This window comes from Kribbella rubisoli, assembly GCF_004217145.1.
In the GTDB taxonomy this organism is placed as follows: domain Bacteria; phylum Actinomycetota; class Actinomycetes; order Propionibacteriales; family Kribbellaceae; genus Kribbella; species Kribbella rubisoli.
Genome location: NZ_SHKR01000012.1, coordinates 454541 through 512211, shown reverse-complemented (window position 1 = coordinate 512211; position 57671 = coordinate 454541). Strand labels below are relative to the sequence as shown.

At 67.2% G+C, this 57671-nt stretch carries 51 protein-coding genes (2 of these 51 running past the window's edge); 28 read left to right on the top strand and 23 right to left on the bottom strand.

Annotated features, from left to right (window positions below):
* Positions 1–1833 carry the 3' portion of a DUF8034 domain-containing protein gene (locus tag EV645_RS16615; protein WP_130444694.1) on the top strand. It extends 99 nt beyond the left edge of the window, so only the last 1833 of its 1932 coding nucleotides appear in the window; the start codon falls outside the window, past its left edge; the stop codon is at positions 1831–1833.
* A gap of 12 nt (positions 1834–1845) precedes the next feature.
* Complete coding sequence (locus tag EV645_RS16610; protein WP_130444692.1) at positions 1846–2829, top strand: aldo/keto reductase; 984 nt, start codon at positions 1846–1848, stop codon at positions 2827–2829.
* Between the two features lie 12 nt (positions 2830–2841).
* On the opposite strand, the gene EV645_RS16605 is transcribed toward EV645_RS16610, so the two are convergent.
* The 3 genes from EV645_RS16605 to EV645_RS16595 form a co-directional block, all read right to left on the bottom strand.
* A complete protein-coding gene (locus tag EV645_RS16605) occupies positions 2842–4926 on the bottom strand; it encodes a glycosyl hydrolase family 28-related protein (protein ID WP_157997085.1) in 2085 nt (694 codons plus the stop codon).
* A gap of 526 nt (positions 4927–5452) precedes the next feature.
* Positions 5453–6244, bottom strand: coding sequence for an MBL fold metallo-hydrolase (locus tag EV645_RS16600; protein WP_130444688.1), 792 nt, complete (start codon positions 6242–6244; stop codon positions 5453–5455).
* Positions 6241–7050 (bottom strand): alpha/beta hydrolase, encoded by an 810-nt coding sequence (locus tag EV645_RS16595; protein WP_130444686.1) that lies wholly within the window; start codon positions 7048–7050, stop codon positions 6241–6243. Before EV645_RS16595 ends, EV645_RS16600 begins: the two co-directional genes overlap by 4 nt.
* A gap of 123 nt (positions 7051–7173) precedes the next feature.
* On the opposite strand from EV645_RS16595, the gene EV645_RS16590 reads away from it, so the two are divergent.
* The 4 genes from EV645_RS16590 (at position 7174) to EV645_RS16575 (ending at position 13037) form a co-directional block, all read left to right on the top strand.
* Positions 7174–8133 (top strand): helix-turn-helix domain-containing protein, encoded by a 960-nt coding sequence (locus tag EV645_RS16590; RefSeq protein ID WP_130444685.1) that lies wholly within the window; start codon positions 7174–7176, stop codon positions 8131–8133.
* Positions 8134–8323: 190 nt separating this feature from the next.
* Positions 8324–9355: an ROK family protein gene (locus EV645_RS16585; protein WP_157997084.1), complete on the top strand. Its 1032-nt coding sequence runs from the start codon at positions 8324–8326 to the stop codon at positions 9353–9355.
* A gap of 209 nt (positions 9356–9564) precedes the next feature.
* Positions 9565–11736 (top strand): galactose-binding domain-containing protein, encoded by a 2172-nt coding sequence (locus EV645_RS16580; RefSeq protein WP_198681659.1) that lies wholly within the window; start codon positions 9565–9567, stop codon positions 11734–11736.
* Positions 11737–11741: 5 nt separating this feature from the next.
* The gene (locus EV645_RS16575) at positions 11742–13037 is read left to right on the top strand and encodes a glycoside hydrolase family 15 protein (protein WP_130444679.1); all 1296 of its coding nucleotides are present in this window, start codon (positions 11742–11744) and stop codon (positions 13035–13037) included.
* A 17-nt stretch (positions 13038–13054) separates the two neighbouring features.
* On the opposite strand, the gene EV645_RS16570 is transcribed toward EV645_RS16575, so the two are convergent.
* From EV645_RS16570 to EV645_RS16560, 3 genes are read right to left on the bottom strand one after another with little or no spacing between them, the layout of a single operon-like run.
* Entirely contained in the window at positions 13055–13870 is an 816-nt protein-coding gene (locus tag EV645_RS16570; RefSeq protein ID WP_130444677.1) for an NADPH-dependent oxidoreductase, read from the bottom strand.
* 13 nt (positions 13871–13883) lie between these two features.
* The gene (locus EV645_RS16565; RefSeq protein ID WP_130444675.1) at positions 13884–14900 is read right to left on the bottom strand and encodes an aldo/keto reductase; all 1017 of its coding nucleotides are present in this window, start codon (positions 14898–14900) and stop codon (positions 13884–13886) included.
* Positions 14901–14957: 57 nt separating this feature from the next.
* Positions 14958–15662: an NUDIX hydrolase gene (locus tag EV645_RS16560; protein WP_242000461.1), complete on the bottom strand. Its 705-nt coding sequence runs from the start codon at positions 15660–15662 to the stop codon at positions 14958–14960.
* 71 nt (positions 15663–15733) lie between these two features.
* Between EV645_RS16560 and nadC the strand changes: the two genes are divergently transcribed.
* Genes nadC through nadB form a run of 3 tightly spaced genes read left to right on the top strand, consistent with a single transcriptional unit; the run spans position 15734 to position 19121 of the window.
* Positions 15734–16645: a carboxylating nicotinate-nucleotide diphosphorylase gene (nadC, locus tag EV645_RS16555; RefSeq protein ID WP_130444671.1), complete on the top strand. Its 912-nt coding sequence runs from the start codon at positions 15734–15736 to the stop codon at positions 16643–16645.
* A complete protein-coding gene (gene nadA / locus EV645_RS16550) occupies positions 16642–17616 on the top strand; it encodes a quinolinate synthase NadA (protein ID WP_198681657.1) in 975 nt (324 codons plus the stop codon). The genes nadC and nadA overlap by 4 nt, the downstream gene beginning before the upstream one ends.
* Complete coding sequence (gene nadB, locus EV645_RS16545) at positions 17613–19121, top strand: L-aspartate oxidase (protein ID WP_242000460.1); 1509 nt, start codon at positions 17613–17615, stop codon at positions 19119–19121. Before nadA ends, nadB begins: the two co-directional genes overlap by 4 nt.
* Here the strand turns inward: nadB and EV645_RS16540 are convergent.
* Genes EV645_RS16540 through EV645_RS16515 form a run of 6 tightly spaced genes read right to left on the bottom strand, consistent with a single transcriptional unit; the run spans position 19103 to position 25656 of the window.
* A complete protein-coding gene (locus tag EV645_RS16540) occupies positions 19103–20341 on the bottom strand; it encodes a glycoside hydrolase family 32 protein (RefSeq protein WP_130444667.1) in 1239 nt (412 codons plus the stop codon). The genes nadB and EV645_RS16540 overlap by 19 nt on opposite strands.
* A 29-nt stretch (positions 20342–20370) precedes the next feature.
* The gene (locus EV645_RS16535; protein WP_198681656.1) at positions 20371–21429 is read right to left on the bottom strand and encodes a LacI family DNA-binding transcriptional regulator; all 1059 of its coding nucleotides are present in this window, start codon (positions 21427–21429) and stop codon (positions 20371–20373) included.
* Positions 21429–22550: a glycoside hydrolase family 172 protein gene (locus tag EV645_RS16530; protein WP_130444665.1), complete on the bottom strand. Its 1122-nt coding sequence runs from the start codon at positions 22548–22550 to the stop codon at positions 21429–21431. The genes EV645_RS16535 and EV645_RS16530 overlap by 1 nt, the downstream gene beginning before the upstream one ends.
* Before the next feature lie 35 nt (positions 22551–22585).
* A complete protein-coding gene (locus tag EV645_RS16525) occupies positions 22586–23425 on the bottom strand; it encodes a carbohydrate ABC transporter permease (protein ID WP_130444663.1) in 840 nt (279 codons plus the stop codon).
* On the bottom strand, positions 23422–24312 hold the full coding sequence (locus EV645_RS16520; RefSeq protein WP_130444661.1) for a carbohydrate ABC transporter permease: 891 nt from the start codon (positions 24310–24312) through the stop codon (positions 23422–23424). The genes EV645_RS16525 and EV645_RS16520 overlap by 4 nt, the downstream gene beginning before the upstream one ends.
* A 33-nt stretch (positions 24313–24345) precedes the next feature.
* Positions 24346–25656 (bottom strand): ABC transporter substrate-binding protein, encoded by a 1311-nt coding sequence (locus EV645_RS16515; protein WP_130444659.1) that lies wholly within the window; start codon positions 25654–25656, stop codon positions 24346–24348.
* Between the two features lie 219 nt (positions 25657–25875).
* Here EV645_RS16515 and EV645_RS16510 point away from each other — a divergent pair, with 219 nt between their 5' ends.
* Genes EV645_RS16510 through EV645_RS16495 form a run of 4 tightly spaced genes read left to right on the top strand, consistent with a single transcriptional unit; the run spans position 25876 to position 29838 of the window.
* Positions 25876–26058 carry a hypothetical protein gene (locus tag EV645_RS16510; protein WP_130444657.1) on the top strand — a complete coding sequence of 61 codons (183 nt, stop codon included), beginning with the start codon at positions 25876–25878 and terminating at the stop codon, positions 26056–26058.
* 26 nt (positions 26059–26084) lie between these two features.
* A complete protein-coding gene (locus tag EV645_RS16505; RefSeq protein ID WP_130444655.1) occupies positions 26085–27296 on the top strand; it encodes a NosD domain-containing protein in 1212 nt (403 codons plus the stop codon).
* Positions 27293–29164, top strand: coding sequence for a ricin-type beta-trefoil lectin domain protein (locus tag EV645_RS16500; protein ID WP_130444653.1), 1872 nt, complete (start codon positions 27293–27295; stop codon positions 29162–29164). The genes EV645_RS16505 and EV645_RS16500 overlap by 4 nt, the downstream gene beginning before the upstream one ends.
* A gap of 53 nt (positions 29165–29217) precedes the next feature.
* Complete coding sequence (locus EV645_RS16495) at positions 29218–29838, top strand: hypothetical protein (protein WP_130444651.1); 621 nt, start codon at positions 29218–29220, stop codon at positions 29836–29838.
* Positions 29839–29847: 9 nt separating this feature from the next.
* Here EV645_RS16495 and EV645_RS16490 read toward each other — a convergent pair whose 3' ends face one another.
* Positions 29848–33351 (bottom strand): choice-of-anchor D domain-containing protein, encoded by a 3504-nt coding sequence (locus tag EV645_RS16490; RefSeq protein ID WP_198681655.1) that lies wholly within the window; start codon positions 33349–33351, stop codon positions 29848–29850.
* A 209-nt stretch (positions 33352–33560) separates the two neighbouring features.
* Between EV645_RS16490 and EV645_RS16485 the strand changes: the two genes are divergently transcribed.
* The 3 genes from EV645_RS16485 (at position 33561) to EV645_RS16475 (ending at position 35140) form a co-directional block, all read left to right on the top strand.
* Complete coding sequence (locus EV645_RS16485; protein WP_130444646.1) at positions 33561–33992, top strand: hypothetical protein; 432 nt, start codon at positions 33561–33563, stop codon at positions 33990–33992.
* 100 nt (positions 33993–34092) lie between these two features.
* Entirely contained in the window at positions 34093–34704 is a 612-nt protein-coding gene (locus EV645_RS16480) for an RNA polymerase sigma factor (protein WP_130444644.1), read from the top strand.
* Positions 34682–35140 (top strand): hypothetical protein, encoded by a 459-nt coding sequence (locus EV645_RS16475; RefSeq protein ID WP_130444642.1) that lies wholly within the window; start codon positions 34682–34684, stop codon positions 35138–35140. Before EV645_RS16480 ends, EV645_RS16475 begins: the two co-directional genes overlap by 23 nt.
* A 7-nt stretch (positions 35141–35147) precedes the next feature.
* On the opposite strand, the gene EV645_RS16470 is transcribed toward EV645_RS16475, so the two are convergent.
* Positions 35148–37712 (bottom strand): CHAT domain-containing protein, encoded by a 2565-nt coding sequence (locus EV645_RS16470; RefSeq protein WP_157997083.1) that lies wholly within the window; start codon positions 37710–37712, stop codon positions 35148–35150.
* Positions 37713–37788: 76 nt separating this feature from the next.
* Between EV645_RS16470 and EV645_RS16465 the strand changes: the two genes are divergently transcribed.
* Complete coding sequence (locus EV645_RS16465) at positions 37789–39138, top strand: S8/S53 family peptidase (RefSeq protein ID WP_130444638.1); 1350 nt, start codon at positions 37789–37791, stop codon at positions 39136–39138.
* 36 nt (positions 39139–39174) lie between these two features.
* Entirely contained in the window at positions 39175–39351 is a 177-nt protein-coding gene (locus EV645_RS41890) for a hypothetical protein (protein WP_157997082.1), read from the top strand.
* Positions 39352–39364: 13 nt separating this feature from the next.
* Here the strand turns inward: EV645_RS41890 and EV645_RS16460 are convergent, their stop codons facing one another.
* Together EV645_RS16460 and EV645_RS16455 are read right to left on the bottom strand one after the other, a co-directional pair.
* Positions 39365–40756: a glycoside hydrolase family protein gene (locus EV645_RS16460; RefSeq protein ID WP_130444636.1), complete on the bottom strand. Its 1392-nt coding sequence runs from the start codon at positions 40754–40756 to the stop codon at positions 39365–39367.
* On the bottom strand, positions 40753–41796 hold the full coding sequence (locus EV645_RS16455) for a LacI family DNA-binding transcriptional regulator (protein ID WP_130444634.1): 1044 nt from the start codon (positions 41794–41796) through the stop codon (positions 40753–40755). The genes EV645_RS16460 and EV645_RS16455 overlap by 4 nt, the downstream gene beginning before the upstream one ends.
* Positions 41797–41955: 159 nt before the next feature.
* On the opposite strand from EV645_RS16455, the gene EV645_RS16450 reads away from it, so the two are divergent.
* From EV645_RS16450 to EV645_RS16435, 4 genes are read left to right on the top strand one after another with little or no spacing between them, the layout of a single operon-like run.
* Entirely contained in the window at positions 41956–43365 is a 1410-nt protein-coding gene (locus EV645_RS16450) for an ABC transporter substrate-binding protein (protein ID WP_130444632.1), read from the top strand.
* On the top strand, positions 43365–44297 hold the full coding sequence (locus EV645_RS16445; RefSeq protein ID WP_242000459.1) for a carbohydrate ABC transporter permease: 933 nt from the start codon (positions 43365–43367) through the stop codon (positions 44295–44297). The genes EV645_RS16450 and EV645_RS16445 overlap by 1 nt, the downstream gene beginning before the upstream one ends.
* Positions 44294–45133 (top strand): carbohydrate ABC transporter permease, encoded by an 840-nt coding sequence (locus EV645_RS16440; protein ID WP_130444630.1) that lies wholly within the window; start codon positions 44294–44296, stop codon positions 45131–45133. The genes EV645_RS16445 and EV645_RS16440 overlap by 4 nt, the downstream gene beginning before the upstream one ends.
* A complete protein-coding gene (locus EV645_RS16435; protein WP_130444628.1) occupies positions 45130–46443 on the top strand; it encodes a glycoside hydrolase family 32 protein in 1314 nt (437 codons plus the stop codon). Before EV645_RS16440 ends, EV645_RS16435 begins: the two co-directional genes overlap by 4 nt.
* 5 nt (positions 46444–46448) lie before the next feature.
* Here the strand turns inward: EV645_RS16435 and EV645_RS16430 are convergent, their stop codons facing one another.
* The 5 genes from EV645_RS16430 to EV645_RS16410 all read right to left on the bottom strand — a co-directional run bounded on the left by EV645_RS16430 (position 46449) and on the right by EV645_RS16410 (position 51196).
* Entirely contained in the window at positions 46449–47402 is a 954-nt protein-coding gene (locus tag EV645_RS16430) for a hypothetical protein (protein ID WP_130444626.1), read from the bottom strand.
* A gap of 429 nt (positions 47403–47831) precedes the next feature.
* Positions 47832–48458 carry a CoA transferase subunit B gene (locus tag EV645_RS16425; RefSeq protein WP_130444624.1) on the bottom strand — a complete coding sequence of 209 codons (627 nt, stop codon included), beginning with the start codon at positions 48456–48458 and terminating at the stop codon, positions 47832–47834.
* Between the two features lies 1 nt (position 48459).
* A complete protein-coding gene (locus EV645_RS16420) occupies positions 48460–49233 on the bottom strand; it encodes a CoA transferase subunit A (RefSeq protein ID WP_130444622.1) in 774 nt (257 codons plus the stop codon).
* Positions 49230–49991 carry a 3-oxoadipate enol-lactonase gene (gene pcaD, locus EV645_RS16415; RefSeq protein ID WP_130444620.1) on the bottom strand — a complete coding sequence of 254 codons (762 nt, stop codon included), beginning with the start codon at positions 49989–49991 and terminating at the stop codon, positions 49230–49232. Before pcaD ends, EV645_RS16420 begins: the two co-directional genes overlap by 4 nt.
* Positions 49988–51196 (bottom strand): acetyl-CoA C-acetyltransferase, encoded by a 1209-nt coding sequence (locus EV645_RS16410; RefSeq protein ID WP_130444618.1) that lies wholly within the window; start codon positions 51194–51196, stop codon positions 49988–49990. Before EV645_RS16410 ends, pcaD begins: the two co-directional genes overlap by 4 nt.
* 78 nt (positions 51197–51274) lie before the next feature.
* On the opposite strand from EV645_RS16410, the gene EV645_RS16405 reads away from it, so the two are divergent.
* On the top strand, positions 51275–52156 hold the full coding sequence (locus tag EV645_RS16405; RefSeq protein ID WP_130444616.1) for a LysR family transcriptional regulator: 882 nt from the start codon (positions 51275–51277) through the stop codon (positions 52154–52156).
* On the opposite strand, the gene EV645_RS16400 is transcribed toward EV645_RS16405, so the two are convergent.
* Complete coding sequence (locus EV645_RS16400; RefSeq protein ID WP_242000458.1) at positions 52150–52965, bottom strand: IclR family transcriptional regulator domain-containing protein; 816 nt, start codon at positions 52963–52965, stop codon at positions 52150–52152. The genes EV645_RS16405 and EV645_RS16400 overlap by 7 nt on opposite strands.
* Positions 52966–53089: 124 nt before the next feature.
* Here EV645_RS16400 and EV645_RS16395 point away from each other — a divergent pair, with 124 nt between their 5' ends.
* From EV645_RS16395 to catC, 5 genes are read left to right on the top strand one after another with little or no spacing between them, the layout of a single operon-like run.
* Complete coding sequence (locus EV645_RS16395) at positions 53090–53644, top strand: flavin reductase family protein (protein WP_130444612.1); 555 nt, start codon at positions 53090–53092, stop codon at positions 53642–53644.
* Positions 53645–53655: 11 nt separating this feature from the next.
* The gene (locus EV645_RS16390) at positions 53656–55209 is read left to right on the top strand and encodes a 4-hydroxyphenylacetate 3-hydroxylase family protein (protein ID WP_130444610.1); all 1554 of its coding nucleotides are present in this window, start codon (positions 53656–53658) and stop codon (positions 55207–55209) included.
* Between the two features lie 11 nt (positions 55210–55220).
* The gene (gene catA, locus EV645_RS16385) at positions 55221–56066 is read left to right on the top strand and encodes a catechol 1,2-dioxygenase (RefSeq protein ID WP_130444608.1); all 846 of its coding nucleotides are present in this window, start codon (positions 55221–55223) and stop codon (positions 56064–56066) included.
* Positions 56066–57199: a muconate/chloromuconate family cycloisomerase gene (locus tag EV645_RS16380; protein ID WP_198681654.1), complete on the top strand. Its 1134-nt coding sequence runs from the start codon at positions 56066–56068 to the stop codon at positions 57197–57199. Before catA ends, EV645_RS16380 begins: the two co-directional genes overlap by 1 nt.
* Positions 57199–57465: a muconolactone Delta-isomerase gene (gene catC / locus EV645_RS16375; protein ID WP_130444604.1), complete on the top strand. Its 267-nt coding sequence runs from the start codon at positions 57199–57201 to the stop codon at positions 57463–57465. The genes EV645_RS16380 and catC overlap by 1 nt, the downstream gene beginning before the upstream one ends.
* Here catC and EV645_RS16370 read toward each other — a convergent pair.
* Positions 57462–57671: the final stretch of a sensor histidine kinase gene (locus EV645_RS16370; RefSeq protein ID WP_130444602.1), read on the bottom strand. The gene runs 1095 nt beyond the window's last position; the window shows 210 of its 1305 coding nt (coding positions 1096–1305); its start codon lies off the right edge, out of view — the gene reads right to left on this strand; its stop codon occupies positions 57462–57464. The two genes, catC and EV645_RS16370, sit on opposite strands and share 4 nt — an antisense overlap.

Below are 57671 nucleotides of genomic sequence, written 5' to 3'. Positions count from 1 at the left end.
AAGGCATGGCGGATCTTCAGCGCACAGTGCACGGCGAGAGACGGGAGTCTCCCCTTCGTCGATCGTGGCCAGCTGACCTCGCGCGACGCCGGTGACGATTTCTACGAGGCGTTCTTCAACTGGCCGACGCTCTATCTCCTCAGTGGTTCGGCCGATCTGTTGAGCGCCGCAAAGCATCACTGGACCGGCGTCACCACACAGCTCGCCGGGCTCGGCCGAGTCGCCCAGGAGTACGAGATCGGCTACGACTGGTTTCACCAGGGCGAGGGCAACCTGTTCTTCTACGGCCTCTGCCTCGCCGACCCTCAGGACCCACAACTGGTCGAGCGGGCGGTTCGGTTCGCCGCTCTGTACGCCGGCCACGAGTCCGGCAACTACGACGCCGAGCTCAACATCATCCGGGCGCCGCACACCGGCAGCCGTGGGCCGCGCTGGGGTCTGACCGACGCCGAGCCGGTCTATGGCTGGGACCCAGTCATGCAACGCTACGGGCTGCCGATCGACTGGATCGGGATCGCGTCGACGGAACAGCTCAAGGACCCCGCGCTGGCCAGGATGATGGGCGAGCAGATGCGCGACCGGATGGGCCGCGGCGACGCAGTGGTGAACCTTGCCGCAACCAGTCTCGTCCTCAACGCCTATCTGATGACCGGCGAGCAGACCTGGGCCGACTGGGTCGTGCGCTACACCGACGGCTGGTGGCAGCGAGCGGCCGACAACGACGGCGTGCTTCCCGACAACGTCGGACTCTCCGGCGCCGTCGGCGAGTACCACGACGGCCGATGGTACGGCGGCAACTACGGCTGGTCGTTCCCGCACGGCGTCGGCAGCGTCGGCGCCGCGGCCGTGGTCGCCGCACAGAACGCCGCGCTACTGACCGCGGACCGGAGCTACTGGCAACCCGCACGTCGGGCCTTCGAGCTGGTGCTCGAGCAAGGACGCGTCCAGCCGCTCACCAACGTGGTCGCGGACTGGCGGACCGAGATCGCACGTCGGCTTGGCCTGAGCGAGGACGCCGAAACCCTGCTCGTGCCGACACGGTTCGCCGACAGTGGCTGGTTCGACCCACTTCCGCCACCGGTCAACATGCTGGCGACCATCTGGCACGGCACCCGGGAAGCCGTGGATCTCGACCGCCTCAACACCGTGCGCGCCGCGTCCGGCTATGCCTGGGCCGTCACGCTGCCGTTCCGCAACAAAGGCGAGGACGGACACGAACAGCCGTGGCTGGCTTATCTGGCCGGAGACTATCCCGCCTATCCCGCAGATGCTCTGCGGACAGCGTCGTCGATCGTGGCCCATCGCCTGGCGCTGATCGAAGCCGACGACGCCGATCCGGGAGAGATCCCCGACTCGCACTACCAGAAGCTCAATCCGGTCGTCACCGAAGTACTGCTCCAGCTGTGCTGCGGCGCACCGCAGCTCGTCTACAACGGTGGCCTGCTGCAACTAGCAGTCCGCTACTGGGATGTCGCGGAGCACCGCCCCGGACTTCCCCAAGACGTTGCAGCGCTGGTCTTCGAGCTCGACGACACCGGGATCGGCATTGAACTGATCAACCTTTCCCTACAAAGCACGCGAGAAGTCGCACTGCAATCGGGAACATTCGCTCAGCACCTGATCGAGTCGGTGCGCTACGACCGCCGCGACAGCGACTACCCAGGATCGCCGTACGTCGAGTTCGCGCCACGAGCCGACACAGTCACACACGAACATCACGTCGCCGGCCGGTACGTCGGCGTACGGCTGCAGCCGCGTTCCCGCGTACGGCTGCGCCTCACCGTGCGGCTCGATCAGCTGCCGCCGACCTACTCCGCTCCCTGGGACCTCTGAGAGGACGCCGTCATGTCCGATTCCAGCATTCCCACGGTTGAAGGGGTCGCCGGCCTGCCGCTGACCCAACTCGGACTCGGAACAGCCACCTTCGGCTGGCTGTACGAGCCCGTCAGCGCTTCCCAGGCCGCTGCGACCGTGCACCGTGCCCTCGAGCTCGGCATCAATTACCTGGACACTGCGCCGGCGTACGGCCTCGGTGCGGCGGAATCCAAGACCGGGGCAGCATTGCACGACGTCGACCCCGGCCAACTTGTCGTCTCGACGAAAGTCGGTCGGGTCCTGGAACCGTTGCCTGCCACCGCGGCGCAGAACGAGGCGTATCCGGGAGCGCCCCAGCTACAAGCCGTCGACGCCTGGACCGAGGACGGTATCCGTCGATCGCTGGAGGACAGCCTGGTTCGGCTGGGCCTCGACCGCGTCGAGATCGCCTACATCCACGACCCGGACGACAACGAACAGGACGTCTACGACACGGCCTTTCCGGCCCTGGCCCGTCTGCGCGACGAGGGAACGGTGCGGGCCATCGGAGTGGGCATGAATCAGTCGGCCATGCCGGCCCGTTTCGTCGAGCGACTGGACCTTGACGTCGTCCTAATGGCCGGCCGCTACACGCTCCTGGAGCAGGGTGCACTCGATGACCTCTTGCCCATGTGTCTCGCCCGGGGAACCCGCGTGGTGATCGGCGGGCCGTTCAACAGCGGCTTGTTGGCAAGCCCTACCAAGTCCGCGCACTACAACTACGGTCCCGCTCCGAGCGCCCTGCTCCACAAGGCGCAGGCGATACACCGCGTTTGCGCCAGCCACGGTGTGCCGATCACCGCCGCCGCGCTGCAGTTCCCCCTCGGGCACCCGTCTGTCGTCAGCGTGCTCGCAGGAATGCGCACGCCGGCCGAAGTCGAGCACAACGTGGCCGCGTTCTCCACCGACATTCCGGAGGAGTTGTGGAAGGAGCTCCGGGCCGAAGGTCTGCTCCGGCCCGGAGCGCCCGCCTGAGCACAACAGCTGTCACGGCACCACAACGGTGTTACTGCCGCCGTCGACGAGACCCGAAGCTGGTCCCTGATAGATCGTGCGGTCCCAGCCGCCGTCGAGCGTTGCTTCGTTCGTCACCGATGCACCGGGCTCGTTGTGAACGATCGCGTTGTACCGGCCATAGGTTGCTGCCGGACTCGGGGTTGTTCCTGAGTCCCCCATCCACACCACGTCCGTGATCTCGGATGCGACGTTCCTCGAGACCACGTTCCCACGCAGGAACGGATACGGCGGTACGCCGCCAGAGAAGTCCTGGTAGCTGAGGAGTGCATGGGCGGCGGTGAAAGTGTTGTCGGCGATGTGGTTGTAGAAGACCGGATGGAACTTCACCGCAGCCGCGGTCCCGCCCAGCAGGCCGACGAATCCGGCTCCGCACATCTCCGGCACTATCACGCCGGGCGCGCCACTGCTGTCGAACTCGTTCCGGGCCACAACGCCGAGCAGCGAAGGACCGTAGCTGCCGATGTACTTCGAGCAGGCGGTGATGGCGTTGTGAACATAGAGTTGACGCGCGTGCACAACGTCGATGAGGAACGAAGAGGTCGTGTCCGGGAGCACATCCCAGGCTCTGTCGACGGTCAGAGTAGTTGTCGTGTTGCCGATGATCCGACGCACCTGGCCGGAGCCGGTCCCGTCGAGGATGAAGACGTGAGCGCCGATCGGGTCCTGGGCCGAGTTGACGGCGAAGGTGCTCCCGCTCGCGGTGATTGTGTTCGCGGTCGTGGAGCTGACCGGAAGGGTCTGGATTCCGCCGGTGATGCCGTTGAACGTGTCACCGACGAAGACCTCGCCGTTGTTGGCCATGTCGCCGGGCTGGCCGGCGTCCTGCACCGTGTTGTGCGCGATGAGCATGTCCTCCACCCCGCACGCGTCGGCGGTGCCGAACCGGCCGTGCGAAACCTTCAGCGCTCCCGTCTGCACGGCGCGTGCGTAGTAGTAGGTGCTTGACCCTCGAGCGAACGTGTTGCCGCGAATCGTGAGCCGGCGGGCTCCCCACACTTCTACGCCGTCGTTGTCGGCATGAGGCGCCGCGTTGGGGTCGCCCGGGTTACGCGGGTAGAAGATGGCGAAGGCGTTGTTCTGCACCTGTACGTCGACCACGTTGATGAGGAAGATTCCCTTGTGGCAGGTGAAGGAGCACCCGTCGACAGTCAGATCACGGGTGTTCTGCGCGAAAATGGAACAGACTCCCGCGTAGAGCCAGGCATCGTCGGGATAGCTGTCGGCAACGAACACGGTGTCAGTGACAGACACGCCGCTGCAGCCATCGATCTGGAGCACAATGGCGCGCTTGCCGTTGGTGTCGAAGGTGATCCCACTCAGTTCGACCGGCTGGATGGACGGGGCCAGGTAGAGCATCCCGTTCTCGTCGTCGGCCTTCATGACCTGGGGATCGATGACCGTGTTGACGGGAATGTCTGGGCTGAACGGCGCACTGTCGCTCATTCTCAGGGTCGTGCTCCCGGCGCCTGCACCGAGGATCTGGATGCCTGCGGTCCCCGCGCCGAGGGCAAGCTTCGAACTGATCGTGTAGGTACCAGCCGGGAACGATACGCACGCGCCTGCGGAGTTGGCCGCGGCAGCGTTCAGTGCGTTCTGGAGGCTGGTTGTCGCATCAGCTGCGCCGGTCGGGTCGGCTCCGAAGTCCGCGACGACGTCGTACGTGGTGCCCGGGGCGGTGGCCGGGTTGGTGACCGTGAAGGTCAGCGAGGAGTCATATGCGTAGTGGCCGCCGAGGCCGTTGGAGGCCACGACCGTATAGCTGCCGGTTGCCAGCGCGGTCGGCACTGTGAAGGCCAGCTCATATTCGCTGACCGCTGCCACCGTGCAGGCCGTCAGACCACCGGAGTCGCGCAGGTACACCTGCGGTGTGCGACCGTCCCGGGAGACGGCGGTCCCGATCAGGGTTGCCGAGCCGCCACGTGCCGCCTTCGCGCGATCGAGGTACCACGGCTGGGCGGTGTTGATCAGCAGGGGCGACGACCACGTCGTACCTCCGTCAGTGGAGGCGTAGATCGCGTATGCGCCGTCGACGATGCTGGGCGGTATCTCGGTCACCACGTTGTCCCCGCTGGCCGCAACTACCGTGAGGCTCGTCGAGCCGGCCGGGGGCGCCGCCGGAAGTGGTGCAACGCTTGTTGGTGCGCTGGTGTCGTTAGGTATCGCCCACAGCTTCAGCGTCACCGTTCCCGTCAGTCCGCCGCCTGCAAGTGACAACGCCTCGCCGGGCCGAACTGTTCGTACCTGATCCGGGTAGATGACAGGAGCGGTTCCACTCAACGGCGAGGCAATCGCTCGACGCGTCGGTCCCGCCAACACGGCGGCGCCGGCCACCACGCCGGACGCCGCCAGAAACGCACGGCGTGAGGGGGCGAACCGTGGATCCTTCCCTGGCTCGCTCTTGGCACCGCGCCGGCCGGCTGTCTGCGGATCGTGTCCATGCGGCATCTCTGCCTCCACTGGCTGAGTCGTGAGACGGGCACGAGGAATGTAACAGGCATCCGTTGTGTATGGAACATCCAAACGGACCAAGCTACAACGCGAGGCAGCCCGGCGGTGGGCTGCTGGCCTCGCCGACGGTTGGTCAGACGGTGAGGGTTTTGGGGGTGCCTGGGGTTAGCCAGGTGAGGGCGTTGCGGAGGTTGGTGGGGGCGGTGGCGAAGGCTTGGGTGATGGTGTCGCGGCCCTGGGTGAAGTGGGTCCAGCCCTCGTAGTGGACGGGGATCACGGTGTGGGGCTTGAGCAGTTCGCAGAGGGCGACGCCGTCGGGGCCGGACATTGTGTACTTGAGCGGTCCGGTGATGCTGAACCGGACCGCGCCGAGGTGGAGTACGACGGTCCCGACGTCGATCCGCTGCGCGACCTCGCGCACGCCGTCGTACAGCACGGTGTCGCCGGAGATCCACAGCGCTCCGTGCTGCTGACCCGGCCACCGTACGGCGAAGCCGGCAACCTCGCCGGTAATCGGGCGGCTCAGTGGCGGGCCGTGGCGACACGGTGTTGCGGTGATCTCGAGGGCAGGTCGATCGGGATGCTCCAGTGAGTGGACCGACCATGGCGACAGGCCGACCGCGTCACCGCCGAGCCGGCGCGCGCCGGCGCTGGTCGTCACGATCGTACGAACGCCTGCCAGCAGCGAGCGGCCGGAATCGTCGAGGTTGTCGGCGTGATGGTCGTGGGTCAGCAGTACGGCGTCGATCGGCGGCAGTTCCGCGGTCGACAGGCTCGGCCCGGCCACCTTCGTGGAGGCCGAGCCCCAGCCGAACGAGTACCGGCGGCCGGGCGGGTCGAAGGTCGGGTCCGTGAGCAGACACCAACCCGCGACCTCGATCAGCGTGGTCGGACCGCCGATATGGGTGATCCGGACATCCGTCACGGCGTGGCCGGCTTCGCGTGGGCCAGGGCCCAGTCGAGGACCTCGTCGGCGATCTTCTCCCAGCCGGCCTGGGCGGGCAGGAGGTGCGCGTAACCGTCGTACAACTTGACCTCGGTCACGGTGTCCGACTTGTAGTGTTTCGCGTTCGAGTGTTGCACCTCCGGCGGCATGATGTGGTCCTCCGAGCCGGAGACGAACAGCAGCGGCACCCGGTTGTCGTTGTGATAGTCGACCCAGGTGTCCTGGTGACCGGGCTGGAAGTTCGCGAGCACACTCCCCCAGAGGATCCCGCCGTTCGCGGGGATCGCGTAGCGCTCGTACAGCGCCTTCGACTCCTCGTCGGTGAAAGTGTTGGTGAACGCGTACTTGAACTCCTCCAGCGACAGCGGGATCGCCTTGTGCCGGTTCGCCGGGCTCTTCAGCACGGGGAACGTCGACTTCACCTGCGACAGCGGTACGACGCGAACACCTTCCGTCGGCGCCGAGTTCATCGCCACCCCGACCGCACCGCAGCCGTGGTCGAGCAGGATCTGGGTGAACGCGCCACCCGCGGAGTGGCCGATGATGATCGGCGGCGCCGGCAGCTCCCGGATCACAGCCTCCAGGTGGGCGATGATCTGCGGGACGGTCAGCTTGAGGATCGGGGTCGGGTCGGCGTTCAGCGACTCCACCTCCACCTCGAACCCCGGGTAGCCCGGCGCGAGAACGCGGAAACCGCGCTGCTCGTAGTGCGTCACCCAGTGCTCCCAGCTTCGCGGTGTCATCCAGAAGCCGTGCACCAGAACGATCGTGTCGGGAGCAGCCATGATCAGAATCCCCTCCAGGTCAGGCACCGTGGCCGCAAACGTAGCCAGCGGAAAGTCGGCCGACATAGGATCTGACTGCACGGTTCAGGGCTGCCGGCGCACAGCTTTTGGGAGGGGCCGGCTATGGCTGTCATCCTCGATACCGCCGATCTGCCGCCCCACGATCGTGCCGAGGCGTTCTACTCCGCGATGATGTCCGCGAGCGTGCCCGCGCGCGTCGAACACGAGGACAGGCGCGGTGACGTGCATGCCCGGATGGACTTCTGGCAACTCGGCGTACCGGACCTGTTTCGCAACGAGGGCTCGGGGATCCGGCTGGTTCGCACACCCAAGCACGTGCGGATCGGAGCGCCGGAGCGGTTGGCGCTCGCGGTGCAGGTGACCGGGGTCGGTGCCTTCGCTCAGGCCGGACACCAGCAGCGGGTTCACACCGGTGAATTGATGCTCGTTGATCTGACTTCGCCGTACGAGTTCGCGTGGAGCGGTCATGGTGCATCCCTGGCCTTCCAGATCGACTACAACGAGCTGGGGCTGAGTGTCGAGACTGTACGAGCTGCTGCGGCGCGGTTGCCCAGCAGTCCGATGTACGCGCTCGTCCTCCAGCACCTGAGCGCATTGCCAACCATCAGCGACGCACTGCAAGGCACGCGATCCGCACCCATGCTCGGGGCCGCTACAGCTCAGTTGGTCCGCGCGCTGCTCGCCTCGGCGGCGGACGACGACAGACATCACCGGCCGGCGATGGCCGAGGTCCTTCTCGCGCGCATCACTTGGTACGTGCGCCAGCATCTCGCCGACCCGCACCTGACACCGGCCCGGGTGGCGTCGGAGCACTTCATCTCGCTCCGGTACCTCTACAAACTCTTCGCCGGCCACGACCTCAGCTTCGAACAATGGCTCATCACCGAACGCCTCGAGGCTGCCCGCCGCCACCTCGTCTCAGCGCCCGACATTCCGATCGCCGCCGTCGCGGCCCACTGGGGCTTCCCGGATCCCAGCCACTTCACCCGCCGCTTCCGCCAGGCGTACGGCGTCCTCCCGAGCGAGTGGCGCCGCTCAACAGCTGATGAGCCACAGGCATGATTCTTACCTGGGGTATCTAAATGGGTACGATGCTGATGTGACAGGAGCTTTTCCGCGGGCGGCCACTGATCAGAGCCTGTTGCGGCGGCTTAACGAGTTGTCTGTGTTGGGTGCGTTGCGGGGCAACGGGGCGAGGCCGTTGCGGGAGGTCGCTGATGCCACGGGGCTGTCGTGGCGCTCCGCGCAGGTCGTGACCGAGAAGCTTGGTGAGCAGGGCTGGCTGGCTGAGACAGAGGCCGAGGCCGACGACAAACGGATCGGGCGGCCGGCCCGGCGGTATCGCTTTCGCTCTGAGGCCGGGTATGTGGTCGGGCTGGACATCGGGCAACGCAAGATCCGGGTGATCATCGCCGACTTGGACGCGACCGTCGTATCAAGCCATCAGGTGGAGGTCTCTGCCGAGGACAGTGCCGACGCCAGGCTCGAGAGTGCGGATCAGGCGCTGCGCGAGGCACTGGCGACCGCCGGAATCCAGCCGCAGAACGTGTGGGCGGTGACGATGGGGACCTCGGGAGTCATTGCCCCTGACGGCACCATCACCTCGGTCCTACTGCCCGGCTGGACCGGACTCGATCCGAGAACCAGGTTGACGGCGGTGGCGCCGTGCCCGGTGACCGTGGTCAACGACGCCAATCTCGCCGCGCTCGCCGAGCGGTGGCGCGGCCGCAGCGCCGAAAACATGATCTACCTGCTCGTCGGGATGCGGCTGGGGGCCGGTCTGATCATCAGTGGAAAGCTGCACACCGGTTCGGGCGGGGCGGCCGGTGAAATCGGCATGCTGCAGGGATCGGGATGGAACGACGCGTCCGAACGGCTTGCCGCCACGCCTGTCGCCCCCGTGAACGAAAGCCCCGAGGATCGTGACCTCGCGGCCACGCGGGTTTTCCAGGCCGCCCGTGAGTCACACCCGGCGGCGCTCGCCGCTGTGGACCGCTTCGCCGCCGATCTCGCGCGCGGCGTCACACCGATGGTTCTCACCGTCGATCCGGAACTCGTGGTGCTCGGCGGCAGCTTCTCCCATGCGGCCGACTTGCTGGTGCCTCGACTGGAGACTTTGCTGGCCGGGACCTGCGTGCACACGCCGCAGCTAGCGGCATCCGAGCGCGGCGACGACGCGGTCGCCTATGGCGCGCTGCGGCTCGCCCTGGACACCGTCGACCAGCGGATCGCGTCGCTGGACAGTGCGTCGCCGTTGATCCCGGCCGCCGTCCGGGGCCACTGACAGCCCTGCCCGTCACGCCCGCCGGCCTGTATTGAGGCTGCGGGAGTCGTTACCTGACCGCGCTCCAGTCGCGGGTCCCCGGCACGTCGTACCCCCTTGACAGCCCCATATTGAAGACATTTAACTTATCTCACTTAGTTATCTGCCATCAATTAGTCAACGAGTGATCGGGCGGGCCCATGGCACGTAGCAGAAGAAGGCTGGTCGCGGTGCTGAGCGCAGTGGGAGTGACGGCGGTGGGCCTGGTCGCACAGGCGAGTGCATCGCCGGCGTCCTCGACCGGCACCACCTATTCCATCGAAGTCGGCCCGGCGAAATCCCAGCCGTTCACGAGTGACACACCGGCGTACCCGATCATCGACAAGGAGGGCACGTTCTACGCCCAGCAGGCCGAGGCCCTGTACGGCGCCAACGACCCGCGGCACTGGCGGTTCTACTCCGGCACGAACTACGACGACGCGTTGCCGAACGCAACCCTCAACACCTGGGCGAACCCGGCCAATCCGGTGGACAAGAACAACGACACCACGTGGCGGTGCAACAACAGCCCGACCGGCGTGCAATCGACACTCGCGCCGCCCGCCTCCCCCTACTCGCAGCCGAACTACTGCGACCTGATGGGAATGTGGGTGGATCCGGACACCGGAAACTGGATCGGCCTGGTACACAACGAATTCACGCCGCAGCCGTTCGGCGACGGCATGCACTACGACTCCATCGACTACGCGAAGTCCACCGACCAGGGCCGCACCTGGACCATCGTCGACCACGTGCTGACCTCGCCGTACAGCACCAAGCGCGGGGACCGGACGGCGTTCCCGAACCAGACCTACAAGTACGGCGACGGCGACCAGCGCCTGTTCGTCGACACAGCGTCGGGATACTTCTACGTTTACTACGGCTCGTCGGTCGTCGACAAGCCGGGCGGCGGCGGTGCGATCCACCGCCTGGAGCACGTAGCCCGCGCGCCGCTCTCGGGGAAGATGGCCCGAGGCACGTGGATGAAGTGGTACGACGGCACCTGGTCAGAGCCAGGAGTGGGCGGCCGGGAAAGCAACATCGTCCCCGCGGACACCGGCAACCCGAACGGGTACACCGATCCGGCCAAGGACTACAAGCCCACGAACTCCGGCTATGTCAGCCAACAGCTCGCCGCCGGAACTCTGCCGGCCCAATCACCGCTGCTGTACATGAGCGTCACCTACAACGCCTATCTCGGCCTCTACATCGCTGGTGCCAACCCTCTCAACCCGAACGACTCCAAGCACGCGGAGCCGTTCTACGCGACCGACGACCTCTCGACGCAGAAGTGGCACAAGATCGGCGACACCGGCTCCGCCCTGTACGGCGACTACTGGTACCACTGGTACGCCGACAGCGTGAACGCCAGCAGCGGCAACATCGTCGGCAGGACGTTCCGCAACTACTGCGAATACAACTGCTCGTCCAACGCCGCTGAGTACCGCAACATCACCATCGAATCCAGCGATCCGGCCGCATCCCCGGCGGACCCGTCGAAGACCTACCGGATCAGTAGCCGCGGCGGCCTGGCTCTCACCCAGCTGTCAGGCAGTTCGTCGACCACCTCCGTGGCCGGACAGAAGGCTTCGAACCTAGCGGCGTGGGCGTTCGTCCCCAACGGTGACGGCTCCTACCGGATCATCAACGCCGCCACCGGCCAGGCGCTCGGTATCGACTCCAGCATCAGGACCAGCCGGGCGTGGGGAACCACTCCGATCGTCTCCCCCTACCGGGCCGCAGTGGGCCAGCAGTGGTTCTTCATCAAGACCAAGACCTCGGGCGGCAGCTACAGACTCGTCAACCGATACAGCGGTTTGGCGCTCGCCATGTCCGCAGACTCCCGTCGCCGGGTCGAGACCACCCCGCCACGCTATTGGTCCAACAAGACAGGCAGCTCGGTCGGCGGCAACCGCAACGAGACCGAGCAACTTCTCACCCTCACAGCGGTGGGAATCAACCCGCCGCAAACCGACCTCGCCCAGTTCAAACCCGCCACCGCACGGAGCGAGCAAGGTGTGAACACGGCAGATCTGGCGGTAGACGGCGACCCGGACACCTACTGGAGTGCAGACCCGTATCCACAGTGGTGGCAGGTCGATCTGCTCGGCGTCCACAGCATCAACAATGTTGCCGTCACCAACTATGCGGACGGCACCCGCTACTACAAGTACAACATCCAGGCCAGCACCGACGGCACCAACTGGACAACCATCGCGACAAAGGAAACCACGACACCGGCCACGCGCGCGGGCGACAGTTATCCGGTTGAGGTTCAGGCCCGCTACCTACGGGTCAACGTGACCTACAACTCGGACAACACCGGCGTCCACATCACCAACTTCACAGCGAGCGGAAGCTGACGGCCATGGAGACACCTGTGTACACCGCGGGTCTGTTCGACAACCGCACCACTACCGCGGCAATCACGCCCCTTCAGGCCTGTGGCGCAAACTACATCCGGAACAGCAACGTACTGCGGCTTCCGAGCGGACGTTGGCAGTATCTACCGGCCGGTGGATCGGAGCCGGTCACCGTCGAGGCGGACGACCCGGGCGCGTTGCGGCAGATCGCCGAATCGCGCGCCTGGTTGAAGCTGGGCACGGTGCCCGGCCTGCCCGGCCCCCAGCAGGATGCTGCGGCTCGCGCGCTGCTGTCGATGCGTGCACTACTACAACCCAACGGCGCGTCGACAGCAGCGTGGCACTCGATCTGGAAGTATTCGTGGCCGCGTGACTCCAGCTTCGTAGCGGCGGCGTTCGCGCACACCGGGCACTCGAGCGAGGCCTACCAGATCCTTACCTACAATGCGGCCACCCAGCGAGCCGACGGAACCTGGGAGGCTCGGACCAAGCTGGACGGGTCGGGTCCACCGGACGAACGAGAATGGCAACTCGACGGCAACGGTTGGGTGCCCTGGGCAACTTGGCAGTGGTACCAGACGGCCCCACTCGAGGATCGGCGGGCCCGACTTGCCGGCCTGTACCCGATGATCCAACGTGCCGCCGATTATGCCGCCGGCTCGCTGGATGCCGCCGGTCTACCGCCCGCATCGCCGGACTATTGGGAACTCGGCACCGAGACCGCGAACATCGGTACCGCGGCGCCACTGCTCAGCGGGCTGAACTCGGCGGTCGACCTCGCCAACGCGCTCGGACAATCCGTCGATGCCGCCCGGTGGACGATCGCGGCCGATCGCCTGTCGACCGCAATCAGCAAGTACTTCGCCCCGCTCGGATACCAGCGCACCGTCGATGGACTTCACGGATTCGACAGTGCTGCGGCCTTCATGGCGCCGCCGTTCAACGACGCCCCGGCCGACCTGCCCACCGCGCTCGATACGACGTACCACGCACTTGTGCGAGCCAACGGCGGCGTTGTCCCCGGCAACGATCCGGACTTCGACTGGGGCAATGTCACCTGGACCCCGAGCACCTCGTTCTTCGCTCTCGCCTGGGCAGGCCTCGCAGAAACCGGCAAGGCACAGGCGGCGCTCGACTGGCTCCTGTCCAAACGCAACCTCCTCGGCGAACTCCCCGAACTCGTCGACGGCGATGGCAACCCAGCCTCCACCGTGCCCTTGGCCTGGACCGCCTCCTTGCTCCTACTGACCCTCGTCCAACTCCAAACCCACACCATCAAAACCCCACCACCTGCCCACTGAAGCCACCAGCCCTGGGTTCAGCGGAGTTGGAAGCCTTGGGAGTGGAGGGCTTGGCGGAGGTGTTCGCGGCCGTTGAGGCCGGCGATTGTGCCGAAGCGGTTGGCGACTCGGTTGATCCAGCCTGTGGGTAGGCCGGCTGTGGTGTAGAACGCGTTGAGTACGGCCTCGTAGGTTTGGACGTGGGCGGCCTGCTGGTCGAGGTCGTACTGCTCGTGGTGAAGGACGGCGTCCTGTGGGAGGCGGGGCTTTACCGCGGTCTCGGCGAGGCGATCGGGGTGGCCGACGGTCAGGCCGAAGACCGGGAAGACGTGCGGCGGCAGGCCGAGCTCGGTCGCGATCTCGAGCGGGCGGTTCCGGATCGCCCCGACGAACACCGTCCCGAGACCGAGCGACTCGGCGGCCAGTGAGGCGTTCTGGGCCGCGAGTGCGACATCGACGAAGGCGAGCACGGCAGCCTCGACGAAGTCGGCTCCTTCGGCGGCGCCGGACGCAAGCTCGGTCGTCACCTGGCGCGCCCGCGCCAGATCGGCCAGCCAGACCAGGAACAGCGGCGCCTGCTCGATGAACTGCTGATCACCGGCGAGCGCGGCCAACCTGGTACGCCGTTCGTCGTCGCGGACGGCGACGACACTCCACAGCTGCAGGTTGCCGGAGGTCGGAGCCGATTGCGCTGCGGCGATCAAAGCCGTCAGCATGTCGTCGGAGACCGGATCCGGACGATAGCTGCGTACCGAACGGTGATCCAGCTGCCGCGCGATCACCTCCGACCACGCTGCGGGCGGCTCGAACGGCACCTCAACGCCGTACCTCAGTCCGAAGGGCGAGGTGGTCATCGTTCTCCTCGGGTCAGGACCGCTGTGCGGTGCCGTGGATGCCGTACTGATCGATGCGGGCGAGATCCTCGTCCGTCAGCGGCGGGAAGTCGAGCGCAGCGACGTTGTGATCCAGTTGGCCGGTGGAGCTCGCGCCGATCAGCGCGGTGGTGATCTCCGGCCGCCGCAGAACCCATTGCAGGGCCAGTTGAGCGAGTGACTGGCCGCGATCGTGGGCGATCTTGTTCAGCGCTGCGGCTCGCTCGCGGTAGACGTCGTCGAGCTGCTCCGGCTTCAGGAATGCGCTGGCGGCGGCGCGCGCGTCGGGCGGGACGGCGCCGTCCAGGTACTTGTCCGTCAACAGCCCTTGCGCCAAAGGGCTGTAGGCAACAAGCCCGAATCCCTCGGCCGACGCGAGGTCGAGCAGCCCGCTGGTCTCCGGAGTACGGTCGAAGATCGAGTACCGGGGCTGATGGACGAGCAACGGCACGCCGGCACTCCGCAGCAGCGCCGCCGCTTCGCGCGCACGATCGGTCGGGTAGTTCGACACGCCGACGTACAGCGCCTTGCCCTGCTGGACGGCACTCACCAGCGCACCGACGGTCTCGTCCAGCGGCGTCGAAGGATCGAAGCGGTGGTGATAGAAGATGTCGACGTACTCCGTGCCGAGGTCTCGCAGGCTGTGGTCGAGCGACGCGAGCAGCGACTTGCGTGATCCGCCCCGGAGATAGGGGCTCGGTCCGATCGGGTTGCCGGCCTTCGTGGTCAGGATCAGTTCATCCCGGTACGGCGCAAGGTCGGCACGCAGGACCCGCCCGAAGAACTGCTCGGCGGCCCGATGCGGTGGACCGTACCGGTTCGCGTTGTCGAAATGGGTGATACCGAGGTCGAACGCATGCAGCACGATCTCCCGCTGCCGCTCGAACGGGTAGTCGGCGCCGAACTTCTGCCACAACCCCAGCGACAGCGCCGGAAGCGCCAGCCCCGATCCACCGGCCCGCCGGTACTCGAGCCGCTGATATCGCTCGTCGTTCGCACGGTAGATCGTCACAGCCCGATTCTCCCCGAAGTCGACCAAGGGAGTGGACTATGTCCACGATGCGTGCGGTCAGCGGGGTGGGCGGAGTACTGCGAAGGGGTCCGTGACGGTGAGTTCGCGGGCAGCGAATTTGTAGACGGTTGCGGGGCGGCCGCCGCTCTGGCCGGGGCTGGAGCGGCGGGCGGTCGGATCGATGACATGGCGTCGGGTCAGGACGCGGGTGAGGTTGGTGGCGCCGAGCTCATAGCCGAGTGCTGCGCCGAACAGGTCGCGCAGCTCGGCGATCGTGAATTCCAGCGGAGCCAGCGCGAAGCCGATGTTCGTGTAGGACAGCTTCGCGCGCAGCCGCCCGACGGCGGCATCGATGAAGAAGTGATGGTCGAACGCGGTCTGCGGCAGGTCGTCGACCGGATGCCAGACCGTGTCGGACGGAAGCACCGGCCGTACGTCGGACGGAACCAGCCCGAGGTAGGCCGTCGCCAGTACGCGGGCCCGCGGATCGCGATCGATCGCACTATGGGTGGCCAGCTGTTCGAGGTGCGCTACGTCGCGAACGTCGACCTTCGTCGCGAGGTGCTTGGTGATGGCCTCGCGGAGCCGCTGCGTGGGCTCGACCCCGCCGCCCGGGAGGGCCCAGCGACCGCCGTACGGGTTCTGTGCGCGCTTCCACAGCAGGACGCACAACCTGCCGTCCCGGACCGACAGGACCACCGACAGCACCTCGTGCGGGTAGCTGGGGAAGTTAACCGGATCACCTTTCTTGGCTGCGAGCACGACGCCGATGGTAGCGTGCCAGTTAGTTATCGCCTCTGAAGCGAAAACATCACGGAAGGTCGGAGCAACAGATGCAACTGACAACGGAGACGGTCCGGACCGCGGTGACGGCCGCATTGGCCGAGGACCAGGCGGTGGACGACGTCACCACGCGATGGAGCGTCCCGGCCGAGCTGCAGGTCGAGGCGACGATAGTCGCCAAGCAGGCAGGTCGCGTGGCCGGCCTACCGCTCGTACAGGGCGTGTTCGCGGCGATCGATCCCACCGTCGAGGTGCGGCCGGCTGTCGCCGACGGCGATCAGGTCGTCCCGGGACAGCCGCTGGCATCGATCACTGGATCGGCTCGCTCGATCATCACCGGCGAGCGGGTGGCGCTGAACTTCGTCCAGCGGATGTCCGGTATCGCAACCCTCACGGCGGCCTTCGTGGCGGCGATCGGAGCGCGCCCGGTCCGGCTCCTCGACACCCGCAAGACCGCGCCCGGTCTCCGGGCCATGGACAAGTACGCCGTCAACTGCGGCGGCGGCACGAACCACAGGCTCGACCTGGCCGCGATGGTCCTCCTCAAGGAGAATCACCTCGCCGCGGCCGGCGGCGTCCTCCCCGCCGTGCGCCGGGTCCGGGACGGCATGACCGCGGAGGGCAGAGGCATGGCGATCGAGGTCGAGGTCACCACCGCGGAGGAAGCCCGCGAGGCGCTCGACTGCGAGGTCGAGTGGATCCTGCTGGACAACATGTCGGCCGATGACATGGCTCAGATCATCGAGTGGCGCGACAGTTCCGGGTCCAAGTCCCGACTCGAGGCCTCCGGCAACATCACGCTCGACACCGTCGCAGACGTCGCCGCCATCGGTATCGACGCCATGTCGGTCGGCGCCCTGACGCACTCCCCCACCGCCCTCGACATCAGCCTGCTGGTCGCGTCGGCATCCCCAGTTATCGCCTGTCAAGCGAAAATCTCCCGAGAGAAGGAACTGTTGTGACCGTTGGTACAGCAATCACCTGGCAGGACGAGGTACGCCGCCTCGCCCAGGAGCGCGACGCGGTGATCCTCGCCCACAACTACCAGGAGCCGGCGATCCAGGACGTCGCCGACCACGTCGGCGACTCACTCGCACTGTCGCGTATCGCTGCCGAAACGGATGCATCCACGATCGTGTTCTGTGGCGTGCACTTCATGGCGGAGACCGCCAAGCTTCTCAGCCCGGACAAGACCGTGCTGATCCCCACCGCTCAGGCGGGTTGCTCGCTGGCGGACACCATCGACGCCGACCAGCTACGGGCCTGGAAGGCCGAGCACCCGGACGCCGCGGTCGTTGCCTATGTCAACACCACCGCGGCGGTGAAGGCCGAGGCCGACGTCTGCTGTACGTCGTCCAACGCGGTCGAGGTGGTGAACTCGATCCCGGCGGATCAGCCGATCCTGTTCCTGCCCGACCAGTTCCTCGGCGCGCATGTCCGGCGCCAGACCGGCCGGGACAACATCGAGGTGTGGATGGGCGAGTGCCACGTACATGCCGGCATCAGCGCCGCCGACCTGCGCGCCCAGGTGGCGGCCGATCCCGAGGCCGAGGTCCTCGTCCACCCCGAGTGCGGCTGCGCGTCGTCGGCGATCTGGCTCGCCGGCGTCGGTGATCTGCCGGCCGAGCGGACCCACATCCTGTCGACCGCCGGCATGCTGGACACCGCTCGCAACCTGACCTCGAAGACGGCCCTGATCGCGACGGAGATCGGCATGCTCCACCAGCTTCGCAAGGTCAACCAGCGAACGAATTTCGTCCCGGTCAACCCGAAGGCCTCGTGCAAATTCATGAAGATGATCACCCCGGAGCTGCTGGTGCGATGCCTGCGGGAGGGCCGCGACGAGATCCAGCTGCCGCCCGAGGTCGTCGAGCGGGCCCGGCGTTCGGTCGAGCGGATGGTTGCCATCGGCAAGCCTGCGGGTGCTCGGTGACGCGCGCCGTGGACGTGGTCGTGATCGGCTCCGGTGTGGCGGGCCTGTCGACCGCGCTCGGTCTCGCGGCGACCCGCGACGTACTTCTGCTCAGCGCGGGCGACGGCAGTACGCCGTGGGCGCAGGGCGGCGTCTCGGCCGCGTACGGCGAGGACGATCCGCTGGACCACTGGCGCGACACGGACATCGCGGGGGCGGAATTCTGCGATCCCCGCAACGTCCGGGCGCTGGTCGAGGAAGGACCGCAGCGAGTCGCCGAGCTCATCGCTCACGGGGCTCGCTTCGACCGCAACGCCGACGGGTCGCTGTCGAGAACTCTGGAGGGCGGGCACAGCCGTCCCCGGATCGTGCACGCCGGCGGGGATGCCACCGGCGCCGAGGTTCATCGCGCGCTACGGATCGCCCTGCAGCGAACCGGCGTACGGACGATGAGCGGACGGACCGTCGGCCTGGTGCAGTCGGACTCCGGAAGCATCGTCGGCGTGCTCGTCCAGACGGACGGCCACGTCACGCAGATCGACGCGCGTGCCGTCGTACTGGCCACTGGCGGTATCGGCAACGCCTACCTGGCGAGCACCAATCCGTCGGCGGTGCGCGGTGACGGCATCGCCCTAGCGTTGCGAGCTGGCGCATCGCTGGTGGACATGGAGTTCGTCCAATTCCACCCGACCGCGCTCCACACCGGTGAGACGAGTGGTCAGCTGCCTCTGGTCACCGAGGCTGTCCGGGGCGAAGGCGCCGTACTGCTCGACGCCCACGGGAACAGGATCATGGACGGGTTGCACCCCCGAGCCGATCTGGCTCCGCGGGATGTTGTCGCACGGGCGATCGAGGCGACGATGCGCCGGGACGGAACCGACCACGTCTGGCTGGACGCGACAGGTGTCGCGCCCGACGTAATCCGGCGGCGATTCCCGACCGTACTGGCATCCTGCGCACGGATCGACGTCGACATGGTGTCCGAGCAGATCCCGGTGGCGCCCGCCGAACACTTCCTGTGCGGCGGCGTTCGGACCGATCGGAACGGTGCAACCGACGTACCAGGTCTGTATGCCGTCGGCGAAGTCGCCGCGACCGGCGTACATGGGGCCAACCGGCTCGCCTCCAACAGCCTGCTGGAGGGACTGGTCTTCGGACGGCGCGTCGCCACGGCACTCACGCTCGACCTGCCCGCGGTGGACCACGGTCGCACGCACGAGGTCTCGCCTGGCGAGGATCGCGAACCGGAGCGGATCCGCTCGATCCTGACCAGGTACGCCGGTATCCGTCGCGACGGCGCGAGCCTGAACGCCGCCGCGGACGAACTCGATGCCCTAGGCAACGGGCCGCTCGCGACGGTGGCGCGATCCGTCATCGTCGCGGCGACCGCCCGCCAGGACAGCCGCGGTTGCCACTGGCGCTCGGACCATCCCCACTCCGACAAGCGCTGGGACGACCACATCGTCGTACACCTCGACGCCGAAGACCGCCCGACCACCCGCCACCTTCAACGTTCGGAGGTCTGAGGATCGGCGGCCAGTGCGGAGAAGTGGTGGAGGTTGCCGTCGGCGGTGATGGTGAGTTCGTCGGCTGTTGGTGCGACGGCGGCCGCCATGAGGCCCTGACGGGTCGCGAGTTCGATGATCGGGCCGTCGAGGATGATGCGTACCGGTCCGCCGTCGTGTGGCATCGACCAGGATGCGTCGCCGACTCGGAGGGTCAGCTCGGTCGTCGCGGTGATCGTGGCGACGGGCTGGTCGCCGGAGGAGATCTCGAGGTCGGTCCCGGTCCAGCTCGCGTCGGCGGCGAGGCCCTGCGATGGCGGCCGGCGGTGCACCTCTAGGCCCGGATGTGGCGTCGCGACAAGCTGGTCGCCGTCGAGGTGCAGGACGTAGGGGATGCTGTGCGCGCCGGCCCATCCTGCCTTCTCGTCAGCGATGTGCCGCAGCCAGAACATGACACAGGCGCAGCCGTCGGAGTCCCGGAAGTACGACGGCGCATAGTGGCTGTCGCCGAACGTCAGCCGGCCCCACGTCGTCGCCTCGAACCTGCCTCCGCGATGGGAACCGATCGCATACGCGACGTAGTGCAGTACGTCGTCGTCCCAGACCGACGTGATCATCACGTGCCGGCCGTCGATCTCGACAAGCTGTGGGCACTCCCACACCGCACCGGTCCAGATCGGCTCACGCTGATCAGCCGGCCGCTGAGCCGCCACACCGTCGTACGTCCATTTCCGGAGGTCGTCGGACAGGTACGAGAGCGCCGCCGCAGACCCGTTCGCGAGGCCGGCACCGATCCACATCCGCCACTGCGCGCCGTCGCGGAAGACAAAGGGATCCCGGTAGGCGACGAGCTCGACGTCGGCCGGCGGCTCGGCAACCACCGCGCCCTTCCGCCAACTGATCCATCGGGTGTCGGCCGGCGTCGCGAGACGCACGCGTCCGATGGCGATCCCCGGTTGCTCGACGGAGGTGTACAAGATGCGGTCCTCACCCGCGTCATCAGTCACCAGACACCCGGTCCACACGCCGTCGTCGCCGTCTCCCGGCGCAATCGCAGTCGGCAAGGTCTCGAAGGAGAACAGATCTGGCGACAGTGCATGTCCCCAGCGGCAGTCAGGTGCCCACTCAAGACTGTCAGGAACATGTTGGTAGAAGAGGTGGTACTGGCCGTCGCGGTAGGTGATGCCGTGGGGGTCATTGATCCACCCGCGCGGCGCGGTGAAGTGAAATCGCGGACGCATGTCTGCCTTCTGTCGCAGGGATACCGCCGTCAACGGTTGATCTGGGCAACCGATTCGCGGAGGACGACCGGACAGGGCAGCCAGGTCGGATGGGTCGAGCGATACCACGACGTACTGCTGCTCTGGACGAGCCGAGTCAGCGTGGCAACCGCCCAGGCACCCATCTCGTAATGCGGCAGGGCGACCGTGGTCAGCGCCGGGTAGACGCTGGCTGCGATCGGCGCCTGATCGTCGAAGCCGACGATCGAGATGCCGTCAGGAATTCGCAGGCCGAGCTCCTGGGCCGCACGGTAGGCGCCCATCGCCATCCGGTCGTTGTAACAGAAGATCGCCGTCGGCCTGTCCTCGCGATCGAGCAGTTCGAGACTCGCCTCGTATCCTCCGGCCGCCTCCGAGACGCCCGACGCGATCAGCCGGTCGTCCCGTGGGATGCCTGCCTCCTCGAGGCCCCGCAGGTAGCCGACCAGGCGCCCCTGCGTGGCCGGGACTTCGATGCTCGAGTTCGCGAACGCGATGCGTCGATGCCCGGCGTCGACCAGCAGGGCGACGAGATCGGCCGCGCCACTGGCCTCGTCCGGCAGGACGGCGGGTACGACGCCCTGCCGGTCCAGGGCTCCTATCAACACTGCCGGCACGGCGCGCAACTCGCGCGGCACCGACACCTCGTGGTGGAACACCGTGGCGTAGATGATCCCGTCCACCTGACGCTCGATCAGGGCCCGGGCGTCGGCGCGGCGGGCGTCCGCGCCGGCGTCGAGATGGGAGTTGATGATCGCGAGCGTGAGGTTGTGCCGGCTCGCCTCTTCCTGCGCGCCGAGGATGATCCGACCGGCGTGCGGGGTGGTCGCGATCTCCTCGGTGAGCAGCCCGATCATGTCCGACGTACGGGTTCGCAGGCCGCGGGCGAGCCGGTTCGGGGTGTAGCCGAGGTCCCGCGCGATCGATCGCACCCGGTCCCGGGTCGCCTCGCTCGTCCGGGTATGTGGAGTCTCGTTGAGCACGTGCGAGACCGTCGTGACGGACACGCCCGCGGCGCGTGCGACATCCCGGATGCCCACCTTCGGCACGACCACATCCTCGTCTGGCATTACTCGTCCCACAGTCCGTGTTCCGGCCATCGTCGCGGCAGCCGTTCCTCGACCGGAGGCAGATCGGCATGCGGGGCATGCTCGCCCAACTGGTACCAGTAAGCGACGCTGGAGTAGTCGTTGCCCTGGTCGTTGGCGTGTCCGTGCTCGATCGACACCCGCAGGCTCTGCTCGAACCGGACCGGGTCCTCGATGTGCCAGCGGAACATGCTCCACAGGCCGAAGTGCTCCTGCGGGCTCGCACCGAGGGTGATGCCGTGGTACGGCCCGGCGTACTCACCGCTCGGGAATCCCCAGGCAGCGCCGAAGTAGTCCTCCGTGCCGGTCCCGTGCAACGACGGCGGCCACACCTCCCCGTCGATGAAGAACATGTCGTCGCCCTCCCCCGGCCAGGAGAACACCTGGTTGGAGGCGTCGAAGTTGTCGATGCTGAGCACGCAGCCAACGTAGTGCCCCGTGCCGGTCGCATCGAGAATCACGTAGTTGTCGTCACCGGTCAGGTTCGTCCCCGGCAGGTCCCACGGCGCCGGGTTCTCGAGCTCGGTGGTGTGCCGTACGGCGGTTGCCGGCTTCTCCTGCCGGTAGTACGCGTGGAAGCGGGCCACGTCGTCCGGGATCGGCTGTTCGCTGAGCTCGTAATCGACGTAGTAGAAGAGGTTCTCGATCGGCTGATCGCTCTCGTTCCGGATCTGGATCTTCGCGTGGCTGCCGAACGGCATCGGGAAGTAGCTGTTCATCGCGGCCGCGAACGGCCCCTTGGGACCACGCCGAGGCCCGAACACGGCGTTCAGCGGAAGGGAGATGTAGTGCTTCGCGACCGCGTGCCCGACACCGAAGAAGTCGCCGAGCGGCGCGCGTACGCTCGGGTTCTCCTCCCCGTCCCAGAACATCTCGATCACGAGCTTGCGCAGGTACTTCTCCGAATAGCAGCGGGTCGTGAGCCAGATGTGCTCGATCCGCCCGGCGCCGGCGATGTCGGCGATCACGAAGGTCTCGCCCGCGGGCACCACCGCGAAGTCCCGGTTGCCGCCGCTACGGTCCCAGCTGGACTCGCGCCGCGACCGGCCGGATTTCACATGGGCCAGGCCGCCGAGCGGGCTGTTGGGTTGCCAGAATTCCATATCTTCTCCATCTTTCTCAGAAGCGGTGAGTGGTGTCAGCCCTTGACGGCGCCGAGGGTCAGGCCGGCGACGATGTGTCGCTGGAGCGCGAGGGTGAGCAGGATGACGGGGACGGAGTACACCGCCGAGAGCGCGGTCATGCCGCCCCAGTCCAGGCCGAACTGGGTCTGGAAGTTGGCGATCACGATCGGCGTGGTCTGCGCCCGGACCGACGTGAGCAGGAGCGCGAACAGGAACTCGTTCCAGGACGCGAGGAACGCGAAGATGGCCGTGACCGCCAAGCCGCCGGAAACCACCGGCAGGACGACGTGCCGGAATGCCTGCAGCCGATCGCTGCCGTCGACCTTGGCGGCCTCTTCCAGCTCGATGGGAACCGCCTCGAAGAAGCTCGACATCAGCCAGATCGACAGCGGTAGCGAGATCGTGGTGTGGGCGATCGCCAATCCGATCGTGGTGTCGGAGATGCCGAGCCGCCGCATCGTCTCGACCAGCGGCGCCCCGACGGCGATCGTCGGCACCATCCGGGTCACCAGCGCCGCGACCACGAAGATCCGCCCGCTCGGCGTTCGGAAGCGGGTGATCGCGTACGCCGCGGGCACCCCGAGCGCGAGCGAGAACGCCGTACTGAGAACTGCGGTCGCGACGCTGTTGATCAGCGCTGGTACGACGCCTTCCTTGCTGAGCGCGGCGACGTAGTTGTCCAGCGTCCACTGCGACGGCAACACCTGGGGCGGTACGGCGATCGCGTCGAGCGGCGTCTTGAACGACGTCAGCAGCAGGTAGACGAACGGGAAGCCATACAGCACGAGCACAGCGGCGAGCGCGGCCCAGAGGATGATGCGCGTCGGGCGGCGGCGGGTTTCGAGGCCGTTCATGCCTCATCACCTCCGGGCCGCCAGATCGCGAAGATCGCGACAGCGGCGACCGCGAGCATCACGATCAGATACACGGTGCCCATCGCGCTCGCCAGACCTGGATCCCCGTTGCGCGTCATCGTGCGGTAGATCAGCAGGCTCAGGGTCGTCGTACTGTCCTGTGGCCCACCGTTCGTCTGGATCAGGATGATGTCGAACGCCCGGGCCGCATCGATACCGCGAACGATCAGCGCTACTGCGATCACCGGCCGCAGCAGCGGCAGGATGATCCGGAACAGCAGCGTCGGGAACCGCACACCGTCGATGCGAGCGGCCTCGATGACATCACCCGGCACGTTCTGCAGGCCCGCGAACAGGACCAGCGTGATGAACGAGGTGGTCAGCCAGATGTCGGGCATCGCTACCGAGAACAACGCGATCCTCGGGTTGCTCAGCCAGCCGATCTGGTCCGTGCTGTGCAACAGTCCGATCCGCCGCAGCAGCTCGTTGAGGATGCCGAAGTTGTCGATGAGCAGGAACCGCCACAGCAGGCCGGCGACCACCGGGGCGACCATCAGCGGGTACATGAAGACGGTACGGAACACCGCCGACCGGCTGCCGAGCGCTGCGAAGACCAGCGCCACGGCAAGCCCGAAGGTGAACTCGAGCGCGACCACGATGACCGTGTAGACGATCGTCCGCAGCGCCGCTCCTTGGAACGCCGGCGAACTGAACGCGGTCGCGAAGTTCTCGAAACCCACGAACTTCCGTGGGCCGCCCGCCATCGGCGAGATCTCGTAGAACGCGTTCGAGACGAATCTGAGCAGTGGCCACGCCACGAACGCGGCGAGGAACAATGCGGCCGGCGCGATCAGTACGAGCGCGAACCGGCGGTCGGTGAGGCGCACAGGAGTGTCCTTCGGGGTCGCAGGTACGGCGGTCTACTTGACGATGGCTTGGATCTGGGCCTTCGCCTGTTTCAGTAGTGCCGCGTTGTCCGCGCCCTTCACGACCGCCTTCTGCAGCATCGGCGTCAGCACGCTCGTGACGATCTGCTGCCACTTCGACGTGGCCGGCCGCGCGATCGTCGCGGGAGACTTCAGCGTCGTGAGGATCGCCGGGTAGTTCTCGTGCCCGGCGACACCGGCCTGCGACTCGAACGCCGAGATCCGCGATACCAGGCCCAACGAGGTCTTGATCGAGAGGTCGTTGTGCTCGTAGGCGAAGGCGACGAACTTCTTGGCCTCGGCCTGCTTATCGGTTGCCTTCGGCACCGAGAGGTACCAGGCGCCCGGTACGCCGGCGATGCCGCCGGGCCCCGCGATCATCGGAGCGACACCGATCTTGCCCTTCACCGCGGCGTTGGCCGGGGTCTGGGTGTAGGCGTGTCCCCAGAAGCGCATCATCGCGAGCTTGCCCTGGTAGAAGAGGTTCTGCGATCCGGCCCAGTCGAGCTGGGCGGCGCCGGGCGGTGCATAGGGCAACAAGCTGGTGTAGAAGTTCAACGCTGCCAGGTGATCGGCGTCGTCGATCGTGACATCGCCGCTCTTCGGGTCCAGAACCATCGTCTTCTCGCCGGTCTGCGACACCGTGGCCAGCCACTCCGTCTCGACCGCACCCTTCACATCGGTGCCGTACAGATCGGTCTGGCCGTCGCCGTTCGTGTCGCGGGTGAAGAACTGGGCCACGTCCTGGTACTGCTTCCATGTCGTCGGCGGCACGAGCGGATACCCGTACTTCGCCTGGAAGGCGGCCTTCTCCTTCGGGTCGCCGAACAGGTCGGTCCGGTAGTAGAGAATCTCGGAGTTCGTCCAGACCGGCATCCCGACGTACGACCCGCCGACCTGTGCCTCGGTCACCAGGCCCGGGAACAGATCGCGCTTCACGTCGTCGGTGAACAGGTCGTCGAGCGGTGAGACACCGGCCGAGAAGGCGCTCAACCAGATCGCGTCGAGCGCCGCGACGTCGAACGACGTCTTGCCGGAGCCGAGCTCGGTCTGGATCCGGTCGTAGAGACCGTCGTAAGGCAGTTCGACCAGTTCGACCGTCGTCCCGGTCTGCTTCTGGTAGAGATCGGCGATCGGCTGGAGCTCGGCCTTGCCGCCGCCCTCCACCAGGACCGTGAGCTTGCCGGCGGGACCCGCCGAGCTCCCACCGGCACCGCAGCCGGCGATGGCAAGAATCAAACTCGTGGCGACGGCAATGCCGGCCATCGCGGTCCGGAGACGACCGCTCGTGCTGCGAAGCTTCATGCTCCGACTCCGTTCAAGGCTTGTGATTAAACGTTTTGGCAAAACGTCTTGGCAGCAGTGTTCGACAGCCGGAGCCGCGCGGTCAACGCCAAACTTCTGCCAAACAGCTGCCAAAACTTTTGGCAGCGCGGACGACCTTGCCGCCGGTTGGCGGCGGTTCTACCTTCGGATCAATTCCGCTCTGCCAAAACCTTTTGGCAACCTCTCGAAGGAGCCGCCATGACCTCCTCCACCCCGCCAGATGCTCGTGTGTCGCGCCGGGTCTTCCTGGCAGCCGCGGCCGCCGTGAGCGCCGCCGGCTATCTCCAGATCCCCAGCGCGCCGGCGGCCACTGCCGCCACTGCCGCCACGGTCGTGGCCTCGGAGCCGCGACCGCACAACACCCTCCTCGGCCTGCTCTGACCGCACACCCACGAAAAGAGACGACGATGCCCTCGACGATCTACGACGTCACCACCTGGACCATCTCCGGCAGCCCATCGACCACCGCCTACACCGACATCGGCGCGATCGTGAACAGCATCATCTCCGATATCAAGACGAACCAGCCGACGCAGGCCTCCAAGCCCGGAGCGGTCATCTACATCCCGCCCGGCGACTACTCGCTCAAGACGCGCATCGTCATCGACATCAGCTACCTGCAGATCAAGGGATCCGGGCACGGCTTCACCTCGTCGAGCATCCGGTACAACTCCGGCGACACCTCCGGCTGGCACGAGATCTGGCCGGGCGGCAGCCGGATCCGGGTGGAGAACACCGACGGGAACGCCGAGGCGATCCTGATCAGCCGCAGCGGCGACCCCCGGCTCAGCTCGATCGAACTGCTGGACTTCTGTCTGGACGGCCTGTCGTTCACGCCGAACCAGAACAGCTACCTCAACGGCAAGATCGGGATCCGGTCGACCACCGCCACCGACTCGCTGCGGATCCGGGGCCTGGGGATGATCTACCTGGAGCGCGGGATTGTGATCACCGACGCCGACGCGCTGCACATCCAGGGCAACTTCCTCTGCGAGAACGGCAACTGCATCGAGCTCGTCGGCTCCGGACAGGCCAGCATGGTCAACGACAACATGATCGGCGCGGGCTATGTCGGCTTCTCGATCTACGCCGAGAACCACTTCGGCCTGATTGTCTCCGGCAACAACATCTTCCCCCGCGGCAAGAGCTCGATCCATCTGAAGAACAGCACGAACAACAACCTCAGCGCGAATCGCCTGCACGCGTTCTATTCGGGGATGATCCAGCTCGAGGGCGCCTGCCACAACAACCTGATCGGGTCGAACCACTTCCTCCGGGTCCCCGAATCGTTCCCGGCGATGACCGGCTTCAGCAACGGGCTCGACGACCTGTTCGGGCTGGTGCAGCTCAACGGCAGCGGCAACACCGTGGTCGGCAATCACTTCTCGTTCGACGTACCGTCCGCGAACATCACGCCGTCCGGAGCGACCCCGACGATGGTCCTGGTGAAGTCGGGGAGCAACAACTACGTCGCAACCAACCACACGGCCGCGAACGTCGCCGTACACACGGTCGTGCTGGACGGGTCGACCGTCAACACGAAGGTCCTCGACTGCGGCAGCACCGCGGAGTTCCAGGCTCTGAGCGGAGCGACGTACGGCTTCCGAGCCACGCCATGACCCGGGTCGCCGCGTTCCTGGCCTGGGTGCTTGTATTCATCGGTCTCACGGCGGTCCCAGCGGCAGTGGCCGGTTCACCGTCGGACTATCCGGAGTATCCGTACGCCGCCACCGACTACACCGAGCCGTACCGCGGCCAGTTCCACTTCAGCCCGCAGAACGGATTCATGAACGACATCAACGCCCCGCTGTATTACCGCGGTGTGTATCACCTCTTCTTCCAGCACAACCCGCACGGGCTCGGCTGGGACGCGGCGGTGCACTGGGGGCACGCGACGAGTACAGACCTGGTGCACTGGACGCAGCAACCGATCACGCTCGAACCGGGTGTCCAGAGCGGAACCCTCTGGTCGGGCTCGGGCTGGGTCGACGTGAACAACGTGACCGGCCTGAAAGTCGGGTCCGACGACCCGATCCTGCTGTTCACCAACACCGACGGCGTGAGCATCGCGTACTCGACCGACGGTGCGAAGACCTTCCAGATGTACAACGGCGGAGCGAAGGTCATCACCGATCCGGTCGAGAGCCGCGACCCGAAGGTCCAGTGGGACCCAGACCACAATCGCTGGGAGCTGGTCACGTTCCGCGCCGGGACCGGCGCCGCCTTCTACACCTCGACCAATCTGCTCGACTGGACGTACCGCGGCGCCTACTCGGCCAGCTGGTTCGTCGAATGTCCCGACCTCTACCAACTGCCGGTCGATGGGAACTCCGCTTCGAAGAAATGGGTTCTCCAGGATGCGAGCGGCGAGTACGTCATCGGCTCACTCGACGCGAACGGTCTGTTCGTCGCGGACTCGACGACCCAGCAGCGGATGGAGTGGGGCGTCTCCGGTGCGGCCTTCCCGCCGTCCACCTGGTACGCACCGCAGACCTTCAACCAGCTGCCGAACGGCCGGGTCGTCCAGATGGCCTGGCAGCCGAGCAACGCCGGCGTGACCTGGACCGGCAACGCGTCCTTCCCGGTCGAGCTCGCGCTGAAGACCTATCCGGAGGGCATCCGCATCACGCGCAATCCGGTCAGCGAGATCTCGACCATCCGCACGTCGTCCCAGGCCTGGGGAACACGCACGATCACGACGGATCCGTCGACCGACCCACTCAGCGGTGTCTCGGCCGACACCTACGAGATCAGTGCCCAGTTCGATCTCAGCGGCGTCACTGCGTCGGAGTTCGGATTCCGGCTGCACGCACGCTCGGACGGGACGAGCGATCGCACAGTTGCGTACTCCGTCGCGGCTCAGACCCTCTACGGGGCGTCGATGCCGCCGATCTCGAACCAGGTCACGATCAGGATGCTGGTGGACCGCGGGCAGCTCGAGGTCTTCGGCAATGGCGGGAAGACCGTCGTCAGCGACAACGTCGCCTTCGACTCCTCGTCCGGGAGCCTCGGGATCCGGCTGTACGCCGTGGGTGGCGCCGTCACGCTGACCTCGCTCAGCTTCTCCCCGATCGGGTCGACCTGGACCCCCGCCCCGGAAGGCACAGCTCCGGCCGGCGCGATCGTCTCGACCACACGGCAGGACATGTGCGTCGACCGCGATGTTGCCACTGGCAACGTCCAGCTGTGGACCTGCCTGCAGAACGGCAATCAGACCTGGAATCTCAACAGCCTCGGAGAGCTCACGACCGGAGGCGTCTGCCTGGAGGTACCTTCCGGTCAGACGGCGAACCTCACCTTGGTCCACGTCGCGACCTGCTCCGGCAACAGCAATCAGAAGTGGAGACAAGGAAACTTCGGCTCCCTGATCAACCTGGCCTCCGGCCGCTGCCTCGACCTGCCCGAGGCCGACTTCACCAACGGCCGCCAACTACAGATCTACGACTGCGTCGGCACCCGCAACCAAAGCTGGGTCGACCCTGCTTGAACTGAGTAGTTGTACAGATTCGACGTGCCGGCGGTCGGCGGGAGGCTGCCGGTATGTCGACGTTCTGGGTGTTGACGGTGCCGTGGAACTTGTCGTTTCAGGCGCATGCGCTGATTCACGAGATTCGGACGAGTCGGGCGCGGGGTATCGACGTACCGGCCGAGCGGGAGCCGGAGGCGCGGCGGATCGCGGTTCGGATGCGATGGTTCGCGATCGGGGCGCATCTGGTGTCGGCGGGAATCGTCGCCCTCATCACGTTTGTGTCGGGCGGCGCAATCGGGTACTACCTCGCCGCGCTCTACCTGGTCAGCACGTTCTTCCGGCCGGCCGGAGCGTACTTCGCGTATCTGCGCGACCGGATGACCAGCATGCTGCGCGACGTCAAGCATCCCCGCGACGACCTGGTCGAGACACTTCGCCGCCTCGAAGCCCTCACGGCCGACCTCGACGTACTGAACGACGAATCCGCCGAACAGAGCCGCCGCCTCGCCCGTCTTGAGCAGGGCCTCGCCGCCGCCGACACTGTCGCCACTACCCGCGACAAGGCCTTGCACGCCAAGGTCGACGCCCATGCCCGGCAGTTCGAGCACTCCCTCACCCGCCTCACCGACAACCAGGAAGTCATCGCCGGGCTGAAGGCCTTCCTCAGGCTGGTTCGCGATGAACCAGCCTGAGGTCCTGACCTATGAGTTCCAGATCTGGAGTTCGGAGAGTTGGGCGGCCGGCCAGCCGCTGTTGGCGGTGAAGTTCAGACGGACGTAGCGCTGGGTGGTCGGGGCGAAGGTGATGGTTGCGGTGTTGTTGCTGGGGGCAAGTGAGTAGGTCGCCGACGGGACGATGGTGGTGAAGCTGGTGCCGTTGGTGCTGCCAACGACGGACAGCGTCTCGGTGCGGGCGCCCCATCCAGCCGGTAGTTGCAGCACGATCCGGCCGGCACTGACGGCGGAGCCGAGGTCCACCTGGACCCATTGCGGGAAGGCGTTGTTCGCGCTCTCCCAGTACGTCGACTGGTTGCCGTCGGTCACGTTGCTCGACGGATAGACATCGTTGTGGCTGGACTCGCTGGTGGGCTTGCCCGCGGCGAGGTTGGTGTTGGTCGCACCGGCGCCCGTACCGGACAGCGCGACAGTGTTGCTGTTGACCGTCAGCGTGCCGGTGCGAGTACCGGCGGCGGTCGGGCGGAAGGTGACATTGACCGTGCAGGACCCGCCGACCGCGAGCGTCGAGCAGTTGTTGGTCTGGCTGTAGTCACCGCTGATGCCGACGTTGATCGAGCTAGCGACCGTGCCTGTATTGGTCACCGTGACCGGCTGCGCCGCGCTGTCGGTGTTGAGCGCTTGCGAGGCGAAGGTGAGCGAGGACGGGCTGGTGGTGAGCCCCGGAGCCGCTCCACCGCTCGGGTACACCTCGAACTCCGACACCTGCCCGGCCGGCCAGCCGCTGTTCGCGGTGATGTTGACCCGCACATACCGTGCATTCGTGGCCGGCACGGTGATGTTCACGACGTTCGTCGGCGAAGTGAAGGTGTACGTCGCCGACCCGACGGCTGTGCTGAACGACGACCCATCGGTGCTCGTCTGGACCGACAGCGTCTGCGTCCGAGTGCCCCACGCCCCTGACGGCGGCAGCTTCAGCGTCACCTTGCCGATGCTGTGCGCCGTACCGAGGTCGACCTGCAACCACTGCGGGAAAGCGTTGTTGGCACTCTCCCAGTAGGTGTTCCCGTCGCCGTCGGTCGCCGTGGCAGGGGTCTGGGTGCCGTTGACCTGGCTGCTGGCCGACGCCAGCTTCCCGCGCGCGAGGTTGGTATCGGTCCCGATGCCGTTGCCTGTCAGGGAAATCGACGTCGGGCTGTTGTTCGCATTGCTGGTCACCGTCACAGCGCCGGTACGCGATCCGGACGCGGTTGGCCGGAAGGTGGCCGTGACCGTGCAGGATGCGCCGACGGCGAGCGTCGAGCAGTTGTTCGTCTGGCTGAAGTCGCCCGTAGCGCTCACGCCCGAGACGGTCGCAGACGTCGTACCCGAGTTGGTCACCGTGACGGTCTGAGCCGACGAGGAACTGCCGACCTGGGTGTCCGGGAAGGACAGGCTGCCTGGGTTCGCGTTGAGGATCGGACCGGGTGCGACGCCGGTGCCTGAGAGCGGGACGGTGTTCGTGATGCCGGATGCGTTGACCGTCAGGTTGCCGGTCCGGCTGCCGGCCGCCGTCGGGTGGAAGGTGACGTTGACCGTGCACGAGGCGCCGGCCGCGATGCTCGAGCCGCAGTTGTTGGTCTGACTGAAGTCACCGCTGGTCGCGACCGAGCTGACCGGCGCGGCCGCGGTACCGCTGTTGGTGACCGTGACGGCTTGCGGTGAGCTCGCCCCGCCGGTCGCGACAGAGCCGAAGCTGAGCGCGGTCGGGCTGATCGAGATCTGCGAGCCGTTGTCCGGCAGGTACGGCGGGAATGCCGGCGACGTGAGATTCTGGCACTGCACCGGAGCGAAGATCCCGGAGTTGCCGCCGCCGTCGGTCAGGGTGAAACCGACGCCGCAGCTGTAGATCGGTCCCGGCGCCTGGGTGCCGGTGGCGGTGCTGTTGGTGATGGTCGCCGAGCCGCCGACCTGCTCCTGGACAACCCAGGTCCCGGTGTTCTGGATCGTCGCGTTGTTGATGTGGACGTTGCTGATGTTCGAGCCCGAGACGAACTGGATCGCCTCGTACGGGCTCTGCTGGATCAGGATGTTGTCGACGTTGGTCAGGCCGGACATCGCACCGTCGCGGGCGTCGAACCACAAGGCGCCGACGCCGAACTGCCAGTTCGGGTCCAGGCTCCCGGAGCGGATGATCGTGTTCCGCAGTACGTCGGTGCGCCCCAGCGTCGTCGAGCCGAACCGCTGGGCGACGTGGATGCCGCCGCCTTGGGTGAGGCCGGCGTCGATCACGCGGTTGTCGGTGACGAAGTTGTCGTGGCCGCCGTAGATGGCGATGCCGTTGGCAAGAATCGGGTACTGCACGGTGTTGTGGTCGAACGAGTCGTTCGCGTCGGCGTTCTGCTCGGCCCAGGTCGCCAGGCCGTCGTCGCCGAGGTTGCGCAGGTCGCTGTTGGTGACCTTGGAGTTGGTGACGCCGTTGTGGAAGTTCACGCCGTCGGCCGTCACGTTGCGGATCCGCATGCCGTTGAAGACCAGGTTGGTGAACGGGCCGTCCATCCAGGCGCCGACCTTCTCGTGCTCGATCCACACCCGGTCCACGGTGGAGTTGTTCAGCGCGCCGCCGATGCCGTTCACCTGTGCGCCGTCGTTACGCTCCTGGACGTCGCCGAAGATGGCGAAGTCCGACAGGTGTACGCCGCTGCTCGCGTTCGGCGCGTAGTTGCCGTAGAAGCCCGGCGCCGCACCCACGACCGTCGAGCGCCACATTCCCGCGCCCTTGAACGTGATGTTGTTCAGGATCAGGTGACCCGGGATCTTGAACGTGCCCTCCGGAATCCACACGGTCCCGCCGGCCCCGGCCTGGGTCATCGCCGCGTTGAACGCCGCGGTGGAGTCCGCCGCGCCGGTCGGGTCCGCGCCCGTGCTGGTCACGGACACCGAGCCCGCCGGCTGGCTCAGTGCGCCTGCGACATTCTCGAAGTCGGCAAAGTCGATCGTGTACGACGAAGCGGTGTCCTCGGCGTCGACCTGCAGCCGGAACTTCGTGCCGGCCGGATAGGTGGTCGGGAACAGCCGGTGCACCTCGTCGTAGAAGTGGTGCGGGTTGCTCCCCGGCTGGTTCGTGAACGGATAGCCGCCGTAGTACCAGCTGTAGGCGTTGGTCAGGGTGAAGTTGGGCTGCTTGGTGCCGTTGACGTACAGGGACAACTGCGGCGTGTAGACCGAGCCCGAGCCGGTGTCCGGGATGCTGTAGCGGAAGACGATCGAGTTCGTCGCCGCGGGCGTCGTGAACTCGACGAACTTCCCGCTCCCCTGCAACGTGACGGCCTTCCGGTACGACGCCTCGGCCGCCAGCGTGTTGTACGCCGCGCTCGGGCCGATCACCGTCCCGTTCGTGGACGCGTTCTCGGCCTGTACTTCGACGTACGGCAGCGTGGCGCCGACACCGCCGGACGCCGCGGCCCACGCGGGCGTCGATCCGAGGACGGCAAGACTCGCGGCGACCAGCGCACCGCAGACCGAGAGCACGCCGGCTCTCCAGGATTTCAATGACCGGAACATGCGCGACTCACTCTCAACGGGGCGGTTTGCGCCAGACCGTAACCCCGTAGACACGTACGCGCAATATCTCGATCGATTATTGCAAGAAGTAGACGATGAGCGGTTCGGGGATTCTATGTATCTGGTGGAGTCCGGCGCAGGTCCGTCCAGGTAAGAGCGCCCTGGTGAGTGGGGCGCCTGCTTGGGGGGAACCCGAAATGACAGATCCCAACTTCGACGGCCTTGCGGGTCTCGAAGGCTCGGTGACCGCGGTGGCGATCATCGATCACGATGGCAACCCGAACCGCGTCCTCGACGACGAGTTCCCGTTCGACGTCACGATCGAATGGACGGTCGAGCCGCCGGCCACGGCCGTGCTGCTCGACGGCAACTGGACCGTCAAGGCGTACGCCGAATCGATGGGCCCCGGTCCCGAGGTGCTCATCGGCAGCAAGGTCGTACCGGCGAACGGCGGTCCGTCGTACGCCGCCAAGATCACCGTCCCGGCCAACACGCTGCCGCCGGACAAGGCGCCGGACTCCGGCGTGTACAAGCTCGTCGTGGTCATCACCTACCGCACCGCACTGAACGTGCTGACGGAGATGGCCGCCTTCAGCGAGGGCCCGACGTTCCTGCTCCGCGAGCCCTGAGCCTGCGGAACCGGAACACCACGGGGAGGCACGCCATCGCAGGGGGGAGCGATGGCGTGCACCTCTCGCACGAAGCATCACGTACCACCCGGGAGCGGGAATGGAACAGGATGTCTCACCAGTCACCGCACTTGTAGTCACCGCAGCCGCGGGCGATCAACAGGCGTGGCGGGAGCTCGTCGCCCGCTACGCACCCCTGCTCGTGTCGGTCATTCGCGGGTTCCGGTTGACGCCGGCCGAGACGGAGGACGTCGCACAGACGGTGTGGCTGCGGCTCGTCGAGCACCTGGACAGCCTCCAGGAGCCGCGAGCGATCCCCGGCTGGCTGGTCACGACCGCGCGCCGGGAGTCGATCCGCTACCTGTCCTCGCAACACCTCCGCAGGATGAGTGACCCGTTGAATGACGACCAGCCGCCCGTCGCCGATGTTCCCGACCCGGACGAAGGACTCGTCCGGTCCGAGCGGCACCAGGTGCTGCTCGCCGGGCTCGCCGAACTACCGAGCCGGCAACGCGAGCTGCTGTTGCTGCTCATGCAAGACCCACAGCCGTCGTACGCCGAGATCAGCCGACGCACCGGGATCCCGGTAGGAAGCATCGGGCCGACGCGGTCCCGCGCCCTCGCGCGGCTCCGCAGCACTCCAGCCGTCAGAGGGTACGTCGCATCCGAACCGACAGAAGGTGATCGACATGACGCAGCATCGTTGGGATGACGATGACCGTCTTCTCGAGGACCTCGCGGCGGCCGTCCGGGCCACCGAACCGCTGGCACAGACCATCGCCGAGCACGCCGAAGGCGCCCTGTCGTGGCGCACGATCGACGACGACCTGCTCCTGGCGAGCCTGACCTTCGACTCGTCGATGGCGTCGGCCGCCGAGGTCCGGGCCGAGTCGAATGCAGACCGGGTGCTGGTGTTCACCTCGACGCCGCTGTCCGTGGAACTGGAGGTGGTGCGCTCCGAAGTCTTCGGCCAGATCCTGCCGCCCAGCGCAGCCCAGATACGGGTCGAAACCGCAGACGGTACGACGGTTGACATCGACGTGGACGAATCGGGCTTCTTCGAGCTGCCGACGCCGCCGGCCGGCGCTATGCGGTTGCGCTGTGACACCGCTACCGGCCGCGTCGTCACGGACTGGGTGCAGTTGTGACCCGCACTCACGCACCAAGAGCGATGAAGGACTGGGAGGTCGCGTCGTCGGAATCGTGTGTCCGGGCAAGCGCTTCGGCGAGCCCGTCACCGGCCCGCAGCTGTTCGTGCAGGCGCAGCATCAGCGGAACGGTCGCGGGGTCGGACACAGGTACGACGCTCGCCACCACTCCGGCCGATCCGAGCGCCACCAACGCACTGACCAGACCGACCAGCTCGTCGGCGCCACTCGGTCCGCCGAGCGCCGAGCTGCAACTGGACAGCACCATGCGATGCGGAGCCCGCTTCAGTCGTTCGAAGTCGTACACCGTGAGCGGGCCGTCATCCAGCTCGATCGCCGAGAACAGCGGACTGTCCGCGCGGAACGTGCCGTGCGCCGCCACATGCACGAGCGACGCCCCGTCGATCGCCTCGAGCACGGCGTCGGCGGTCGCGCTGCCGTCCGCGAGCACGACAGCATCCGGATACAGCTCGGCAAGCCGCCGTACCTCTTCTCGTCCGGCCGCCAGATGCGGTCCGCCGATCAGTACGACGCGGTCCACCGGAGGAGGCTCCGCCCGCATCGCGCGTACCCACGCCGCGGCTGACGGGACCACTGACGTCGGACGGGTCCGCAACGAGGGCAGAAGACTCCATGGAACCGCATGCAGCCGACCGGTCGGTACGACGACGACCGGTTCGTCGCCCAGGTGCTGCAACGTGTCGCCCAGCAGAGCCGATTCGAGCCGCGCTCCGATCGTGTCGAGCATGAGCTCGTGCTTGCCACGCCGGGCATTCTCGCGACGGAGTGCGAACAGGGCATGCGACAGCGAATGAGTCGCCGCCGAGGTCGGCCCGATCGCCCGCAGCCGAACATGCCCGCGCGAAGCCACCACGGCGTACAACTGATCCTCAAGGTCAACAAGCTCCACCAGCGTCCGCTCACCGAGCTCTTCGAGCACCTCAGCAACCCGAAGCCGCTCACGCCGCCCGTCAATCTGACCGGGTGTGAGCAGAACCCGCTGACGCACGGCAGCCTCGAGCCGCTCGCGTTCGCGATGCAGGTGACTTCGGCCGGGCCGACGATCGTGGCCGTCCTCCATCCGTTGCGTGAGATCGCGCAGCGCGGCGAGATCTGCGACCAGTCCGTTGTCGGACTGCGGCCGTACTGGCGGAATCGCGAGCACTGTCGCGCGCCAACGCTCACTCCAGTCCAGCACCTGGCGAGCGCTGCCCTTCTCGACGGCGAACCGGAGACCGATGGCCGCGAGCTCGGCGCCCTGAGCCGTGGCGAGTGCGCGCAGCTCGGTCGCGCCCAGAGTTCGGATGTAGATCTCGATCAGGCTCAGACCTTGCCGGCAGGCAGCCAGCATGCCGCGCGGCCGGCCGTTGTCCTGGTACAGCAGGGCTTGCGCGAGCCAGCCGGCGCCGCGTGCTCGCAGGCCACGCTTCCGCGCCCTGGCCGCGACACTCAGATGGCGCACGGCCTCGGCGCTGTCGCTCCGGGCGAGCGCAATCCGGCCGGTCAGCAGATGCGCCTCGGCGGCGAGGTCGACATCGAGCGCGTCGAGCTCCGCGCTGACGCGTCGGCAAGCCTGCAAGAGCGCCGCCGTACGACGGCCACGAGTAAAGCGGGTCTGCAGCAACGCGAGCTCGGTTCGCGCCGCCCACCATGGCCGCTGCTGCCGGCGGAACAGCTTCAGTGCATCGAGGCTGCGGCGCTCGGCGAGTTCGTACGCGCCGGCCGCGTGTGCCGCAAGCCCCGCACACATCAGCAACTCGGCGTGCCGCGCGTCCGAACCACGCTGCTGCTCGTTCCGTTCGACTGCGGTGTTGATCTCGACCAGGGCCTCGTGGGTCAGACCGGCCGCCAGCAGCATCAAGCATTTGTTGGCGTACAGGTCGGGCTCGAGTACTCCGAGCTCCTCGACCAACTGCTGCGCTTCGTCGAGAATCTGCAACGCGGTCGGCAGGTCACCGCGGGCGAGGGCGGCGGCGCCACGCGCCTGCCGCGCGTCGGCGTACTCGACCTCCTGGCCGGACTTCAGGAACAGCTCCTCGCTGCGGACGAAGTCCTCGTCGGCGCGATCGACCACACCCATCGCGAGCAGCACCATCGCGCGGGTGTGAAAAGCCCGAGCCTCCCAGACCAGATCGCCGGTGTCGGCCAGCGCCTCGACCGCCCCCTCGGCATCCGCGAGTGCCTCGGCGTACCGCCCGAGCAACGCTCCGAGAACCCAGGCCCGGCGGATCAGCAGCCGGCCGGCCAGCACGCCGGTCGTGCCCGGCACGACGGCGTCGAGCGCAGCCAGCCCACGCTCGGTCTGACCACCCATCACCAGAGCCACGCCCAGCGTCGCCAGAATCTCGGACTCCCGGTCGCGATCGGTCGTCTTCCGGATCGATCGGTACGCCGCCTTGAGCTCCGCCACCGCCTCGCCGATATCGCCGAAGTCGCGATGGACGAGACCCGCCGCGTGATGGGCCGCTGCGGCCTCTGCGTCGGACGGTGTTCCTGCCAGCACCTCACGAGCGATCCTGAGGGCGTCAGCGGGCCGCGACAAAGCAAGCGCATGCAAGGCGTCAGCATCCACGGCAGTACCCGCCCTCCCCATACGCGGATCAGTCCGATCGTAATACGGGAATTTCCACCGCAGAGGAGTGCATGACATGTCAGAACAACAACGCCTCGAGGAAGCCGTAGACCTGATCCTCGAGCACGACCCACGAGCAGCCGTCTACCCACCGAGCTGGCGAGCCGACGGACGCGTCCAGTACTTCTACCGCCGGAACACGATCCTCGTCCGCACGCGGGACCTGGAGTTGGTCGAGACGACCTTGCGGCAGGACCCCTCGGACGAGTACGTCCGAAGGCATGAAGGACATACCGCCGGCCCGATCCTCCCGGAGGGGATACGGATCGAGAAGCTACCCGTGATCGCCGGGGTCACCAGAATCGACTGGTCGGACGACGTCGGCGAGCCGTACGACACCCTGAGCGTTCTCGAAGGGCTGGACGACCAACTTGGGCTCAATACGGCGACTCCGGTCCACGGTCTGTCGGTGTGTCCCAACAGCGGTCATCCATGTCCGGCCAACGATCCCGCGGCCGTCCCGTCCAAGTCCTGCGGTCCGGTGCCGCCGGTGAACGACGGGATCTGCTGTGGGACGCACGGCTGGGACGGTGACGGTGTCGTGGTGGGCGTCGTGGACGGCGGCCTGATCGAGGATGCGCCGAAGACCTGGCCCTGGATGGAGGGCGTGTACGGCGACTTCGAGGATCCGTACGACGCAAACCACATCATCAAGCCGTACGCAGGTCACGGGACCTTCGTGGCTGGTTGCGTCCGCTGTGTCGCGCCACGTGCGGAGGTCTACGTCCGTAGGGCCGAGGAGATCGCCGGGCTGGCGTACGAGGACGAGATCATCCAGAAGATGAGCGACACGCTCAATCAGGGCGCGGACATCATTGTCTGCGAGTTCGACGGGATCACGCGGCTGCACCTGCCGATGCTGACGTTCAGCGCTTTCTACGACGAGTGTCTGCGTCACGTGAACGTCGTTGTCGTCGCCCCGGCAGGCAACGACACCAGCCGGCTGCCGACGTACCCCGCGGCGTACTCGTGGGTGGTCGGGGTCGGCGCTTTGTCCGCGAACGGAACGTATCGGGCCGACTTCTCCAACTGGGGCGGCTGGGTGGACGTGTACGCACCCGGAGTGGACCTGGTCAACGCGCTCGCTGTCGGTGACTACGACACTGTCCACGACCCCAAGGAGCGACGACACCTCGACGGCCTGGTCAAGTGGAGCGGGACGTCGTTCTCGGCTCCATTGGTGGCCGGGATGATTGCTGCGCGGATGTCTGCGACCGGCGAGAACGCACCGCAGGCGGCCGAGGCGCTGCTGCGGTTCGCGCTTAGCCAGGCTGTTCGTGGAGTTGGGCCGGTGCTGCTGCCTGATCAGGTGTGCGGTACGCCGCGCGAGGCGTGCCACCACGGCTGCGATTGCGCCTGCAAATGAGTGGTGTTGTCATGAAGTATGGCCAGAACGCATCGGATGGAATGCACGGCAAGCCCAGCCGGCCTGCTGTTCGAGTGTCTTGACGGCTGCGGCCGTCGTGTCGTGGTCGACGGGGTGAGCGGAGAACTCACCATCGTCGACCACGGCGACCGAACCGCGCTGCACCAGGGGTCGAACGGAGGCGTCAAGCTCACGGCCACAAACGTCGACTGACGTGCAGCGTCTCTCAGCGGTGCGCGACGGTGAGGCTGATGACGTCGGCGGTGCCGTCGGTCGTGAAGAAGCCGAGGTGGGTGGCGGCTGTGGTGTAGCGGCGGAAGGACAGGGCTGTTTGGTTGTCGAGGATGGCTTGGCCGGTGGTTCCTTGGAGGCGGACCTGGAGGGTGTGTCGGCCGGGTGGGAGGGGGTGCGGGCGTTCCAGTTCGACGGCGTGTGGGATGTCGCCGTTAACCTGCCACTGGGCGGGGCCGGTGCGGCCTCGGGGCCAGGTGTCGAGGACCAGGCGGTTCTGTTGGGGTTCCAGGCGGAGGACGGTGGCTTGTTCGCCGTCGGGCGAGGCGTGCAGCAGGAGGCCCAGGGATTGGGTGCCTGGGGCAACGTTTACGGTGAGGTCGATGACGCAGTCGGCGGGGACCGGGTCGCCGATCCAGGCGGAGTAGCGATCAGTCGCGCCATGACCTGGCTCGGTTTCGGCGCCGTCGACGGGTTTGAGTGAGACCTGACGTACGTCGGAGTACGCCGCGCGAAGCTCCTCCGGCAGCGTGAAGGCCAGCGTGCCGTCGGCGGTTTGACGGGCTTCGAGTACGGCGAGATCGCCCGCCCATTGCCACGCACCGTCTTGTTTTGTGGGGATCCAGCCGATGAAGAAGCGGCGTCCGTTGTGTTCGACGGACTTGGCTGCGTAGAACGCCCGGCCGTCGACGGTGTCGTGGGCGGGGGCTAGCCAGGGGCCGTCCGGGTCGCGGGAGATCCGGTAGCGGGTCTGGAAGGCGTCGCTGAATTCGGAGTACACCAAGTACCACCAGTCGCCCCATTGGAAGACGTCCGGGCACTCCTGGGTGATGTATCGGTGCGGCTCCCAGAGCGGTGATGCCAGAGTCCATTGCTCCAGGTCGGTCGAGGTCAGGCGGGCGACGACACCGCACCGGCGATCCGGTCGGCCGACGTACCGCGCCGCGAGGACCATCTGCCATGGCTGATCCGGCGCCACCCTGTAAACAAAGGGATCTCGCCAGTCCTGCGGCACGAAGCCATCGGGCGCGCCGAAGGTGAGGTCAGGCAGTTTGGTCCATCGCGTCGGATCCCCGTCGCTGACGGCATGGCAGACGACCTGGAACGAGCCGTCGGCATCCCCGCGGCGCGGATTGTGGCCTGTGTAGAACAGATGCAACTGCGAGCCGTCCGCGATCACGCTCCCCGTGTAGCAGTCGAAGTCGGCAGCGTCGCGGTCGCCGGCGGGCAGCACGACGCCGTGGTCGACGTACTCCACGAAATCGGTCGTGGACACAAGCGCCCACGGCATGCCGGTCGGCTCGTCCGATCGCTCTTCCAGTAAGTAGAACAGCCAGATCCGGCCGTCATAGCTGAACGGGATGACGTCACCGACGTACCCGCTCATCGACGACGCCTCGGCGGTGCGCCGACCGACTCGCGCTCCACCAGTTCACAGTCGACGATGATCCGTTCGGGCGCTTCGTCGGGCGGGCCCAGCACGAGTTCGCCGGCGCGACGGCCGAGCATCAGGTGCGGCAACGCGGCCGTGGTCAGCCCCGGACGAACCTGGTCGGCGACATCAGGCTGATCGTCGAAGCCGACGATGCTGACGTCCTTCGGGCAGTCCAGCCCGAGAGCATGCAAGGCGAGCATCGCGCCGATCGCCATCCGGTCGTTCCCGCAGACCAAAGCGGTCGACCGGTGCTCGGTCACCACCTCGGTGGCCAGGTCGTACCCGGATCCGATCTGGTAGTTGCCGTACCGATGCACGAGGTCGGACGGACGCAGACCGGCCGCTCTGGCGGCGTCGTCGAAACCGCGGCGGCGCTCCTTGCAGGCGTAGTCGTTGCGCATGCCGCCGAGGAAGGCGACCTCGCGATGCCCGCGCTCGAAGACCGACGCTGCCGCGGCGCGACCACCGGCGTACTCGTCGGCGAGCAGGACTGTGTCGGCCTTGCCCTCCTCCGGCCAGCAGTTCACGAAGATCGTGCGGATGCCATCCAGCCGTGGGCTGCGATGCAGCGGCTTGGGCGCGAGGGACGCGTAGACGATCGCGGCGACGCCCTGCCCGACCAGGCTCGCCACAGCGTCGTCGCCCTCGCCCGGATCGCCGGTCGTGTCGACGACCATGCAGACGTAACCGGCCGGCTGGACGACTTGTTGGAGACCGAGCACGATCAGACCGGCGTACGGCTGGGAGACGATGCCGCTGGTCACGACGCCAACCGTGAACGACTTGTTCGACCGCAGCAGCTGGGCCGCCCGGTTCGGGACGAAGTCGAGCTCGGCCGCGGCCTCGAGCACGCGCCGCCGCGTCTCCTCGGCCACCGCGACGTCGCGGCGATCGTTGAGGACGAACGACACGGTGGGCTGGGACACCCCGGCGCGCTTCGCGACATCGGTCATCGTGACGCGCTTCGGCCGGCCGGCCGGCTGCTTCGCCATGGTCCCCCTTCACGGTGAGCGGCTGCGTTACCGCAGCCAATTTTCTATCACAGCTGGACCCAATACGTATTGCGCCCCACCGTACACCGCTGCTACCGTCCCGGGTCAATACGTATTGGGTGGCTGCCGGGCCACTCGAGCGGCCAAGGAGGAACCCCCATGACAGGCATCCATCCCCCCGGTGGCCCGATCGCTCGCCGTACCGTGCTGAAGGCCGGGGCGGCCGGTGGACTCGGGCTCGCAGCGCTGGCCGATCTGGCCGCCTGCGGCAACAGCGACGGCGGCTCGTCGTCGAAGTCACTCAAGATGCTGTACTTCGGAGAGCAGGCGGCGGCGACCCAGCTGCAGAACCGGTTGCAGCCGCAGATCTCCAAGCTCGACTCGACCATCAAGTTCGAGATCTCGGCCATCAACGGCACCGACTGGAACGACTTCCTGGCCAAGGTGCTGACCCAGATCGCCGCCGGGACCCCGCCCGACATCATCAGCGTCGCCACCGAGGGCCTGCAGCTGATGGCGTCCAAGGAGCTCGCGGTCCCGCTCGATGACTACGTCACCAAGGACCTGTCCGCGCTGAAGGAGTACTTCGCCGACATCCACCCCGCGCTGATCGAGTCGATGATGTACCAGGGCCACCTGTGGGAGCTGCCGGACAGCTTCAACGCCGGGAACATGTTCTACAGCACCGAGCTGTTCCAGCGGGCCGGCGTCGTACCGCCGAGCGAGGGCTGGACCATCGACGACTTCGAGTCCGCGGCGACGAAGATCGCCAAGTTCAAGGGCATCAACGCGTTCGGCTGGGTGGTCCGCCTGTGGGGCAGCTGGACGTCGTTCATGTACGCCAACAACGCGAACCTGCTCGAGGAGGGCAAGTACGACGGCGGCGACTGGCTGTGGAACAAGGCGTACGCCGGTGATCCGGCCGCCGCGGGCCGCAAGGGCGGCTGGAAATGGGGCGCGCCGACCGCGAACTCCGAGGGCACCGTCGAGGCGCTGAACTACATGATCGAGCTGACCAAGAAGGGTCTGTCGCCGTCGCCCGACGTCGGCGGCGGCGGCACGCTCCAGGGCCTGTTCGCGTCGAACCGGATCGGCATGTCGATCGGCGGCGGGTTCTGGGCCGGCGGGCTGACCAACGCCGGGATGAAGAACGGCAGCTTCGACGTACAGCTGTTCCCGAAGTGGAAGAGCCAGCGGCACCTGTTCGGCGCCGGCGGGTACGCGATCTTCAAGTCGTCGAAGAAGAAGGACCTCGCCTGGGAGGTCCTGAAGTTGCTGGTCAAGCCGGACACGTTCGACCTGGTCTTCCCGGGCAACGTGACCACGCCCGGCCGCAAGTCCCTGGTGACGGCCGCGCGGTACGCGAAGACCGGACCGAAGCACTGGTCGGTCTTCTACGACACCCTGACCAAGCACCCGGAGACGGCACCGATCCCGGCCCCGCCGTACTACAACGCACTCGCGACCGCGCTCAACCAGCGCACGACGCAGGCGATCTCGTCCGGGAACGCGAAGGCCGCGCTGGACGGATTGCAGTCCGACCTCGAGAAGGCAGCGGGGGCTAGCTGATGTCGGCCGCCGCCGCTGAGGTGCCGGCTGCCATCGCCAAACGCCGCCGGCACCCGTCTTCGCATCGGGAGGCTCCGTTCGGATTCGCGATGATCGGGCTGTCGTGTCTGTTCGTCGCGGTCTTCACCGCGATCCCGATCGTCGCGTCGCTGGGGTTGTCGTTCTTCTCCTGGGACGTCATCTCGAGTCCGCAGTTCGTCGGGGTGGAGAACTACCAGCGGCTGTTCACCGACGGTCCGGTGCTCAAGTCGTTCGGTGTGACGCTGGGTATGGCGCTGGCGATCGTCGTACTCCAGCTGACCCTCGGCCTCGCGCTCGCGGTCCTCGTCAACCAACGCAAGCTGGTGTGGATCCGGACCATCTTCCGTACTGCGTTCTACCTGCCGCTGCTGGCGTCGACCGCCGCCGTGTCGATCTTCATGGGCTACCTGTTCGACTACAAGTTCGGCGTCGTGAACTACTACCTCGGGCTGCTCGGCATCCCGAACGTACCGTGGCTGACGAGCGGTCTCGGCGCGGCCGCGACGATCGTGCTGATCGCGGTGTGGCAGCAGGTCGGGTTCACGTTCGTCCTGTTCGTCGCCTCGTTGATGTCGGTGCCCACCGACGTACTCGAGGCCGCGCAGATCGACGGGGCCGGGCCGTTGCGGACACTGTTCCGGATCAAGGTCCCGCTGATCAGCCCGACCATCCTGTTCGCCGCGGTCGTTGCCTTGATCAACGCGATGCAGCTGTTCGACCAGCCGTACATCATGACCAAGGGCGGCCCGGGGTCGGCGACCACGACGGTGACGATCTCCATGTACCAGAAGGGCTTCCAGAACCTGCAGTTCGGGTACGGCTCCGCGATCGCGATCGTGCTGCTGGCGGCGATCCTGATCATCACCGGGCTGCAGTTCCTGGCGGCACGGAAGCTGGTGTTCTACCAATGATCAACTCGACCGGAACTCTCGCGCGGATCGGCCGGATCATCGGCATCGCCGTCCTGGTCCTCGCCGCAATGGTGGCCCTCGGCCCGCTTCTCTGGACGATCACCACGTCGCTGCGGACGCCGGCCGAGGCGTTCAGCAACCCGCCGCAGTGGATCCCGTTGCACCCGGACTTCTCCAACTACAGCGCGGTGTTCGACAAGATCCCGATCGGCCGGTTCTTCTTCAACAGCGTGATCGTGACCGGGCTGATCGTGATCGGCCAGACCATCACCTGCACGTTGTCCGGCTACGCGTTCGCGATGGTCAGCTTCCCCGGCCGCTCGGTGATCTTCGGGATCTTCCTGGCCACGATGATGGTGCCGCTGCAGACGATCATCATCCCGGTGTTCGTGATCATCCGGTACCTCGGTCTGTCGGACAGCCCGCTGTCGCTGGTGGTCTCGGCACTCGGCAGCGCGTTCGGCACGTTCCTGATGCGCCAGTACTTCATGCAGATGCCGAAGGAACTGGGAGAGGCGGCCCGGATCGACGGCGCCGGCCACTTCCACACCTTCCTGCTGATCTACGCCAAGATGGCCGGGCCGGCGATCGCCACGCTCGCGATCCTGAATTTCTCCGGCTTCTGGGCGGAGTTCTACCGGCCGCTGATCTTTCTGCAGACCCAGGACAACTTCACGCTGCCGCTGGGCCTGGTCGGCCTGCAGGGCAACCTCGGCACCGGTTCGATCTCGGTGGTGCTGGCCGGCGTGGTGCTTGCGATCCTGCCGAGCGTAGTGCTGTTCATCTTCGCCCAGCGGTACTTCATCGCAGGCATCACGGCAGGAGCTTCACGGTGACCCAGACCCGATCCGCACACCGGTCGACCGGGACGGTGGCACACCTCCGTCCCAGGTACCACGTCCGGCCGCCCAGCGGATACCTCAACGACCCGAACGGGCCGATCGAGCTCGGTAGCGACGTACACCTGTACTTCCAGTCGCGGCCGACGCTCGATCTGCAGGCACCGGTCGAATGGGGACATGCCACCTCGCCCGACTACGTGCGCTGGACGCTGCATCGGCCCGCGATGGCGCCGCAGCCGGGTGGGCCGGACACCGACGGATGCTGGTCCGGCAACACCGTGATGGACGACGGCCGGATCCGGGCCTTCTACTCCGGGCGCGTAGACAGCAGCCCGTACCAGTCCGTCCTCACGGCTGTGTCGGACGACGGCGGCGCGTCGTTCGGACCGGCGCATCAGGTGGTTCCGGATCCGGCCGAAGCCGTCATGTTCCGGGATCCCTTTGTCTGGAAGGAGAACGGGACCTGGTGGATGGTGGTCGGCGCCGGGTACGTCGATCGCGGTGCCAGCCTCGCGCTGTATCGATCACCTGATCTGTCGGAGTGGACGGCAGTCGACCCGCTCGCCGAGCTCCATCGCACCCGGGTGGGCGGGGAGGACACCGGGTCGGCGTGGGAATGCCCGCAGGTGCTGACGATCGACGGCCGGCGGATCGCCGTGGCTGCTTCGTGGTCGCCTGAGGGCGGGCCGGGCGAGGTGCTGTCGTTCGATGTCGACGCACCACCTGCCCCGCAGCGCGTGGATCACGGCACCGACTTCTACGCGGCGTCGGCGATGCGCGAGAGCCGGTTCGGTCCGCTGCTGTTCGGCTGGCTGCCGGAAGGACGAGACCGTCCGGGCTGGAACGACGGGTGGGCCGGGGTGATCTCGCTCCCCCGCAGGGTCTGGCTGGGAGCGGACTCGTCGCTGCGGAGTGCGCCCGTACCGACGATGGATACGCTCCGGACGGATTCGCCCGGCAGCACTGCTCAGCTCGAGATCGTCGTACCGGACGCCTCAGGACGCGTCGTCGTGCATTTCAGCGACGAGGAGTACTTGACCTTCGAGCTGGACGCCGACACGTTCGCGATTGACCGGAGCCACGCGAGCGTTGCGCCGTACGCGCACGGTGGGCGGATGGAGGTGGCGGACGCCTTCGATCCAGCGTCGGACCGGCCGGCGGCCCGGATCTTCCTCGACGGGTCAGTGGTCGAGGCCTTCACCAGCGCGGGGCGCGTGCTCAGCACGCGCGTCTACCCGACCGCCCCGCCCCCGTGGCGGATCGAGGCCCCAGCAAACACGCAGTGCTGGGGCCTCGCTCGCTGATGGAACTACTCGCTGACTTCCTGGTCGTAATGCGTGGTGAGCGAGACGTGGTCCACGCCGTTGAAGACGGCCCCCGGGATCGCGCCGTAGTTCGTCATGGCGGTCGCGGTGCCGTTGAACTTGCTGAACGCGTACTGATTGCCGGTCTGCGTGGCGTTGTCGACGGCAGTCACCAGGGTGCCGCCGCGGGTGCCGCAGCCCTGGGCGACGAGCGACTCGTACTTGTCGAAGCCCGAAGCGCGGATCAGCTTCATCACCGGCTTCGCGCCGGCCGCGATCGGGATGTGCGCCGTCCAGAGCGCACCGGTGGTGGTGGTCATCAGCAGCGTGTCGTACGTCGCGGTCTCGCTGATCACCGTCATCGTCTTGAAGCCTTTGAAGCCCGGGATGGGGCCGAGTGCCTTGAAGCCCGCGCCGACGATCTGGTAGCGGTACAGGCTGTTGTTGGTGTTCAGGCCGTACAGGTACGCGTGCCGGGGGTTCGCGACGCTGTAGTTGGAGGTGGCGATGGTCTTGAAGCTGGTCCAGCCCGTGCCGACCTTCTTGAACGTCGGGACCGGCGGCTTGGCGTCCGGCAGGTACGTCGTCTGGCGGTACAGGCTCGAGCCCTGCAGCATCAGGCCGTAGTAGTAATACTGCGTGCCGGAAGCGTTCACCGCGCCGTACCAGGTCGCGTTGGCCCGGGTGGCGACGTAGTTGAATGGCTCGAACGATTCCGCGAACGGAGTCGCGCCGGCCGTCACGTCGATCTCCTGCATGGTGCCCGCGGCCGTCGGCACGCCGACGGTGTTGATGCACGGGCCACCGACGGCCAGTGCCTTCACGGCCCCCGGGTGGGCGACCTTGTCAGAGAAATAGGGCTTCGGGTCGGTCTTTCCGGCGAAGGCCGGAACCGACGAGACAGATGCGCCCAGCAGGCCTATTCCGGCCAGTGCGAGCGCAAAGCGCTGCAACTTCATAGGAGTTCCCCCTCCGTTTGGTCTCGAGAAACTCGAGATCGCGCTGACTATAGCGGAGGGAAAGGATCAGTAGTGCATAGATTGCAGGTTGATGCAAATCCGTGAGCCCGACGCCCTCCAGTCCGTCAACTGGAGGGCGCCGGAGCTGGTCAGGCCCGGGTCCGGCGGCGCCAACCGGCCGCCGCGACCAGGCCTAGGCCTCCTGCGATCAGGGCCAGAACCGCCAGCAGCAGGCCGAGACCGACCGGGCTACCGGTATCGCCGAGTTCGCCGCCTGGTGCGTGGCCACCCCAAGTCCCCGTTCTCTCGACAGTCGCCCGCAAGGCATACCACAGAAAACACCCCAGAGTAACCAACCAACTACCCCCCGTGGCAACCAATTGTTGCCAATGGCACGTAGTTGATCCCCCACGCGGTGCGGGAGGCTTCCTAGACGACGGGTGCCGGAGTGGCTTGTACGACGTCGGTGCGGGTTACGCCGGGGGCCAGCTCGACGAGGCGGAAGGTGCCGTCGGCAACGTCCAGCACGGCCAGATCGGTGATTACCCGGTCGACTACGCGGCGGCCGGTGAGCGGGAGGGTGCAGGAGGGGAGGAGTTTGGGGTCGCCTTTGCGGGTGAGGTGTTCCATCAGGACGACGACGCGGCGTGCGCCGGAGACCAGGTCCATCGCGCCGCCCATGCCTTTCACGACGGCGCCGGGGACCATCCAGTTCGCGAGGTCGCCGGCCGCGGAGACCTGCATTCCGCCGAGGATCGCGACGTCGACGTGCCCGCCGCGGATCATGGCGAAGCTGGTGGACGAGTCGAAGTACGACGCTCCCGGTACGACGGTGACGGTCTGCTTGCCGGCGTCGATCAGGTCCGGGTCGACCTCGTCCTCGTACGGGAACGGGCCGACGCCGAGCACCCCGTTCTCCGCCTGCAGGGTGACGGACGAGCCGGCAGGCAGGTGGTTGGGGACGAGGGTCGGCAGTCCGATGCCGAGGTTCACGTACTCGCCGTCATTCAGCTCCGCCGCCGCGCGGGCGGCCATCTCGTCTCGGGTCCACGGCATGTCAGGCCTCCGGTCGCGGGCGGGTCGTACGCTTCTCGATGCTCTTCTCCGCGGCCTGCTCAGGAGTGAGCGGTACGACGCGTTGCACGAACACGCCGGGCAGATGGATCGCATCGGGATCAAGCGCTCCGACCTCGACGACCTGCTCGGCCTCGACGATCGTCAGGCGGCCGGCCATCGCGGCGACCGGGTTGAAGTTGCGCGCGGCGGCGTGGAAGACGCAGTTCCCGGCGCGATCGGCGACGGCGGCGCGGACCAGCGCGACGTCGGTGACGATCGCCTCCTCAAGCACCATCTCCCGGCCCTGGATCGTGCGAACCTCCTTGGCCGGCGATGCAACCGCGACGGTTCCGTCCGAGGCATACCGCCATGGCAACCCGCCCTCCGACACCAACGTCCCCACGCCGGTCGGAGTGAAGAACGCACCGATCCCAGCGCCGCCGGCCCGTAACCGCTCGGCCAGCGTGCCCTGCGGAGTGAGCTCGACGGTCAACTCCCCCGCGAGGTACTGACGCGCGAACTCCTTGTTCTCCCCGACATACGACGCGATCACCCGACTGATCCGCCCCTGTTCCAGTAGAAGTCCGAGCCCCGCGCCGTCGACACCGCAGTTGTTCGACACCACGGTCAGATCCCGCGCACCCTGGTCGAGCAACGCCCCGATCAGGAACCACGGGATGCCGGCCAGACCGAATCCACCGACCGCCAGACTGCTCCCGTCCGGGATGTCAGCGACCGCGTCGGCGGGTGTCGCGAAGACCTTGTCCACGCTCATTCGTTGTCCTCCTGAAGGTGGGCGATGACTGCCGGCGTCACTAGGTCGGGTCGTTCGGCGGTGGCCAGGTGAGCGGCGTCAGGTACGACGAGAAGTTTGCCGTGGGCAACTGACGTGGCGATCCGCTCGAGCTGCCACGGCGGAGTGGCCGGATCGTCGCGACCGGCGATCGCGAGCGTCGGCGCGGTGATCGCGGGGAGGTCGTCGATCAGGTCCAGCCTGGCGATCGCCTCGCAGCACGCGGCGTACCCGTCGGCCGGCGTAGAGGCAACCATCTCTTCACACGCAGCCCGGACCTCCGGATGCTCAACCAGCCAGCCCGGTGTGAACCACCGTCGTACGACGGCCTCCGCCACGGCAGCCGCACCCTTCGCGCGGACGAGCTCGGCTCGGTCAGTCCAGCCGCTCAAGGGATCGAGGCGGGCGCCGGTGCAGAGTACGACGAGGCGGTCGACGCGGGACGGGTTGCGAGCGGCCAGGCGCAGGCCGGTCATGCCGCCTAGCGAAAGTCCGACGAAGTGGGCGCGCTCGATCGCAAGGTCGTCGAGCAACGCGACGACGTCGTCGGCGAGGTCGTCGATCGTGTACGGGCCTGGTGGGACCGGGGATCGTCCGTGGCCGCGGGTGTCGAAGCGGACGTCCCGGAAGTGCTGCTCCAGGTCGGCGAGGTTCGCGTCCCACATCTCCCACGTAGCGCCGAGCGAGTTCGCCAGCACGACGGTCGGGGCGTCACGCCGGCCGCTGACAACATGCGTCATCTGACGGCCTCGAAGACGGCGGCGATGCCTTGGCCGCCGCCGATGCAGATGGTTTCCAGGGCGTAGCGGCCGTTGCGGCGGTGGAGTTCGTGGGAGAGAGTGGCGAGGATGCGGGCTCCGGTGGCGCCTAGCGGATGGCCGAGGGAGATGCCTGAGCCGTTGGGGTTGAGGCGGTCGTCGGTGGGGTCGAGCTTCCATTCGCGCAGGCAGGCGAGGACCTGGGCGGCGAAGGCTTCGTTGAGCTCGATCAGGTCGAGGTCGTCGAGGGTGAGGTCGGCGCGGGCGAGGGCTGCCGCGGTGGCGGGGACCGGGCCGATGCCCATCACCTCGGGCCCTACGCCCGCGACGGCCCACGAGCGGAGGGCGACCAACGGACGGAGACCGCGCCGCTCGGCCTCTTCGCGCGTGGTGACCACGCAGACCGCAGCACCATCGTTCTGCCCACTCGCGTTGCCTGCGGTGACGGTCGCGTCGGCGTCGCTCTTGAGCATCACCGGCCGAAGACCAGCAAGCCCTTCGAGCGAGGTGTCGGCCCGCGGGTGCTCATCGACGGCAACCAGCGCGGGGCCGCCGCGGCGGGTGGGGACTTCCACCGGGATCAGTTCGTCGGCGAAGCGGCCCGCGGCTTGGGCGGCGATGGCGCGTTGGTGGGAGCGGAGTGCCAACTCGTCCTGTTCCTCGCGGCTGATGCCGTACTCGCGGCGCAAGTTCTCGGCGGTTTCGAGCATTCCGCCGGGGACCGGGTGGTGCTTGCCGCCGGCGGTTTCGCGGGCTCGGATCAGCCTGTCGTTCAGCTCGACGTTGCCGCGTACGCCGGTGCGCAGACCGAGCGCGTAGTGCTCGACCTGCGACATCGATTCGGTGCCTCCAGCAACTACCAGACGAGCCGCGCCGGTCGCCACCATGCCGGCGGCGTACAACACGGCCTGCAGACCGGAGCCACACCGACGGTCGATCTGCACACCCGGCACCGACACCCCGAGCCCGGCGTCGAGCGCGGCGATCCGGCCGATCGCAGGCGCTTCGCCGTTCGGGTAGCACTGACCGAGGATGACGTCGTCGACATCACCTTCGCCCAGACCGGTACGCCGGACCAGCTCCGTGAGCGCGGCGGTGGCGAGGTCGGCGGCCGACAGCGTGGACAGTGCCCCGCCGAAGCGGCCCACCGGCGTACGGATCGGCTCGCAGATCACCACATCGCTCATGCCCTCGACGGTAGGCCGTACGGACCGATATGGAGAAATACTCATTTACGCTCGATCAAGACTCTGAGAGTATGAATCGTGGAGCTGCGTCATCTGCGGTACTTCGTCGCCGTCGCCGAGGAGCGGCACTTCGGTCGCGCGGCGGCCCGCCTGCACATGGCCCAGCCACCGCTGTCGCAGCAGATCCGTCAGCTCGAGGGCGAGCTCGGCCTGGAGCTCCTCAGAAGGACGACGCGGCGGGTCGAGCTGACCGCGGCCGGTGAGGCGTACCTGGTCAGAGCCCGGCAGATCATCAGGGCGGTGTCGTCGGCCGCCGGCGAGGCGCAGCGGGTGGCGGCCGGCCTGCAGGGGCGGTTGGTGATCGGGTGCGTGGGCTCGGCGACGTACAGCCTGTTGCCGCAGTTGGTGCGGACGCTGCGCGAGGAGCTGCCGGATATCGAGGTGGCGGTGCAGGGCGAGATGCTTGCGCCCGACCAGGCGCGGGCGCTGGTGGACGGGCGGATCGACCTCGGACTCCTCCGGCCGCCGGTCGACGACGATTCCCTGCAGGTCGAGGTACTGCGGGCCGATCGGCTGATCGTGGCGGTGCCGGACGGGCATCGCCTGGCTGCGCGACGTCGGGTGCGGCTCAAAGAGCTGGCCGACGAGGACTTCGTGATCCACGCGGGCGGTGGGCGGTCGGTGATGCACGACACCGTGCTCGCGCGCTGCCGGGCGGCCGGGTTCGAGCCGCGGGTTCGGCACGAGGTGGCGGAGACCTCTACGTTGGTGACCTTCGTGGCAGCCGGTCTCGGGATCGCGGTGGTGCCGGCGCCGGTCGCGGAGCTGATGGTCCCGGGCGTCGCCTATCGCGCCCTCAGCGGGCAGGCGACGGTCGAGCTGGCAGCGGCGACGAGGGCCGGAGACGAGGCGCCCCATCTGCAACGCGCACTCGCCGTCCTTGCCGGGCTAGTTCAGTAGAAGCCGTCGCGAGCGTGCGCGTCGAGGCGGCGCGTGCCACCCAGCAGGCGGAGATCCTCGGCGATCGCCGCCGCGGTCTCCTGCATCAGCGGGATGACCTTCTCGACGATCTGACTCTCGGTGCGACGTCCGACAGTTGTCGAGTACGCGAGGGCCGCGAGTACGGCGCCATCCGGCGTACGGACCGGGACAGCCGCTGACAGCAGACCGTCCTCGAGCTCGGACTCGACGACGGCGTACCCGTCCTGCCGCACCTGATGCAGCGCGTCGCGAAAGATCGTCGGGTCGGTGATCGTGCGCTGCGCCAGCCGCGGCAACCCGGCCGACAGCACCGCGTCCACGACCGACGCATCAGCCCATGCGGTCAGCACACGCCCCATCGAGGTCGCGTACGCCGGCACCCGGCTTCCCACGTCGACGGAGACCGCCATGATCCGGCGGACCTGGACGCGGGCGACGTACACGACATCGGTCCCGTCGAGCTGTGCGAGTGACGCCGACTCCTGCGTCTCCTCGGCCAGCCGGAGCAGATGCGGTTGCGCGGTCTCCACGAAGGTGTGCGTCGCGGCGTAGTGCTGCCCGATCGTCAGGACCCGCGGCGTCAGCGTCCACCGGCTGCCGACAGCGGCGACGTACCCCAGCTTCTGCAAGGTCAGCAGGATCCGGCGTACGGCGGGACGCGACAGCCCGGTCGCCGTCGCGACCTCGGCCAGCGTCGGGCTCGGCCGGTCGGCGTCGAACGCGAGCAGTACGGCGAATCCGCGCTCGATGCTCTGCACGTAATCGCGCTCGCTCCCCTCCCCAACCATGCGGGCCATCCTTCCACGGAAAGTTGTTGAGCCCTTGACAGTCGCCGCCGAGGGCTCCACTGTCTTGTCGTACGCCAGGCGTACTTGCTGTACGCAGAGCGTACATCCGAAAGAGGTGACGCAGATGGACTCGCGAGAACTCCGGAACGCGTTCGGCCAGTTCGCCACCGGCGTGACCGTGGTGACCTGCACCAGCGAAGAGGGCAGGCCGCACGGCGCGACCGTGAACGCCTTCACCGCCGTCTCGCTCGAGCCCGCGCTCGCGCAGGTCACGCTCGGCCGCACGTCGAAGGCGTGCCAGTACCTCGACGGCAAGCCGTTCGCGATCAACGTGCTCGCCGACGACCAGCTCGACGTCGCCTGGCATTTCGCCGGGCGTCCCATCCAATCGCCAGACCGCGCGCCCGGCTGGGTCGACGGTCCCCTCGCTCCGCTGCTCGAAGGCGCGGCCACGACGATCTCGTGCCGGCCGTGGCGGACCTACGACGGCGGCGACCACCTGATCGTGATCGGTGAGGTGGACGCGGTCGACATCACCGCCCGGGACCCGCTGCTGTTCCACGGCGGCCGGTTCCGCAACCTCGGTCCGGTCGAGACCCATTGGTCGGGATCGCTGGACTGCCCCGAGCGCGGCTGGTTCGACGCCGCGGCCGTCTTCACCCCGCTTGCCCTTGCCTGAAAGGACTTTTCATGACCACGACTGTCGAGCCGCAGACCACGACCAAGCGCCCGATGACGGGAGCGGAGTACCTGGACTCGATCCGCGACGACCGCGAGATCTGGATCTACGGCGAACGCGTCAAGGACGTCACCGAGCACCCGGCGTTCCGCAACCCGGCCCGGATGACCGCCCGGCTCTACGACGCCTTGCACGATCCCGCCACCAAGGACGAGATCACCGTCCCGACCGACACCGGCAACGGCGGATACACGCACGCGTTCTTCCGTACGCCGCACAGCGTCGAGGACCTGCAGAGCTCGCGCCGCGCGATCGAGCACTGGGCCCGGCAGACCTGGGGCTGGATGGGCCGCAGCCCCGACTACAAGGCCAGCTTCCTCGGCACGCTGGGCGGGAACACCGACTTCTACGCGCCGTACGAGGAGAACGCGAAGCGCTGGTACAAGGAGTCGCAGGAGAAGGTCCTGTACTGGAACCACGCGATCATCAACCCGCCGGTCGACCGCAACCTGCCGCCGGACGAGGCCGGTGACATCTTCATGCGGGTCGAGAAGGAGACCGACGCGGGCGTGATCGTGTCCGGCGCGAAGGTGGTGGCGACCGGTTCGGCGATCACCAACTACAACTTCATCGCGCACTACGGGCTGCCGATCAAGAAGAAGGAGTACGCACTGATCTGCACGGTCCCGATGAGCGCCCCTGGTGTGAAGCTCATCTGCCGGCCGTCGTACACCATGCAGGCCGACGTGATGGGCAGCCCGTTCGACTACCCGCTGTCGAGCCGGCTGGACGAGAACGACACGATCTTCGTCTTCGACAAGGTGCTGGTGCCGTGGGAGAACATCTTCCTGTACGGCGATGTCGACAAGATCAACGGCTTCTTCCCGCAGTCCGGGTTCATCCCGCGGTTCACGTTCCACGGCTGCATCCGGTTGTCGGTCAAGCTCGACTTCATCGCCGGATTGTTACTCAAGGCCCTCGAATGCACCGGCAGCAAGGACTTCCGCGGTGTACAGACCCGGGTCGGCGAGGTGATCGGCTGGCGCAACCTGTTCCGCTGCATGGCCGACGCGATGGCGCTGAACCCGGACCCGGGACCGAACGGGACCGTGCTGCCGAAGCTCGACTACGGGCTGATCTACCGGCAGTTCATGATCACCGGATACCCGCGGGTGAAGGAGATCATCCAGCAGGATGTTGCCTCCGGCCTCATTTACCTCAACTCCAGCGCCGTGGACTTCAAGACGCCTGAGGTCCGGCCTTATCTGGACCGCTTCGTCCGCGGTTCAGGAGGGTACGACGCCGTCGAGCGCACCAAGCTGATGAAGGCGCTGTGGGATTCGGTCGGCACGGAGTTCGGCGGACGGCACGAGCTGTACGAGCGGAACTACTCCGGCAACCACGAAAACGTGAAGGCCGAGATCCTGTTCGCCGCCGAAGCGCAGGGCGAGACCGCCGCGATGAAGGGCTTCGCCGAGACCATGCTCGCGGAGTACGACCTGGACGGCTGGACCGTCCCCGACCTGATCAACCCGACCGACGTCAGCCGGATCCTGAACCGCTGAAGGAGCGCATGATGACTACTGTGCAGGACTCTCCCACCGCCGCGGGCTCCGGCGCGAACGCGAGCTCGAACTTCAAATCGACATCACGCTCGGCTGCCGAGGTCTCACCTGAGCGCGTGAGTGCTGTGGTCACTGCCGTCCTGCAGGGCGTGCACTCGGCGATCCGCTCGCATGCCGTCACGTACTCCGAGTTCCAGGCAGCCAAGGCCTGGCTGATGGAGGTTGGTGAGGTAGGCGAGTGGCCGCTGTTCATGGACGTGTTCGTCGAGCACGTCGTCGAGGAGGTCGCGGCCTCTTCGCAGCACGGGACGAAGGGCTCGATCCTTGGCCCGTACTACCTGCCCGACCAGGTGCGGTTGTCGTCGTCGTGCGAGTTGCCGCATCGGGCCGACGAACAGGGCGAGCCGCTGGTGCTGTCGGGGCAGGTGCGCGATGTGGACGGTACGCCGCTGGCCGGCGCCGAGGTGGACGTCTGGCACGCCGATGCCGACGGCTACTACTCGGGCTTCGCGCCGGGGATCCCGCTGGGCAATCTGCGGGGTGTGGTGACGACGGATGCTTCTGGCGGTTTCGAGATCAGGACCGTGCAGCCGGCGCCGTACCAGATCCCGACCGACGGGCCGACCGGCAAGCTGATCGAAGCCGCTGGCTGGCATCCGTGGCGGCCGGCGCACCTGCATCTGATGGTGCGGGCATCAGGGCACCGGACTGTGACGACGCAGCTGTACTTCGCCGGTGGTGAGTGGCTCGACTCCGACGTCGCCGAGGCGACCAAGCCCGAGCTGATCCTCGACCCGGTCGACGACGGCAGCGGCGTACGGCGCGTGTCCTATGACTTCGAGCTCGAGCAGGGCTGATGGATCTCACCATCGACCGGCTGGAGACGGTGATCATCGACGTACCCCTCCGGCGACCGCACCGGTTCGCCCGCGTCGCGATGACCGCCCAGCCGGTACTGCTGGCCTTCGTCCACACCCGCGACGGTGTCGTGGGTGTGGGCGAGGGCGTGGTCCCGGGCGGCCCGTGGTGGGGTGGCGAGTCGGTCGAGTCGATGAAGGTCACCCTCGACACGTACGTCGCCCCGTTGCTGCCCGGCCGGTCCGTCGCCGACATCGCGGGATTGTGGTCCGGCATTTCGGACCGGGTGGGCGCCAACCTATACGCGAAGTGTGCGGTCGAGGTCGCGTTGCATGACGCGTGGGCGCGGTCCCTCGGCGTACCCGTGCATGTGCTGCTCGGCGGACTCGCGCGTACGTCGGTCGACGTCACGTGGGCGTTGGGCGCCGAGCCGGAGGAGGTTGTGGTCGAGGAGGCGCTGGCGAAGCTGCGGGACGGGCACCGCAGCTTCAAGCTGAAGATGGGTGCACTGGCTCCGGAGGAAGACACGCGCCGGGTGTGCGCGATCGCCGAGAAGCTCGCGGGCGCGGCCGGGGTGCGTGTGGATCTCAACGCACGCTGGGATTTCCTGACGGCGAAGACCTATCTCCCGCGCCTGGCCGGGGCCGGAGTCGAACTCGTCGAACAACCTGTGCCTGGTGAGCAGGTGGAGGCTCTGGCCGAGCTCAATCGTCTGCTCCCGATCCCGATCATGGCCGACGAATCGCTGCGAACACCTGTCGATGCGTTGCGGTTGGTGAATCTGCGTGCTGCCGACATCTGGTCTCTGAAGACCACCAAACTCGGCGGCCTCCGCCGCTCGCGAGACATCGCCGCCATCGCCGCCGCCGCCGGCATCCCTTGCCACGGCGGCACGTCAATCGAAACCGGCATCGGCACGGCGGCTTCGTTGCAGCTCGCCTGCGCGGCGCCCGGGGTGACGTGGGGCAGTGAGCTCTTCGGCCCGCTGCTGTTCACCGAGGAGATCCTGCGTACGCCGCTGTCGTACGTCGATGGCACCCTGCAACTCCCGGACGGCCCGGGCCTTGGCGTAGAACTGGACCTGGACGCGGTCGCCGCGCTCCGCCGACGCAACCTGACCAAGGAGACCTGATGTTCTTCCACGTCCGCATGGACGTCCAGCTCCCGCCCGGCCTGGATGCAGCACCCCTCCTCGCGCAGGAGAAGGCACGCGCCGCCGAACTCCAGAGGTCGGGCGTCTGGCCCGGCCTGTGGCGAGTCGTCGGCGAGTACGCCAACATCAGCATCTTCGACGTACCGACCAACGACGACCTCCACGAAATCCTGTCCAGCCTGCCGCTGTTCCCCTACATGAAGATCCACGTAACCCCACTGGCGACGCACCCCTCGAAGATCTAGCTGGAGGCGAGCGTCAGTTCTACCTGGTTGCGGTGGATGGTCAGGTGGCCGCCGGTGGCTTCGGCGTAGCGGCGGGCTATGTCCAGGCCCAGGCCGGTGGAGCCTCGGTCGGAGCGGCCTCGCTCACCTGCGCCCAGGGGGATTCCGGGGCCTTCGTCGGCGACGGTGATGTGGATGTGGGAGGTGTCGCGGGTCAGGGTGATCTG

What these genes read in the sequence shown, in the direction of transcription:
- nadC (WP_130444671.1), top strand. Translation starts at nt 15,734, where the DNA reads ATGCAACTGACAACGGAGACGGTCCGGACCGCGGTGACGGCCGCATTG.
- EV645_RS16505 (WP_130444655.1), top strand. Translation starts at nt 26,085, where the DNA reads ATGCCCTCGACGATCTACGACGTCACCACCTGGACCATCTCCGGCAGC.
- EV645_RS16480 (WP_130444644.1), top strand. Translation starts at nt 34,093, where the DNA reads ATGGAACAGGATGTCTCACCAGTCACCGCACTTGTAGTCACCGCAGCC.
- EV645_RS16450 (WP_130444632.1), top strand. Translation starts at nt 41,956, where the DNA reads ATGACAGGCATCCATCCCCCCGGTGGCCCGATCGCTCGCCGTACCGTG.
- EV645_RS16575 (WP_130444679.1), top strand. Translation starts at nt 11,742, where the DNA reads ATGGAGACACCTGTGTACACCGCGGGTCTGTTCGACAACCGCACCACT.
- EV645_RS16380 (WP_198681654.1), top strand. Translation starts at nt 56,066, where the DNA reads ATGGATCTCACCATCGACCGGCTGGAGACGGTGATCATCGACGTACCC.
- EV645_RS16440 (WP_130444630.1), top strand. Translation starts at nt 44,294, where the DNA reads ATGATCAACTCGACCGGAACTCTCGCGCGGATCGGCCGGATCATCGGC.
- EV645_RS16515 (WP_130444659.1), bottom strand. Translation starts at nt 25,656, where the DNA reads ATGAAGCTTCGCAGCACGAGCGGTCGTCTCCGGACCGCGATGGCCGGC.
- EV645_RS16485 (WP_130444646.1), top strand. Translation starts at nt 33,561, where the DNA reads ATGACAGATCCCAACTTCGACGGCCTTGCGGGTCTCGAAGGCTCGGTG.
- EV645_RS16430 (WP_130444626.1), bottom strand. Translation starts at nt 47,402, where the DNA reads ATGAAGTTGCAGCGCTTTGCGCTCGCACTGGCCGGAATAGGCCTGCTG.
- EV645_RS16570 (WP_130444677.1), bottom strand. Translation starts at nt 13,870, where the DNA reads ATGACCACCTCGCCCTTCGGACTGAGGTACGGCGTTGAGGTGCCGTTC.
- EV645_RS16595 (WP_130444686.1), bottom strand. Translation starts at nt 7,050, where the DNA reads ATGGCTGCTCCCGACACGATCGTTCTGGTGCACGGCTTCTGGATGACA.
- EV645_RS16610 (WP_130444692.1), top strand. Translation starts at nt 1,846, where the DNA reads ATGTCCGATTCCAGCATTCCCACGGTTGAAGGGGTCGCCGGCCTGCCG.
- EV645_RS41890 (WP_157997082.1), top strand. Translation starts at nt 39,175, where the DNA reads ATGGAATGCACGGCAAGCCCAGCCGGCCTGCTGTTCGAGTGTCTTGAC.
- EV645_RS16455 (WP_130444634.1), bottom strand. Translation starts at nt 41,796, where the DNA reads ATGGCGAAGCAGCCGGCCGGCCGGCCGAAGCGCGTCACGATGACCGAT.
- EV645_RS16390 (WP_130444610.1), top strand. Translation starts at nt 53,656, where the DNA reads ATGACCACGACTGTCGAGCCGCAGACCACGACCAAGCGCCCGATGACG.
- EV645_RS16465 (WP_130444638.1), top strand. Translation starts at nt 37,789, where the DNA reads ATGTCAGAACAACAACGCCTCGAGGAAGCCGTAGACCTGATCCTCGAG.
- EV645_RS16410 (WP_130444618.1), bottom strand. Translation starts at nt 51,196, where the DNA reads ATGAGCGATGTGGTGATCTGCGAGCCGATCCGTACGCCGGTGGGCCGC.
- EV645_RS16425 (WP_130444624.1), bottom strand. Translation starts at nt 48,458, where the DNA reads ATGCCGTGGACCCGAGACGAGATGGCCGCCCGCGCGGCGGCGGAGCTG.
- catC (WP_130444604.1), top strand. Translation starts at nt 57,199, where the DNA reads ATGTTCTTCCACGTCCGCATGGACGTCCAGCTCCCGCCCGGCCTGGAT.
- pcaD (WP_130444620.1), bottom strand. Translation starts at nt 49,991, where the DNA reads ATGACGCATGTTGTCAGCGGCCGGCGTGACGCCCCGACCGTCGTGCTG.
- EV645_RS16420 (WP_130444622.1), bottom strand. Translation starts at nt 49,233, where the DNA reads ATGAGCGTGGACAAGGTCTTCGCGACACCCGCCGACGCGGTCGCTGAC.
- EV645_RS16495 (WP_130444651.1), top strand. Translation starts at nt 29,218, where the DNA reads ATGTCGACGTTCTGGGTGTTGACGGTGCCGTGGAACTTGTCGTTTCAG.
- EV645_RS16395 (WP_130444612.1), top strand. Translation starts at nt 53,090, where the DNA reads ATGGACTCGCGAGAACTCCGGAACGCGTTCGGCCAGTTCGCCACCGGC.
- EV645_RS16540 (WP_130444667.1), bottom strand. Translation starts at nt 20,341, where the DNA reads ATGCGTCCGCGATTTCACTTCACCGCGCCGCGCGGGTGGATCAATGAC.
- EV645_RS16445 (WP_242000459.1), top strand. Translation starts at nt 43,365, where the DNA reads ATGTCGGCCGCCGCCGCTGAGGTGCCGGCTGCCATCGCCAAACGCCGC.
- EV645_RS16500 (WP_130444653.1), top strand. Translation starts at nt 27,293, where the DNA reads ATGACCCGGGTCGCCGCGTTCCTGGCCTGGGTGCTTGTATTCATCGGT.
- EV645_RS16510 (WP_130444657.1), top strand. Translation starts at nt 25,876, where the DNA reads ATGACCTCCTCCACCCCGCCAGATGCTCGTGTGTCGCGCCGGGTCTTC.
- catA (WP_130444608.1), top strand. Translation starts at nt 55,221, where the DNA reads ATGACTACTGTGCAGGACTCTCCCACCGCCGCGGGCTCCGGCGCGAAC.
- EV645_RS16530 (WP_130444665.1), bottom strand. Translation starts at nt 22,550, where the DNA reads ATGGAATTCTGGCAACCCAACAGCCCGCTCGGCGGCCTGGCCCATGTG.
- EV645_RS16535 (WP_198681656.1), bottom strand. Translation starts at nt 21,429, where the DNA reads ATGCCAGACGAGGATGTGGTCGTGCCGAAGGTGGGCATCCGGGATGTC.
- EV645_RS16475 (WP_130444642.1), top strand. Translation starts at nt 34,682, where the DNA reads ATGACGCAGCATCGTTGGGATGACGATGACCGTCTTCTCGAGGACCTC.
- EV645_RS16400 (WP_242000458.1), bottom strand. Translation starts at nt 52,965, where the DNA reads ATGGTTGGGGAGGGGAGCGAGCGCGATTACGTGCAGAGCATCGAGCGC.
- EV645_RS16590 (WP_130444685.1), top strand. Translation starts at nt 7,174, where the DNA reads ATGGCTGTCATCCTCGATACCGCCGATCTGCCGCCCCACGATCGTGCC.
- EV645_RS16460 (WP_130444636.1), bottom strand. Translation starts at nt 40,756, where the DNA reads ATGAGCGGGTACGTCGGTGACGTCATCCCGTTCAGCTATGACGGCCGG.
- EV645_RS16525 (WP_130444663.1), bottom strand. Translation starts at nt 23,425, where the DNA reads ATGAACGGCCTCGAAACCCGCCGCCGCCCGACGCGCATCATCCTCTGG.